Annotated in this window: 53 protein-coding genes; 20 read left to right on the top strand and 33 right to left on the bottom strand. The window is 67.3% G+C overall.

Going from position 1 to position 53099, the window contains the following annotated elements; translation table 11 throughout:
- Window positions 1-209: 209 nt before the first annotated feature.
- Together creD and tsaB are read left to right on the top strand one after the other, a co-directional pair.
- Entirely contained in the window at window positions 210-1547 is a 1338-nt protein-coding gene (creD, locus tag ACZ6YI_RS01715) for a cell envelope integrity protein CreD (RefSeq protein ID WP_465777149.1), read from the top strand.
- Window positions 1544-2233, top strand: a complete 690-nt coding sequence (gene tsaB / locus ACZ6YI_RS01710; RefSeq protein WP_465777148.1) for a tRNA (adenosine(37)-N6)-threonylcarbamoyltransferase complex dimerization subunit type 1 TsaB — start codon at window positions 1544-1546, stop codon at window positions 2231-2233. Before creD ends, tsaB begins: the two co-directional genes overlap by 4 nt.
- A 77-nt stretch (window positions 2234-2310) precedes the next feature.
- Here the strand turns inward: tsaB and ACZ6YI_RS01705 are convergent, their stop codons facing one another.
- From ACZ6YI_RS01705 to ACZ6YI_RS01680, 6 genes are all read right to left on the bottom strand, one after another.
- Window positions 2311-3531, bottom strand: coding sequence for a DegT/DnrJ/EryC1/StrS family aminotransferase (locus tag ACZ6YI_RS01705; RefSeq protein ID WP_465777147.1), 1221 nt, complete (start codon window positions 3529-3531; stop codon window positions 2311-2313).
- Complete coding sequence (locus ACZ6YI_RS01700) at window positions 3509-3910, bottom strand: EamA family transporter (protein WP_465777146.1); 402 nt, start codon at window positions 3908-3910, stop codon at window positions 3509-3511. The genes ACZ6YI_RS01705 and ACZ6YI_RS01700 overlap by 23 nt, the downstream gene beginning before the upstream one ends.
- Window positions 3907-4266 carry an EamA family transporter gene (locus ACZ6YI_RS01695; RefSeq protein WP_440327412.1) on the bottom strand — a complete coding sequence of 120 codons (360 nt, stop codon included), beginning with the start codon at window positions 4264-4266 and terminating at the stop codon, window positions 3907-3909. The genes ACZ6YI_RS01700 and ACZ6YI_RS01695 overlap by 4 nt, the downstream gene beginning before the upstream one ends.
- A gap of 2 nt (window positions 4267-4268) precedes the next feature.
- Complete coding sequence (locus ACZ6YI_RS01690; protein WP_465777145.1) at window positions 4269-5108, bottom strand: alpha/beta hydrolase; 840 nt, start codon at window positions 5106-5108, stop codon at window positions 4269-4271.
- 75 nt (window positions 5109-5183) lie between these two features.
- Window positions 5184-6599 carry a sensor histidine kinase gene (locus ACZ6YI_RS01685; RefSeq protein WP_465777144.1) on the bottom strand — a complete coding sequence of 472 codons (1416 nt, stop codon included), beginning with the start codon at window positions 6597-6599 and terminating at the stop codon, window positions 5184-5186.
- Window positions 6592-7266 carry a response regulator gene (locus ACZ6YI_RS01680; RefSeq protein WP_440327409.1) on the bottom strand — a complete coding sequence of 225 codons (675 nt, stop codon included), beginning with the start codon at window positions 7264-7266 and terminating at the stop codon, window positions 6592-6594. The genes ACZ6YI_RS01685 and ACZ6YI_RS01680 overlap by 8 nt, the downstream gene beginning before the upstream one ends.
- 141 nt (window positions 7267-7407) lie before the next feature.
- Between ACZ6YI_RS01680 and ACZ6YI_RS01675 the strand changes: the two genes are divergently transcribed.
- From ACZ6YI_RS01675 to ACZ6YI_RS01655, 5 genes are all read left to right on the top strand, one after another.
- Window positions 7408-8031 carry a PepSY-associated TM helix domain-containing protein gene (locus ACZ6YI_RS01675; protein ID WP_465777143.1) on the top strand — a complete coding sequence of 208 codons (624 nt, stop codon included), beginning with the start codon at window positions 7408-7410 and terminating at the stop codon, window positions 8029-8031.
- A gap of 14 nt (window positions 8032-8045) precedes the next feature.
- Window positions 8046-8555: a DUF2271 domain-containing protein gene (locus ACZ6YI_RS01670; RefSeq protein WP_465777142.1), complete on the top strand. Its 510-nt coding sequence runs from the start codon at window positions 8046-8048 to the stop codon at window positions 8553-8555.
- 13 nt (window positions 8556-8568) lie between these two features.
- Entirely contained in the window at window positions 8569-9378 is an 810-nt protein-coding gene (locus ACZ6YI_RS01665) for a DUF4198 domain-containing protein (protein WP_465777141.1), read from the top strand.
- A gap of 155 nt (window positions 9379-9533) precedes the next feature.
- Window positions 9534-10466 carry an FAD:protein FMN transferase gene (locus tag ACZ6YI_RS01660; protein WP_465777368.1) on the top strand — a complete coding sequence of 311 codons (933 nt, stop codon included), beginning with the start codon at window positions 9534-9536 and terminating at the stop codon, window positions 10464-10466.
- Window positions 10463-11905, top strand: coding sequence for a sulfite reductase subunit alpha (locus ACZ6YI_RS01655; RefSeq protein ID WP_465777140.1), 1443 nt, complete (start codon window positions 10463-10465; stop codon window positions 11903-11905). Before ACZ6YI_RS01660 ends, ACZ6YI_RS01655 begins: the two co-directional genes overlap by 4 nt.
- A 6-nt stretch (window positions 11906-11911) precedes the next feature.
- Here ACZ6YI_RS01655 and ACZ6YI_RS01650 read toward each other — a convergent pair whose 3' ends face one another.
- The 6 genes from ACZ6YI_RS01650 to ACZ6YI_RS01625 all read right to left on the bottom strand — a co-directional run bounded on the left by ACZ6YI_RS01650 (window position 11912) and on the right by ACZ6YI_RS01625 (window position 16661).
- Entirely contained in the window at window positions 11912-12655 is a 744-nt protein-coding gene (locus ACZ6YI_RS01650) for a CDP-alcohol phosphatidyltransferase family protein (protein WP_465777139.1), read from the bottom strand.
- Entirely contained in the window at window positions 12646-13314 is a 669-nt protein-coding gene (locus tag ACZ6YI_RS01645) for an HAD-IA family hydrolase (RefSeq protein ID WP_465777138.1), read from the bottom strand. Before ACZ6YI_RS01645 ends, ACZ6YI_RS01650 begins: the two co-directional genes overlap by 10 nt.
- 76 nt (window positions 13315-13390) lie before the next feature.
- Entirely contained in the window at window positions 13391-14305 is a 915-nt protein-coding gene (locus ACZ6YI_RS01640; protein WP_465777137.1) for a hypothetical protein, read from the bottom strand.
- A 14-nt stretch (window positions 14306-14319) separates the two neighbouring features.
- Window positions 14320-14919: a M56 family metallopeptidase gene (locus ACZ6YI_RS01635; RefSeq protein ID WP_465777136.1), complete on the bottom strand. Its 600-nt coding sequence runs from the start codon at window positions 14917-14919 to the stop codon at window positions 14320-14322.
- A gap of 2 nt (window positions 14920-14921) precedes the next feature.
- A complete protein-coding gene (locus ACZ6YI_RS01630) occupies window positions 14922-15308 on the bottom strand; it encodes a BlaI/MecI/CopY family transcriptional regulator (RefSeq protein ID WP_440329919.1) in 387 nt (128 codons plus the stop codon).
- Window positions 15309-16262: 954 nt separating this feature from the next.
- Window positions 16263-16661, bottom strand: a complete 399-nt coding sequence (locus tag ACZ6YI_RS01625; protein ID WP_440328256.1) for an HU family DNA-binding protein — start codon at window positions 16659-16661, stop codon at window positions 16263-16265.
- A gap of 335 nt (window positions 16662-16996) precedes the next feature.
- On the opposite strand from ACZ6YI_RS01625, the gene moaA reads away from it, so the two are divergent.
- The 5 genes from moaA to ACZ6YI_RS01600 are packed head-to-tail and all read left to right on the top strand — an operon-like array spanning window position 16997 to window position 20855.
- A complete protein-coding gene (moaA, locus tag ACZ6YI_RS01620; RefSeq protein ID WP_465777135.1) occupies window positions 16997-17971 on the top strand; it encodes a GTP 3',8-cyclase MoaA in 975 nt (324 codons plus the stop codon).
- A 17-nt stretch (window positions 17972-17988) separates the two neighbouring features.
- Window positions 17989-18240 (top strand): MoaD/ThiS family protein, encoded by a 252-nt coding sequence (locus ACZ6YI_RS01615; RefSeq protein ID WP_465777134.1) that lies wholly within the window; start codon window positions 17989-17991, stop codon window positions 18238-18240.
- Window positions 18241-18242: 2 nt separating this feature from the next.
- Entirely contained in the window at window positions 18243-18728 is a 486-nt protein-coding gene (locus ACZ6YI_RS01610) for a molybdenum cofactor biosynthesis protein MoaE (RefSeq protein WP_465777133.1), read from the top strand.
- Window positions 18725-19663, top strand: coding sequence for a bifunctional molybdenum cofactor biosynthesis protein MoaC/MoaB (gene moaCB / locus ACZ6YI_RS01605; RefSeq protein ID WP_465777132.1), 939 nt, complete (start codon window positions 18725-18727; stop codon window positions 19661-19663). Before ACZ6YI_RS01610 ends, moaCB begins: the two co-directional genes overlap by 4 nt.
- A 1-nt stretch (window position 19664) precedes the next feature.
- Window positions 19665-20855, top strand: coding sequence for a molybdopterin molybdotransferase MoeA (locus ACZ6YI_RS01600; protein WP_465777131.1), 1191 nt, complete (start codon window positions 19665-19667; stop codon window positions 20853-20855).
- A gap of 125 nt (window positions 20856-20980) precedes the next feature.
- Here the strand turns inward: ACZ6YI_RS01600 and ACZ6YI_RS01595 are convergent, their stop codons facing one another.
- The 15 genes from ACZ6YI_RS01595 to rpsB form a co-directional block, all read right to left on the bottom strand.
- Window positions 20981-21346 carry a hypothetical protein gene (locus ACZ6YI_RS01595; RefSeq protein WP_440328243.1) on the bottom strand — a complete coding sequence of 122 codons (366 nt, stop codon included), beginning with the start codon at window positions 21344-21346 and terminating at the stop codon, window positions 20981-20983.
- Window positions 21347-21462: 116 nt separating this feature from the next.
- On the bottom strand, window positions 21463-22116 hold the full coding sequence (rnhB, locus tag ACZ6YI_RS01590) for a ribonuclease HII (protein ID WP_465777130.1): 654 nt from the start codon (window positions 22114-22116) through the stop codon (window positions 21463-21465).
- A gap of 12 nt (window positions 22117-22128) precedes the next feature.
- Complete coding sequence (lpxB, locus tag ACZ6YI_RS01585) at window positions 22129-23337, bottom strand: lipid-A-disaccharide synthase (protein WP_465777129.1); 1209 nt, start codon at window positions 23335-23337, stop codon at window positions 22129-22131.
- A gap of 5 nt (window positions 23338-23342) precedes the next feature.
- Entirely contained in the window at window positions 23343-24116 is a 774-nt protein-coding gene (gene lpxA / locus ACZ6YI_RS01580) for an acyl-ACP--UDP-N-acetylglucosamine O-acyltransferase (protein WP_465777128.1), read from the bottom strand.
- Window positions 24113-24577 carry a 3-hydroxyacyl-ACP dehydratase FabZ gene (gene fabZ / locus ACZ6YI_RS01575; protein WP_440328254.1) on the bottom strand — a complete coding sequence of 155 codons (465 nt, stop codon included), beginning with the start codon at window positions 24575-24577 and terminating at the stop codon, window positions 24113-24115. Before fabZ ends, lpxA begins: the two co-directional genes overlap by 4 nt.
- Before the next feature lie 5 nt (window positions 24578-24582).
- Entirely contained in the window at window positions 24583-25611 is a 1029-nt protein-coding gene (lpxD, locus tag ACZ6YI_RS01570) for a UDP-3-O-(3-hydroxymyristoyl)glucosamine N-acyltransferase (protein WP_465777127.1), read from the bottom strand.
- Between the two features lie 79 nt (window positions 25612-25690).
- The gene (gene bamA / locus ACZ6YI_RS01565) at window positions 25691-28135 is read right to left on the bottom strand and encodes an outer membrane protein assembly factor BamA (protein ID WP_465777126.1); all 2445 of its coding nucleotides are present in this window, start codon (window positions 28133-28135) and stop codon (window positions 25691-25693) included.
- 141 nt (window positions 28136-28276) lie between these two features.
- Entirely contained in the window at window positions 28277-29620 is a 1344-nt protein-coding gene (gene rseP / locus ACZ6YI_RS01560; protein WP_465777125.1) for an RIP metalloprotease RseP, read from the bottom strand.
- Between the two features lie 44 nt (window positions 29621-29664).
- Window positions 29665-30843: a 1-deoxy-D-xylulose-5-phosphate reductoisomerase gene (locus ACZ6YI_RS01555; RefSeq protein ID WP_465777367.1), complete on the bottom strand. Its 1179-nt coding sequence runs from the start codon at window positions 30841-30843 to the stop codon at window positions 29665-29667.
- Between the two features lie 9 nt (window positions 30844-30852).
- Window positions 30853-31671 (bottom strand): phosphatidate cytidylyltransferase, encoded by an 819-nt coding sequence (locus ACZ6YI_RS01550; RefSeq protein ID WP_465777124.1) that lies wholly within the window; start codon window positions 31669-31671, stop codon window positions 30853-30855.
- Window positions 31672-31683: 12 nt separating this feature from the next.
- Window positions 31684-32421: a polyprenyl diphosphate synthase gene (gene uppS, locus ACZ6YI_RS01545; RefSeq protein WP_440326338.1), complete on the bottom strand. Its 738-nt coding sequence runs from the start codon at window positions 32419-32421 to the stop codon at window positions 31684-31686.
- A gap of 20 nt (window positions 32422-32441) precedes the next feature.
- Entirely contained in the window at window positions 32442-32999 is a 558-nt protein-coding gene (frr, locus tag ACZ6YI_RS01540) for a ribosome recycling factor (protein ID WP_440326336.1), read from the bottom strand.
- Window positions 33000-33059: 60 nt separating this feature from the next.
- A complete protein-coding gene (gene pyrH / locus ACZ6YI_RS01535; RefSeq protein WP_440326335.1) occupies window positions 33060-33782 on the bottom strand; it encodes a UMP kinase in 723 nt (240 codons plus the stop codon).
- Window positions 33783-33961: 179 nt separating this feature from the next.
- The gene (tsf, locus tag ACZ6YI_RS01530; RefSeq protein WP_440327137.1) at window positions 33962-34840 is read right to left on the bottom strand and encodes a translation elongation factor Ts; all 879 of its coding nucleotides are present in this window, start codon (window positions 34838-34840) and stop codon (window positions 33962-33964) included.
- Window positions 34841-34922: 82 nt separating this feature from the next.
- Complete coding sequence (gene rpsB / locus ACZ6YI_RS01525; protein WP_440327136.1) at window positions 34923-35780, bottom strand: 30S ribosomal protein S2; 858 nt, start codon at window positions 35778-35780, stop codon at window positions 34923-34925.
- A 352-nt stretch (window positions 35781-36132) separates the two neighbouring features.
- On the opposite strand from rpsB, the gene map reads away from it, so the two are divergent.
- From map to ACZ6YI_RS01495, 6 genes are all read left to right on the top strand, one after another.
- Window positions 36133-36900, top strand: coding sequence for a type I methionyl aminopeptidase (gene map, locus ACZ6YI_RS01520; RefSeq protein WP_465777123.1), 768 nt, complete (start codon window positions 36133-36135; stop codon window positions 36898-36900).
- 62 nt (window positions 36901-36962) lie between these two features.
- Window positions 36963-39620 (top strand): [protein-PII] uridylyltransferase, encoded by a 2658-nt coding sequence (glnD, locus tag ACZ6YI_RS01515; protein ID WP_465777122.1) that lies wholly within the window; start codon window positions 36963-36965, stop codon window positions 39618-39620.
- Entirely contained in the window at window positions 39607-40440 is an 834-nt protein-coding gene (dapD, locus tag ACZ6YI_RS01510; RefSeq protein ID WP_440327140.1) for a 2,3,4,5-tetrahydropyridine-2,6-dicarboxylate N-succinyltransferase, read from the top strand. The genes glnD and dapD overlap by 14 nt, the downstream gene beginning before the upstream one ends.
- 4 nt (window positions 40441-40444) lie before the next feature.
- Window positions 40445-40798, top strand: coding sequence for an arsenate reductase (locus tag ACZ6YI_RS01505; RefSeq protein WP_465777121.1), 354 nt, complete (start codon window positions 40445-40447; stop codon window positions 40796-40798).
- On the top strand, window positions 40798-41928 hold the full coding sequence (gene dapE / locus ACZ6YI_RS01500; protein WP_465777120.1) for a succinyl-diaminopimelate desuccinylase: 1131 nt from the start codon (window positions 40798-40800) through the stop codon (window positions 41926-41928). The genes ACZ6YI_RS01505 and dapE overlap by 1 nt, the downstream gene beginning before the upstream one ends.
- A gap of 98 nt (window positions 41929-42026) precedes the next feature.
- A complete protein-coding gene (locus ACZ6YI_RS01495) occupies window positions 42027-43535 on the top strand; it encodes a hypothetical protein (RefSeq protein ID WP_465777119.1) in 1509 nt (502 codons plus the stop codon).
- Between the two features lie 11 nt (window positions 43536-43546).
- Here the strand turns inward: ACZ6YI_RS01495 and ACZ6YI_RS01490 are convergent, their stop codons facing one another.
- A complete protein-coding gene (locus tag ACZ6YI_RS01490) occupies window positions 43547-45886 on the bottom strand; it encodes a penicillin acylase family protein (protein ID WP_465777118.1) in 2340 nt (779 codons plus the stop codon).
- A 3-nt stretch (window positions 45887-45889) separates the two neighbouring features.
- Window positions 45890-46681, bottom strand: coding sequence for a phosphodiester glycosidase family protein (locus tag ACZ6YI_RS01485; protein ID WP_465777117.1), 792 nt, complete (start codon window positions 46679-46681; stop codon window positions 45890-45892).
- Window positions 46682-46827: 146 nt separating this feature from the next.
- Between ACZ6YI_RS01485 and ACZ6YI_RS01480 the strand changes: the two genes are divergently transcribed.
- Complete coding sequence (locus tag ACZ6YI_RS01480; protein ID WP_440327123.1) at window positions 46828-47316, top strand: NUDIX hydrolase; 489 nt, start codon at window positions 46828-46830, stop codon at window positions 47314-47316.
- Between the two features lie 81 nt (window positions 47317-47397).
- On the opposite strand, the gene parC is transcribed toward ACZ6YI_RS01480, so the two are convergent.
- The 3 genes from parC to ACZ6YI_RS01465 all read right to left on the bottom strand — a co-directional run bounded on the left by parC (window position 47398) and on the right by ACZ6YI_RS01465 (window position 51744).
- Window positions 47398-49638 carry a DNA topoisomerase IV subunit A gene (parC, locus tag ACZ6YI_RS01475; RefSeq protein WP_465777116.1) on the bottom strand — a complete coding sequence of 747 codons (2241 nt, stop codon included), beginning with the start codon at window positions 49636-49638 and terminating at the stop codon, window positions 47398-47400.
- A gap of 175 nt (window positions 49639-49813) precedes the next feature.
- Window positions 49814-50830 carry a proline iminopeptidase-family hydrolase gene (locus tag ACZ6YI_RS01470; RefSeq protein WP_465777115.1) on the bottom strand — a complete coding sequence of 339 codons (1017 nt, stop codon included), beginning with the start codon at window positions 50828-50830 and terminating at the stop codon, window positions 49814-49816.
- Between the two features lie 80 nt (window positions 50831-50910).
- Window positions 50911-51744 (bottom strand): endonuclease/exonuclease/phosphatase family protein, encoded by an 834-nt coding sequence (locus ACZ6YI_RS01465; RefSeq protein WP_465777114.1) that lies wholly within the window; start codon window positions 51742-51744, stop codon window positions 50911-50913.
- Between the two features lie 172 nt (window positions 51745-51916).
- Between ACZ6YI_RS01465 and ACZ6YI_RS01460 the strand changes: the two genes are divergently transcribed.
- Entirely contained in the window at window positions 51917-52363 is a 447-nt protein-coding gene (locus tag ACZ6YI_RS01460) for a hypothetical protein (RefSeq protein ID WP_465777113.1), read from the top strand.
- A gap of 12 nt (window positions 52364-52375) precedes the next feature.
- Here the strand turns inward: ACZ6YI_RS01460 and ACZ6YI_RS01455 are convergent, their stop codons facing one another.
- The gene (locus tag ACZ6YI_RS01455; RefSeq protein ID WP_465777112.1) at window positions 52376-52984 is read right to left on the bottom strand and encodes a hypothetical protein; all 609 of its coding nucleotides are present in this window, start codon (window positions 52982-52984) and stop codon (window positions 52376-52378) included.
- Window positions 52985-53099: the final 115 nt, after the last annotated feature.

Here is a 53099-nt window from a genome sequence, read left to right as displayed (position 1 = left end):
GGCCGCCCGCCGGCCCGCCGCCGGGGGGGGGGGGGTGTGGGGCGGGTGGGGGGGGGGGGCGCCCCCCCCGGGCGCCCACCCCCGCTCCCACAACGGCGATGCGACACCGTTTTGACCGCTCGCGGCCGCGAATTGCCTCACACTGCGCCCGACACGCGCCGCCCCGGGCGCGAGCATCCTCCCCACCTACGCCTGGGGGAGGACCCACCATGTTTCGCTGGACGCAATCCATTACCGCCAAGGTGCTTGGCATCGGCGTACTCGCGCTGTTGATGCTGATCCCACTCAAGCAGGCCGACGGCATCGTCCGTGAGCGCGAGGCCATGCGCACATCCGCCGTGGCGCGTGTCGCCTCCGGGTGGGGCGGCCCGCAGACCGTCGGCGGGTTCATGCTTGCCATGCCGGCTCGCAGCGAGGTGCGCGACAGCACCGGCCGCGTGGTCAGCGTGCAGGACACGACGCACATCGTGCTTGCCGACGAGATGACCACCACGGCCGACCTGGCCGTCGAGCGGCGCAGCAGTGGCATGTACGAGGTGCCGGTCTACACGAGCGACGTGACGATTCGTGGCCGGTTCCTCGTGGAAGACGTGGCCAGCGCCGGTGCAGAGAGCGGCACGGCGCTGGATACGGGCAAGGCGGAATTGCGCCTGCTCATCGCCGATACGCGCGGTTTGCAGGGGATCACATCGGCCACGGTCGACGGGCATCCGATACGCCTGGCGTCCTCGGCCGCCACGATGGGCGGCTACAGCGTGCTGACGGCCGCCTTCCCGGTGGATCCGGCGCGTGCCACGCCCATCGACTTCGCGCTGACACTTCGTATCGCCGGCACCGAATCGTTCTCCGCGCTGCCGCTGGCCCGCGCGAGCACCCTGCAACTGCGCTCCGCGTGGCCCGACCCGAGCTTCGCGGGTGCCATGTTGCCCGGCCGCCGCTCGGTCAGCGCCAAAGGCTTCGATGCCACCTGGCAGGTCATGGACCTCAACCGCTCGTATGGCCAGCATTGGGACGCCGCCAGTGCCGACGTGAACGCCCGCCTCGCCGCATCGTCGTTCGGCGTGAAGCTGGTCAAGCCCGGTAGCGTCTACCAGCAGAATGATCGCGCGGGCAAATACGGCCTGCTGTTCATCGCGCTGACATTCGTCGCGTTCTTCCTGTTCGAGGTGCTGAAGGGCCTGCGTCTCCATCCCGTGCAATACCTGCTCGTGGGCGCTGCCATGGCGAGCTTCTACGTGCTGCTGCTGGCCTTGTCTGAGCAGATCGGTTTCGGGGTCGCCTACGTGGTGGCGGCCACGACGGTCGTGCTCATCGTCGGTGGCTACGCGGCGGCAGTGCTCCGGGCCCGGGGTGCCGGGCTGGTGCTGGGAGGCGTGCTGGCCCTGGTTTACGCCATACTGTATGGCCTGATCGGCGCCGAACAGTACGCGCTGCTGATCGGCTCTGTGGTACTGGTTGCCGTTATCGCGCTACTCATGTATCTCACGCGCCGGATCGACTGGTACGCCTACGGGGTGCCGTTCAACAGCCAGACGGAAACGCCATGAACTTCCTCGCCATCGAAACCTCTACCGAAGCCTGCTCCGTCGCACTGGTCCACGGCGACGAAGTGATCGAGCGCAGCGAGATCGCGCCGCGCCGGCACGCCGAACTGGTGCTGCCGATGGCCGACGCGCTGCTCGCCGAAGCAGGCCTCTCGCGCAACGCCCTGCAGGGCATCGCCGTAGGCCGTGGGCCCGGTGCGTTCACCGGCGTCCGCCTGGGCGTCTCACTGGCCCAGGGCATGGCCATGGCGCTCGATGTGCCCGTCGTTACGGTGTCCTCGCTCGAAGCGCTGGCGCTGGAAGCACCCGAGGACGACGCGGCGATCCTTTCCGTCATCGACGCACGCATGGGCGAAATCTACGTCGCGGCCTGGCGCCGCGACGATGACGGTGGCGTGAGCCTGATCGACCGCGAACGCGTGGATACGGCAGCGGCGCTGATCGTCCCGGAAGCCGCCGCGTGGCATGTCGTCGGCACGGGCTGGGCCACGTACGAAGCGGTGCTGCGTGAACGCATCCCGGCGCCGGTTCGCTCGGCGGATGGCGCGCGGTTCCCGCAGGCCAGGCACATCGCGGAAGTGGCCGCGAAGCGCTTCCGGCAGGGCGAAGCCGTCGCCCCCGAACTCGCGCTGCCGGTATACCTGCGCGACAAGGTCGCGCTTACGCTGGTGGAGCAGGGCAAGGCCTGATTGCCTGTGGGAGCTTGCGAGCGACGGGTCGCGGAAGAGCATCGTTCGCAAGCTCACTCCCACAAGCTGCCGCGCTCCTACAGGGGCTGTCGCGAGACGACGGTTGCCTCAATCACCGCGCAGACGTGTTCGAAGCATGCGTCGTCCAGCCACGGGCTGTTCGTCACGGTGAGCGTGCGCGCGGCGAAGTCGCGCGCGTTGGGAATATCGTCGCCGCCCGCCATCGTGCCGAGGTACGGGTAATCCGGCAGCGCATGCACGAACATCCGCGCTACGCCGTGGCGCGAGGCCCATAGCCGCTGCAACACCGCATCGCGGGTGGCTTCGTCGGGCAACCGCAGCATCAGGTACGGCCAGGTGCCGCCCTCATCGGTGAATACGTGTACACCGGGGATCGAGGCCAGCGCCGGCACGCGGGCACGGGCCTGCGTCGTGGTGGTCTCGATGAAATGCGGCAGGCGGTGGAACGCGCGCGCGCCGACGGCCCGCCGCCAGCGACCTACGCGGTGCAATGGAAAATCCACATCGAAGTGCTCGCCCGCCGCACCGAGCAGGTCGCCACGGCGCAGGGCCCGGCGCAGCGGCTGGCCATACGCCATGCCGAGGCCGCGCGGGCGGTAGAACGCGGCGTAGCCCGCCAGCTCCAGCGCGCGGCGCGCTTCCCACCCCGGATGCCAGCGTGCGATCCGCCGCGCCGCGCGGCGGAAGCTGTCGCGCAGTGCTTCGTCGCGCGCCACCAGCAGGCCACCCTCGAAGATCGAAAGCCCCTTGCCCGCGGCGAGGCTGTAGAAACCCACATCGCCATGCGTACCGGCGGCGCGGCCATCGATGCGCGCGCCCAAAGCCTGCGCCGCATCCTCGACCACCCAGGCACCCACCGCGTCGGCGACCGCACGCGCCGATGCGACGTCCGCCGTGCGGCCGCCGAGATGCGTCGGCACGATGGCGAGCGTCCGCTCGCCGCAGGCGGCGGCCAGCCGTTCCGGATCCATGTCGAAATGGCCGGGGCGAAGATCGACCAGCACCGGCTCCAGCCCGGCGCGGCGGATCGCAAGCGGGACCAGGGGGCAGGTGAACGCGGGGATGGCGACCTCGCGCCGCGTGCGCGCGTGCTCGGCCAGGCCAGTGAGGGCGACGGTAAGCGCCGCCGTGCCCGAGCACTCCAGCTGTGCCTCCTCCACGCCCAGCCATTGCGCGGCGAGTGCCGTCAGCGGTGCAGGGATGTCGCCGCCCATGTCCGCGAAGCCCAGGGGCAGGCCCGCCGTGGGCGGGGCTTCACGTTGAGGCCGGAACCACATCGCTGGCACCTTCGTCGCCCTCGGCGAACGCGAGACAGAGGATGCCCGCCACGATCGCCAGTGCACCCACGATCTGCGCCGGCGTGACCGGTTCGCTGAACACCCAGTACGAGAGCACCATCACGCTGACCACTTCGAGGTGCGACGCCGCGAACGCCGGCCCGATGGGCGCGTGCTTCAGCAGGCTCATCCAGGTCACGAACGCACCGATGTAGCCGGCGATCGCCCCGTAGATCCACGGATGCGAAAACACCCGCGCCAGCCATGCCGTGCTCATCTCGACAGGCAGCGCATGGTTCCCCGCCAGCTTGAAGCAGACGAGGTTCAGCGAATCGAACGCGAGCAGCAGCGCGAAGCCGACGATGTAGAAGCGCTTCATGCGCCGGCTCCCACGATGGCCACGCCCGCCGCCACGAGCAGGATGCCGGTGACGCGCAGCGGGCTAAGCCGCTCGCGGAACAGGAAGCGGCCCGCGATCATGATGGCGACGATGTTGATCGAGCCCAGCAGCACGCCCTCGGACAGCGGCACGAGCGAAAGGAAGGCGATCCACACGACGAACTCGAGCACGTAGCAGCCGATGCCGGCCCAGATCCACGGGCGCGCCAGCATGTACTTCCAGCGGGCGAGGCCATCGCCCGCGCGCGGGTCTCCGGCCGCCGCCTTGAACGCGAGCTGCCCGCCCGTATCGAGCAAGACGTTGGCCAGCCACAGGCTGAAGACCAGGCCGTGCATGCTCAGGCCGCCATGCGCGCGGGCCGCGCGTCGCGGGCGACCCGGGTGAAGAAATCGGCGCTGCGTTCGATCAGCGTGCGGCGTTCGCGATCGATCGTGATCATGTGGTAGCTGTCGGCAAGCAGCAGCATCTCGACCGGGCCGCGGACGCCGCGCGCCACCATGTCGGCATTGGCCGTGCTGGCCACGTCGTCGTCCGTGGCATGCGCGATGAAGCACGGCGCCACGACATCGGGGAGGCGCCGGCGGACATCGCGCGCGAGCCACCACATTTCCGCCAGGGCGTGCCATGGGTTCCCCGGCAGGCCAGCCGCTTCGCTGTCGCCCGACAACATGGCCGCGCTGATCTGCGCACGCAGCCGTTCGTCGCGTATGCCGTACGGCGGCTGCTCCATGAAGCTGCGGTGGCGGCCGATACCGAGGCGCTTGAACACCGGCAGGATGAAAGAGAGATGACGGCCGGTCCACGGGATGGACCAGCCGTCATGGCGGAACGTCGCGCCATACACGCCGACCCCATCCACCCAGTCCGGGCGCACCGCGGCGAGGCGCAGCGCCAGGACCGCACCCATGGAGAGGCCGGCGACGAACAGCCGGTCGACCCGGCCGCGCAGCTGCTCGGCCGCGGCCTCGACGCTGGCGTACCAGTCCTGCCACGTCGTCGCGAGGAGGTCGTCCTCGCTGCCGCAATGGCCGGCCAGGCGCACGCCGACCACGGTGAATCCCGCACGGTTCAGGCCTTTGCCCAGCATGCGCATTTCCGTGGGTGTGCCGGTCAGGCCGTGGATGAGCAGGACGCCCTCGCGGCCGCCTTCAAAATGGAATTCCGTGGATTCGCTCACGCCCGGGCCTCGCGCCTGTGCCGTTTCATGACAGGCATGCTCGCAAGCCGTGGTTTCAGCGAGCTTTCCGCAGGCTTAGCCCGGGCTTGGCAGGCCCGGGAAACGCAGCTCGACGCGCAGGCCGCCCAGGGCCGAGCGGGCGAAGCCGACGCGCGCCGCGTGGCGTTCGGCGATGCTTTCCACGATGGCCAGGCCAAGCCCCGTGCCGTCCTCGTCGACCCCGGGGACCCGGAAGAAGCGTTCTCCCAACTGGTCGAGGAACGCATCCTCGACGCCCGGGCCGTCGTCGTCCACGGCCAGCACGGTGTCGTTGCCATCACGTGCCAGCGAGACGGTGACCGTGCGTCCGCGCCCGGCATAGTGGAAGGCGTTGTCGACGAGGTTATCGATGACCTCCTGGATCTGCAGTGCATCGCCGCGCACCGGGCATGCGCCATCGGTGCCTTCGTAGCCCAGGTCCACGCCAAGCGCGAGCGCCTGGTGGACGCGCATGCCCACGGCCTCCGGGACGACCTGGGCGAGATCGATCACGGCCATGCCATCGTGGTCGGGCAGGTCCGGGGACTGGGTGCGGGTAAGTGCGAGCAGCTGGGCCGAGGTGCGTGCAGCGCGGGCGGCCAGGCGCTGGATGTGGGCCAGCGCGTCCTGCTGCTGGGCGGCATCGCCCGCCGCGGCGACACGCTCGACATGCAGTTGCAGGCCGGCCAGCGGCGTCCGCAACTGGTGGGCGGCGTCCGCGATGAACCGCTCCTGCAGCCCGAGCATGTTGCGCATGCGGGCGAACAGGTCGTCGATGGTGCGGGTCAGCGGCAGGATCTCCACCGGCACGTCTTCCTCGCCGATCGGGCCCAGGTCGTGGCCGCGCCGGCTCAGGCGCGTCGTCAGCGGCTCCAGCACGCGCAGGCCATGGCTCACCCCGAACCACACGAGGCAGAGCACGGCGATGATGAGCAGCGCCTCCACCGGTAAGGTCAGCAGCAGGATTTCGCGTGCGCGCTGGTGGCGGTCACGCAGGTTCTCAGCCACCTTGATCGTGATGGTGTCACCGGGGTCATGCCGGTTGGCGATGCGCATGACCGCGCCACGCAGGGCCTTGTGGCCCAGGTCGGTGTCGTACAGCAGGGGCGGTGCGTCGACATCGACCGCACGGCGCGTGGGCACGGCCAGTTCGGCGTTGCCGATGATGCGGCCGTGCCGGTCACTGATCACTTCGTAGTAGTTGCGCCCATCCGGGTCGTATTCGAGGAGGAAGCGCGCCTGCGCGGTCAGCTCACCACGCAGGGCGTCGCTGCCGATCATTTCCGCCAGGGTGAGCGCCGAATCGGAGAGGTCCGAATCGTGTACGCGGTTCGAGTAGGCGAGGGCGATGAAGTACCCGACCACGGCATCGACGACCAGCACGCCGAGCACGGGAACGAGCAGGAAGGTGAGCAGGCGCCGGCGCAGGCTGGGGCGCGCCGGGCGGCGCGCCGCGTGGCGGCGTTCAGGCATCGACCGATTCTTCGAGGAGGTAACCCAGGCCGCGGATGGTGCGGACGTTGGTCCCCGAGCCATGCAGCTTCTTGCGCAGGCGGTGCAGGGCGATATCCAGGCCGTTGTCGGTCAGGTCCTCGTCCCAGTTGCACAACGCCTCGACCAGCTGAGCACGGCTGGTGACCTTGTCGGCACGGGTGGCCAGTGCCTCGATCAGGCCGAACTCGCGCGCGGTGAGGTCGAGCGGCGTGTCGCCGATCCAGGCGCGGTGGCCCGGGATATCCAGGCGCAGGCGGCCAATGCGGAACTCCGGCGCACCGTGGCTGGTGCGGCGGCGGAGCAGGGCGCGCACGCGGGCTTCGAATTCCGCCAGTGCAAAGGGCTTCACCAGGTAGTCGTCGGCGCCCAGGTCGAGCACCCGGACGCGCTCCTTCAGGCCTTCGCGGGCGGTGACCACCAGCACGGGAAGGCTGGCGCCACGCTTGCGCGCGCGGCTGAGCACATCGCTACCATCGAGCTGGGGCAGGCCCAGGTCGAGGACGAGGAGGTCGTAATCATGGTCGCGCAGCGCATGGTCGGCACTGGCGCCATCCGCCACGTGGTCCACGGCGTGACCGCCTTGCTGCAGGGCCGCGCGCACGGCGGCGGCGATGGAGGCGTCGTCTTCGGCTAGGAGTATGCGCATGGTGGACAAGCATACGCTCCGTGATGGGGTGGCCGCATGCTGTCGCGGCAGGCTTTCCCGCCCCTTTCCGTCAATTGCGAACGATTCGCATTGCGGTTACGATTGACCGGTTTCCACGCTGGCACAGGGGCCTGACACCGCATGAGCGATACCGTCGACCGGACACGCCGTGCGTTCTGGCTGAAGCACCTGCACCGCTGGCACTGGATCAGCTCCGCCATTTCGCTGGTGGTGCTTTTCATGTTCTCCGTCACCGGCTTCACCCTGAACCACGCCGCGCAGATCGAGGCGACCCCTCGGGTCGTGCGGCATGCGGGCACGCTGGCGCCGGCGACGCTGCAACGCCTCAGCGATCCCGGGCGCAAGTCGGCCCCGGTCGCCACGGCCGTCGCCGATGCCGTGCACGCGCAGACAGGCGCGGACATCGCCGGCCGCGATGGCGACTGGAGCGATGACGAGGTGTACATCTCCCTGCCGCGTCCCGGTGGCGATGCGTGGGTGAGCATCGACCGGGAAACCGGCGAGGTGCAGTACGAATCGACCGATCGCGGCTGGCTTGCCTGGTTCAACGACCTGCACAAGGGCCGCAACACGGGCGCCGCATGGCGCTGGTTCATCGATGTGTTCGCCCTGGCCTGCGTGGTGTTTGCCGTCACCGGCCTGCTCCTGCTCAAGATGCACGCCGCCCAGCGCGGCATGACCTGGCCGCTCGTCGCGCTCGGCTTCGTGCTGCCGCTGGTTGTCGTCCTGCTCTTCATCCACTGACCCAAAGGATTGCCATGCGAAGGCTGCTTCCACTCGCGCTCTGCTTCCTCGCCGCCCCGGTCGCCGCGGCCGACATGAACCTCACCGTCGAGATCCCCACCCTGAAGGTCGCGGAATACCACCGGCCCTACGTCGCGGTGTGGATCGAGCGCGAGGATCACAGCGTGGCCGCCAACCTGGCCGTCTGGTACGACGTGAAGAAGGCCAGTGGCGAAGGCACCAAGTGGCTGAAGGACATGCGCCAGTGGTGGCGCCGCAGCGGGCGCGACCAGACCATGCCGATCGATGGCGTATCCGGCGCCACGCGCCCCGCGGGCCAGCACCAGTTGCGCTTCACCGACGGCAAGGCGCCGCTCGGCACGCTGGCACCCGGGCATTACGAGCTGATCGTCGAGGCGGCGCGCGAAGTCGGCGGCCACGAGACGCAGCGCATCGCCTTCGACTGGCCGGCGAAGTCGCCCATGCACCTCTCCGCGAAGGGCACGGACGAACTCGGCCAGATCACCCTCGATATCAATCCCTGACTGGAGCCATGCCATGAAGCACCTGTTCGTTCGCGCCGCCCTTTGTGCCGCGCTGGTCATGCCGTTCGCCGTGCAGGCGCACAAGATGTGGCTCGTCCCGTCGGCCACCGTGGTCTCCGGCGACGATGCGTGGGTGACCGTGGATGCCGCGGTATCCAACGACCTGTACTACCCAGACCATTTCCCCGCCCAGCTCGATAACCTGGTGATCACCGCGCCGGACGGCAGCCAAGTGAAGCCGGAGAACCCGTGGACCGGCAAGGTACGCAGCGCGTTCGACCTGCCGGTGAAGGAAGCGGGCACGTACCGGATCGCGCTGGTGAACCAGGGGCTGTTCGCGAACTACGAAGTGGATGGGCAGAAGAAGCGCTGGCGCGGCAAGGCCGACGAGCTGAAGGCGGGCATCCCCGCGACTGCGAAGAACGTGCAGGTCAGCGAAATGGCGTCGCGCGTCGAGACCTTCGTGACCCAGGGCAAGCCGGGCGGCGATGCACTGAAGCCGACCGGCAAGGGTCTCGAGCTCGTGCCGGTCACCCAGCCTGGCGATCTCGTCACGGGTGAAAAGGCGACGTTCCAGCTGTTGCTCGATGGCAAGCCGGCCGCGGGCCTCAAGGTCACCGCGATCAACGGCGCCACGCGCTACCGCAACGCGCAGGAAGAGCAGGACACGCAGACCGACAAGGATGGCCGCTTCACCTTCGCCTTCGCCAACCCCGGCATGTACTGGGTCAATGCGAACACGGAAGACAAGAAGACCACGGTGAAGGAAGCGACGCAGCGCCGCGTGGCCTACACCGCGACGCTCGAAGTGCTGCCGCAGTGACAGCTTATCGGTGTGGGCGCGCGCTCGCGCGCGATGGGTGCTCGCCGCAGCCCCGTCGCGCGCAAGCGCGCTCCTACATCGGTCTCGCCCTGTTGCTCTGGTTCGTCTGCCTCTCGGCCACCGCCACCGACGTCCGCCGCTTCGAAGGCGAGACGATGGGCACGACGTGGTCGGTGAATGCGGTGCTGCCCGCGCACGCCGACGAACGGCAGATCGAGCACGGCATCCAGGCCGAGGTCGACCGCGTCGTCGCGCAGATGAGCACGTATGAACCGGACTCCGACCTGAGCCGGTTCAACCGTGCACCGGCGGGTACATGGCAGGTGTTGCCGCCCGAGTTCTACGGCGTGTTGCGTTACGCGTTGTCGCTCGCGAAGGATTCCGGTGGTGCCTACGATCCGACCGTCGGCCCGCTGGTGAACCTGTGGGGCTTCGGTCCTGACAAGCGCCCGCGCGATCCTCCCGGCGCCGCGGAACTGGCCGCGGCGCAAGCGCGGGTCGGCTGGCAACGCATCAAGCTCGACGACGCTACCCACCGCGCCTTCCAGCCCGGTGGCGTGTACGTCGACCTGTCGTCCGTCGCCAAGGGCTTTGGCGTCGACCAGGTCGCACGGTTCCTCGATACGCAGGGTGTGAAGGCGTACCTCGTCGAGGTGGGTGGCGAGTTGCGCGCCCACGGGCGCAAGCCGGATGGCAGTGCATGGCACGTGGGGATCGAACGCCCCGGTGCGGCAAGCGCGGCCGTGGATAGCGTCGATGAGGTCGGCCGCATCGTATCGCTCGACGACAAGGCCATCGCCACCTCGGGTGATTACCGGCACTTCTTCGAATCCGGTGGCAAGTTCTATTCGCACCACATCGATCCGCGCACCGGCAACCCGGTGGCACACCGGATCGCATCGGTAAGCATCCTCGCCGGCGATTGCATGCACGCCGATTCCCTCGGTACGACGATGACCGTGCTCGGGCCGGAGGAAGGCATGGCGTACGCGAAGGAACACGGGCTTGCCGTGTTGTTCGTCCTGTACACGGCGGATGGCAGGTTCGAAGAGCGCACGTCCCCCGCATTCGCCGCGGCGGTGAAATGAAAAGCACCGCCGGCCAGCTGGCGATCGGCGCGGGTCTTGTGTTCGCCGCGCTGCTGGCGGCGTGCTGGCATGACTTTTCCGGCCAGCACCTTGGTTCGCCTGCGCACGTCGCCATGGCCGGCGCCGCGTTCGCGACCTGGTCGGCATGGGCGCTCGCCGCCGCCTGGCCACGCCGGCGCAACGCGTCGCAGGCAGCGCATGAGGGCGGTGGCCTGCTCGTGGTCCACGCATCGCAGACGGGGTTCGCCACCGAGCTTGCCGAGCGCACGGCGACGGCGCTCCGCGAGGGTGGCGTAAGCGTCGATTTGCGCGATATCGCATCGCTATCCCTGGGCGACCTTGCCTCGGCGCAGCGCGCCCTGTTTATCGCCAGCACGACCGGCGAGGGTGATGCCCCGGATATCGCAACGTTGTTCCAGCGCGACGTCATGCGCACCTCGCCCGACCTGCATCACCTGGTGTATGCCGTGCTGGCGCTCGGCGATCGTGATTACGATGATTTCTGCGGCTTCGGGCGCGAGCTGGATCACTGGCTGCGCACGCACGGCGCCACGCCCGCGTTTGACCGCGTGGATGTGGATAACGGGGACGAAGGCGCCCTGCGCCACTGGCAACGGCAGGTCGCCCAGCTGACCGGCGCAGGCGAGCAGCCCGAGTGGTCCCGGCCCGCCTACCAGCCCTGGCGCCTGCAGGCGCGGCAGCTGTTGAATCCGGGCAGCGTCGGCGCCCCGTGTTTCCACGTGGCGCTCTTGCCCGACGATCCGGCAAACATGCGCTGGGACGCCGGCGACGTCGTGGAGATCGGCCCGCGCAAGGCGCGCGGCGATGCGGTGGTCCTGCCGCATCGCGAATACTCCATCGCCTCCATCCCCGCCGATGGCTCGCTGCACCTCGTGGTACGCCAGCAACGCGGCGCGGACGGCATGCTGGGTAGCGGATCGGGCTGGCTCACGGCCCTGGCGGAAGAGGGCGACGCCATCGACCTGCGCGTGCGTCGCAACCCCGGGTTCCACGCCCCGGGTGACGACCGGCCGGTGATCTTCGTCGGCAACGGCACGGGTATCGCGGGCCTGCGCGCGCTGCTGAAAGCTCGGATCGCCGGCGGACACCGGCGGAACTGGCTGCTGTTCGGCGAACGCCACGAACAGGTGGATCGCCTGCATGTCGATCAGCTGGAGCAATGGCGCGACAGTGGCGAACTGGAACGCCTGGACCTGGTCTGGTCGCGCGACGCACGCGGGCCGCGCTATGTGCAGGAACGCCTGCGTGCCGCGGCGGATACCGTGCGGCGCTACGTGGCGGAAGGGGCCTCGATCTACGTGTGTGGCAGCCTCGCAGGCATGGCACCCGGCGTGGATGCCGCGCTGCGCGAGATCCTCGGCGAGCCCATGGTCGATACGCTCGCCACGACGGGTCGCTACCGTCGTGACGTCTACTGATTTACATCAGCGCGGCCGCCGCGGGCCGCGGGGACGGCGCAGGCGACGCAGCAGGAGCCATATGGCCGTAAGCGGCCCTGACAGCGCGTAGACCACCAGATAGGCGTAGACCGACCACGGCGAGGCCCAGATCGAGCCGATGACGAAGATCGCACCGATGACGACGGTGGTGGCGTTCAGGCGCAGCTTGAGCGACTTGCTGCTCAGGTAGCGGAACGGGCTGATCATCGAGGCGGCAAGCACGAACAGCATCGCGTTGATCACGTGCTGCATGGTCTCCGGTGGCCACGTAGCGCCGCTGTAGCGTCCGATGACGATCAGCAGCACGACCAGCGACGCGGCCGACGGCGTGTTCAGGCCAAGGAAGATCGACTTGTCCTTCTGGACGTTGAACATGGCCAGGCGGACGACCGCACAGGCGCAGAAGGCGATCTGCGCGGGCAGGAACACCTCCGCGCCGATGGAGCGCAGGTACACATCCGCCACGACGACGGGCGCCACGCCAAACGCGATGGCGTCGGAGAGGCTATCCAGCTGCGTGCCCAGGTCGCTCGATTTCCCGGTCTTGCGCGCGACGAAACCATCCGCGCCGTCGCAGACCAGGCAGGCGATGAACAGCGTGCCGAGGTAGGCCAGTTCGCCGGACAAGGCGCGGCTGATGATGAGGATGGCGCAGGTCAGCGACGAGAGCGTGATGAAGTTCGCCGCCGTGACCAGGTTCTCGTAAGGTGCGCGGAGTTTCAGCTGCATAGCAGGCGTACCTTGCCGTCGTGGATGCCGTCGAAGCGCAGCGCGGTCAGGTCGGTGACCCATTCCACCCCGGGCGTGAGTTCTTCTGGATGGTCGCCGGCGATCGCTACGACCCGCGCGCCTGCCGAGATGCCCGCTTCGATGCCTGCCTTCGCGTCTTCGAACACGAGACACGCCGGGGCGGCCGCGCCCATGCGTTCCGCGCCGAGCAGGTAGGCGTCTGGCGCCGGCTTGCCGCGCTCGACTTCTTCGCCCGTGACCATGCGCGGCGGCGGCACGATGCCCGCCGCGCCGAGGCGCGCCTTCGCCAGCACGAGGTCGGCGGAGGTCACGATGGTCCAGCGATCCGGGGGCAGGGCGGCGAGGAGCTCGAGGGCGCCGGGGATCGGCACGATGCCGTCCACGTCTTCCACTTCCTCGCGGTAGAGGCGCTCGTAGACGGCGTCGACATCCTGGCCAGCCATCGGCGCGAACTCGCTGATGGAGTCGTACATGCGCACGCCGTGCAGGCGCGGCAGGACGTAGTGCCAGTCCAGCCCGACTTCGTCGCACCAGCGCTTCCAGATTTTCTCGACGACGACGCGCGAATCGATCAGCGTGCCGTCCATGTCGAAGAGCAAGGCCTGGGCCTCGAGCACCTGGCCAGGTAGGAGCCGCATGTTGCCTCCGGGGAGCGAAAGGGGCACCGCAGGATGTGCGGTAAGCCCCTCACGATACCGGAGTGCGGCGCGTGCGTCAGTTGACCCTGGTCAGGGCGTGGTTGCGGCGCGCCTCGGCGAGGACGGCCTGGACCTGGTCGTTGGCCTTGCGGGCCTGCTCGGCGATCGCACGGTTCCACTCGGCTTCGCTGCGGCCGTGCATGGCTCGCTCGCGGGCTACTTCGCCCATCTGCCGGCCGATTTCGCCCTGCTCGCGGCCGATCTCGCTATGTGCACGGGCGTATTCAGGGTTACCGGCGTGGCCCGATTGCGATTCGGCGATCGCAAGCTGGGACTGCCGCTCGGAGAGTTTGGCCATCTGCTCGCTGAGCAGCGCCTGGCGCTGGTCCAGCTCCGCCGCGCGCTTCGGGTCGATCGGCTGCTGCAGCGGCGCGGGGCCGCCCTTCCAGGTGTTCTCGTAGATCGCGCGGATCCGGGCCAGGTAGCTCGGGTCGCGCAACTCCCAACGGCCGTCTTCGTTGCTGATCTCGACGTAACCATTCCGCTCGTCGATCGTCTGGTAATGGCGCTCGCCGTGATCGCCGGTCGAGCTGTACGACGAATGCAGGTGGTCCGCATCGGCGACGGGCGGCGCTGGCGGTGCGGGTGGAGCAGGCGGTGCGGCAGGCGCTTTCGGTGCGGCGGGTGCCTCCGGCGCGGGCGGCGCGGGCGGCGCAGGTGGGTACGTGATCAGCGCCGGCGTGCCGGGCGAGCCGTGCTTGTCCATGCTGATGCGCATGGCATTGGCCGGCACGGCTTGCTTGTCGACGACAACGGCGACGGCGGGCGCGACGGGCCTGGGTGCCGCCACCGGTTCTGCCGCTGCGGTCGGCGTATTCACCTGCGACGCCGCGGCGACGACACGCCAGGGCAGGGCGGCGGCAAGGGCGAGCGATGCAACGATGAGCGTTGTGATGACGCGTGGGCGAGCGTCCTGCGACTGACCGAGCATATCGAGTCTCCTTTTCAGGATGCGGCACGTTCGTCATCGCCAAACGTATCGTCCAGCGGCAACAGGATCGTCGGGCGCAACAGGCCCACGACCTGCGGTGAATCCACCTCGGCCGAGACGGCGAGGCGTGGCGAACGGCGCAGCCCGAGCGCACGTGCACGCTGGGCGCAAAGCGTCTCCAGGCGCACATCGTCGTGGGGCAGGGAGCGGGCGACCACGCCAGCGATGCGCCGCCACCGCACGAAGCCGACCGCCGCCTGGACGAGCACGAGCAACGCCCACGCAGCCAGCAGCACAGTGGCCCACGACCATTGCCCCGCAGTGAGCGGCTCGGGTGAAGGCATGTCGGTGATGCTCATCACCAGGGGTACGGCCGGGTCGTTCGAGACGATGACGGTGGGTGCGGCGACCGGTAACAGCGGCAGTTCGATCGTGCCGGGAACACATAGGCCCACGACCATCTGTGCACCGACGAGCCACCACATCCAGGACCGCGTCGCTGCGCTGAGCGTGGGCAGGAAGCGGCACAGCGTCCAGATGAACGCAGTGAACAGCAGGGTCTGTACGGAGGCCGCGGCGAGTCGTGCGAACAATGTATCCAGGAGGATATCCATGGTCAGCGTCCCTTGCGCTTCGATTGCAGTTGCCCGACGAGGGCCTCGAGTTCGGCGAGTTCGCTGTCGCTGACCTGGCCGCGTTCGGCCATCCATGCGACGAAGGGGGAGACGGAGCCCTGCAGGGTGCGCTCCACGAAACGGGCGACGGCGCCGGTCATGACTTCACCGGATTCGCCGGTGACGCTGTACCGGAACGACCCTTCGGCCTTGCGCCGCGCGAGGTAACCCTTCGCGCGGAGCCGTTCCATCATGGTGAGCACGGTGGAGCGCGCGAGCCCGCGCGGCTCGCCGTACCCGGCGCACACCTCGGCGACCGAGCTCTTCGGCGCTTCCTCGATGTACTGCAAAAGGGCGAGTTCCTGATCGCCGATCGACTTCTTCGCCACGGTGACGCTCCTGACTACAGATGTAGGCAGAATGCGCCTGACTACATTTGTCGTCAAGTGCTTTGTCGCTTGATGATCGTCTCGCTCCGGCGGCAATCGGTTCATTCGCTGGGGCGAATGCGTGTACTGAGCGGCTTGCGCCGCCTTAGGCTGGGTGCGTCGCCGGGGTCGGGATCGGTCAGGCCCTGGCGGCCGCCAGGCGCGGACCGTCGGACCGGGCCGTAGCTCCCTTGTCGCGAAACGCGTTGCCTCACGCGGCCCTCCGCTCATGTCGGCCGCCAGGGCCTGCCCGCTCCCGAGTCGACACGCTTCGTTTCGTGCGGCACAAGCCGGTACACCGAAGCCGCGCCCCTTGTGGGAGCGCGCTTGCGCGCGATAGGCCAACGAAGCGGTGATGTCGCATGCCGGCAAACACTACGCGCGCTCAGCATACGGTACGCACGGAAGCCCTCCCGGCGATGCGATAACGGCTTATGCCGTCGCCATCACGCCGCCGCAGATCAAACGACAGCCACGCACGCGAGAAGGCCCGCCGCCTCGTCGCTCCGTTGGCCCATCGCGCGCAAGCGCGCTCCCACAGGCGAGTTGCTACACGTTACGGGCTCTCCCGCCGAGAACCTCAGCGCTCGGGGCGCGGGTGGGCAGGCCCTTGGGGCCGACATGAGCGGAGGGCCGCCAATCGCAGCGATTTGCGCGTCGAGGGATCTACGGCCCGGTCCGAAGGTCCGCGCCTGGCGGCCCCAAGGGCCTGCCCACCCGCAGCATCCTCAGCCTACAGGGCGAGGCGGCGTCAGCCGCTGGTCACACGCATTCGCGCCAGCGAATGAACCGATTCGAAAGCGCGGTGTAGTACTCGGCCTCGTGCTTCCGCGAAGAACAAAAAAAGCCCCCGCCAGGGGCGGGGGCTTTCGGGTACCTCGTCGATCCGCGGCGGCTTCAAGCCACCGCGAAAGATCAGGCGGCCGCGTCCTTGAGCTTCTTCAGCGGACGGACCTTGACCTTCACCGAGGCGGGCTTGGCAGCGAACCAGCGCTCTTCACCCGTGAACGGATCCTTGCCCTTGCGCTTCGGCTTGGCAGCCACGGCAACGGAGGTGATCTTCAGCAGGCCCGGCAGCGTGAAGGTGCCAGCGCCCTTCTTGTGGACCGAAGCGCTGATCGCGCCTTCGAGCGAGGCCAGGACGGCCTTGACGCTCTTCGAGTCCACGCCGCTCTGCTCGACGATGTGCGAGACGAGCGACGACTTCGACAGCGGATCCTTGATCGGCTTCAGCGCGGCAGGTGCCTTGGCAGCCTTGGCGGGAGCCTTGGCGGCGGCCTTCTTTGCCGCCGTTTTTTTGGAAGTGGCCATGATATTCCTTGTCACTAAGATCGAATGAGGCGGCCCTTGAAGGCCGGTGCCCAGCGGGCGACTCACTCTAGCGTTGCTTTCGTCCGCTGAAAATAGGGTCGGAGAAGATTTTTCGTATCCGATGCACCTTTTTTTCAGGGTCCGCGTGACGCGCTGCGGAAAATCCGCCGCCACGGCGGTCCCGATGAACGCCGCGGCATGACTTCTGGCAAGGGTCCGTGCGTGTCCCAGCCAACCCGTGCAAGGCGCGGCCGGCCGTTCTCTGGCACGATGTGGCGTGAAGGAAAGGGTGGTTTATGACACGCCCGTATTAACAGGCCTGCGGTTACCTTACGTCCATGTCCCCACTGATCGACAGCCACGGCCGTACCAAGCGCAAGTTGCGGATCTCACTGACGGATCGCTGCAACTTTCGCTGCACGTACTGCATGCCAGAGCACCCGGACTGGCTACCGCGCGCGAGCCTCCTTGATCGCGGTGAAATCCTGCGCCTGGCGGGCCTGTTCGTCGACCAGGGCATCGAACAGATCCGGCTGACTGGCGGTGAGCCGCTGCTCCGGCGGGACCTCGTGGAATGCGTGAAGGCAATCGACGGGCTGCGCGGGCGCGGGTTGCGCCGCATTTCCATGACCACCAACGCATCGCGTATCGCGCCGGTCGCGGCCACCCTGGTCGCTGCGGGTGTCGACGACTTCAATGTGAGCCTGGATGCCGTGGATCCAGCGATTTTCCGCCAGATGACGAAGCGGGAGATCGCGCCCGTCCTCGATGGCATCCAGGCCCTGGCTGACGCGGGCGCCGCGGTAAAGATCAACGCGGTCGTGGTGCGCGGCGACAACGAACACCAGGTCGTGCCCTTGCTGGAATGGGCCATGGCCCGCCAGCTGCCGCTCCGTTTCATCGAGTACATGCCGCTGGATGCTCCCGGCCACTGGCGACGCGATGCCGTGGTCAGCGAGGCCGACATGCTGGCGGCGATTTCGGCGACGCACAGCGTCGAGACTTTGCCGCGCGCCAACGATCCGGCGTCGCCGTATCGGGTGGATGGCCATTACCCGCTGGGCATCATTTCGACCGTATCGCATCCGTTCTGCGCGAGCTGCGATCGCCTGCGGCTCACCGCCACCGGCGAGCTGTTCACCTGCCTGTTCTCGCCGGTCGGGACGCCGCTCGGCGCGCGGATGCGTGAAGGCCTCGACGACGAAACGCTGGCCGCGACGGTCCGCCGCGCGGTATGGCTGAAGGAGGCCGGCTACGCGGCGCGCCCCGGCCCGGTCGATCGTCCGATCACCATGCACGCCATGGGCGGCTGACCCCACCCGAGAGACCCATGAACCCCATAACCTTTGAACTCTACGCCAACCTCGAAAGGCTGGCCGGTACGCGCGAAGTCACGGTGGATGCACCGGCGGATGCGCGCACTATCGGCGATGCGGTGACGCTGCTCGCCGGCGCGCACCCGGAGTTGGCCGCGTCGCTCGACCGTTGCGCCTGCGTTTCCGGCGACACGATCGTGCGCCGCGCGGATGCCTTGCCTGCGGACCGGCGCATCGCGCTGCTGCCGCCGGTTGCCGGGGGCTGACGATGGCGCATCCCGTTCTCTCCCACGAGCCCGTCGCCATCGAGCCGCTGCTCGAGCTGGATACGCACCCGGAGTGCGGCGGCCTCGCCATGTTCGTTGGCACCGTCCGCGACCACCATGACGGCCGTTCCGTCCTGCGCCTGGTCTATACGGCGCACGAGCCGCTGGCGGAAAAGGTCATCCGCGACGTCGAGGCCGAGGCCCGCCGCCGCTTCAGCGTGCCGTATGTGCGCATCGTCCACCGCCTGGGAGACCTTGGGATCGGCGACATCGCCATCGCCTGCGTGGTGCGGGCGCCGCACCGTGCGGAAGCGTTCGAGGCCTGCCGCTATGTCGTGGACGCCGTGAAACATGGCGCGCCTATCTGGAAGGAAGAGTTCTACGCGGACGGCAGCAGCGCGTTCGTCGAAGGCTGCTGCATCCGCGATGACCTCGATGAACCGGCGCCCCACGCGCACCGCCACCACTCGCATACGAGCCACGGATGAAAGACGTCAGCCAGAAGCCGGATTCGAAGCGCGTTGCCCGCGCCACCGCCACCCTGCATGCCCCCGCCCATTGCATCGCGCTGCTGCGCAGCGGCGAGACGGAGAAGGGCGACGCACTCAAGACGGCGCGCGTTGCCGGCATCCTCGCGGCGAAACGCACGGATGAGCTGATCCCGCTATGCCACCCGCTGCCGATCCACCGCGCCGATGTCACGTACGAACTGGCGGAAACCTCGGTGCGCGTGATCGCCGAGGTGGAGACGATCGGGCCGACCGGCGTGGAGATGGAGGCGCTCACGGCGGCCAGCCTGGCCGCGCTCACGCTTTACGACATGCTCAAGCCGTACGCCGAGCCCGAGGAGCTGCACATCGAGGATTGCCGGCTCGAGCGCAAGCTGGGCGGGAAATCGCATTACCGGCGCACGCTGGCGCAGCCACGAAGCGCGGCGGTCATCGTGCTCTCCGATACCGTCGCCAGCGGTGCGAAGCCGGATACCGCGGGAACCTTCGTACGCGATGCGCTCGAAGCGGCGGGATTCAACCCGATCGAATACAGCGTGCTCCCCGATGACGCGCACGTGCTGGCAAGCCACCTGCGTACGCTTCGCGAGCGCCAGGTAGCCCTCGTGATCACCGTGGGTGGCACCGGCCTGGGGCCGCGCGACATCACCGTGGACACGGTGAAGCCCATGCTCGACGTGGAAATCCCGGGGATCATGGAGACGGCGCGCGCCTTCGGCCAGCAGCGCATGCCGTTCGCCATGCTCTCGCGCGGCGTGGCGGGCTACGCCGGCGAAACCCTGGTCCTCACCTTCCCGGGCAGCCGCGGCGGTGCCAGCGAGTCGCTCGCTGCCACGTTGCCGGGTCTCATCCACCTGATCGAAACGGGCCGCTCCGGTGGCCGTCACCCGGGCGGTTACGGGGAGGCGGGCTGAGATGGCGCTGCTGCCGTTGCAGGAAGCGTTCGCGCGGTACCGCGAACACGTCATGCCGCTAGGTACGCAGCGCGTGCCCGTGGAACTCGCGCTGGGCGCGGTCCTTGCCGAATCGCCGTGCGCGCGCATCGCGCTGCCGCGGTTTACCCAGAGTTCGCTGGATGGTTATGCCATCCGCAGTGAAGACGGCGACCGGCTGCGTACGCTGGTCGGCACCGCGGCTGCCGGTGAGCCCGCCGGCGTCACCGTCGGTCCTGGCCAGGCCGTGCGTATCTTCACCGGTGGCTTGCTGCCGCAGGGGGCGGATGCCGTGGCGCGCCAGGAGATCGTCGACCGTGATGGCGATGAAATCTCCCTGCGCGAAGTGGTTCCCGCAGGCGAGGGCGTGCGCTACGAAGGCGAGGAACTGGTCGAAGGCGCACCGATCGCCCAGGCCGGCCAGCGTGTCACGGCGGGCCTCCTCGCGGCGCTTGCCATGGCCGGGATCGACAGCGTGGACGTGCGCAGGCGCCCCCGCGTGGCGGTGCTGGTGACCGGTGACGAAGTGGTGCGCGTGGGTGAGGAACTCCCGCCGGCGAAGGTGTATGACGCGAACGGTCCGCTGCTGCGGGCGTGGTTCGTGGAGAACGGCTACGGCGAGCCGGTCGTCGCTTACGTGCCTGACGACGAGGCCGCGCTGGAGGAATCGATGAGCGCCGCGCTGGACAGCGCCGATATCGTGGTGACCAGCGGCGGCGTATCCGTCGGCGACCGCGACTACGTTCCGCTCGTGGCCGACCGGCTCGGCGTACGCAAAGTGTTCTGGAAAGTGGCACAGAAGCCCGGCAAGCCGCTGTGGTTCGGCGTGCGCGATGGCAAGGTGCTGCTCGGCATGCCGGGAAATCCGGCGGCGGTGCTGGTCTGCCTGGCGGTGCATGCACGTGCCGTGCTTGCCCGGCTGGAGGGAGAGACCGCGGTGCAACCAGCGTGGCGCCAGGGTGTGCTCGAGGGTGCCGTCGACGCCGACGGCGAGCGTGACCGGCTGGTGCGGATGGCCCTGGATATGGGCGATGGCACGGCGCGGCTGGCGCTGTTGCCCCGACAGGATTCACACATGCTCAGCAACCTGGCGTCGGCACACGCGCTGGTGTGGCTGCCATCACGCGCTAGCGCGTTCCAACCCGGCGACAAGGTCGCCTGGATCGCATTGTAGGAGCTCACCCTAAGGGTTGTGGGAGCGAGCTTGCGAGCGATGGCGCCGCGAAAGAGCATCGTTCGCAAGCTCACTCCCACAAGCCGTCGCCCACAGGGTGGGCTCCTACATAGCAAAAGCCGGTATTACCAGGCCTTCACGTCCGACACGACGACGGTGTAGTCCGACATGTCCGGCGAGTAACGGAACAGGCGGCCGAGGTCGAAATCGACGCTCTTGCCCGGTTCGATGTTCGAGGTGCCTGCCGGCCAGCCCTGCTTGCTGGCGATGACCTTGCCCGAGGCGTCCTTCGCGTCGATGCGAACCTGCGCGGCGGCGGCTTCGGTGCACTTGTTGACGAGGTTGCCCTTCATGCTGAAGCGCGGCTGGCCCGAGCCCTGCTGCAGCTTTACGGCGAAGCCGTCGATGGCGAAATCCTTGGCGGCGCACGCGGCCTGCGCGGACAGCGGGGCGGCGAGCATCAGCACGGCGGCGATGGCGATCTTCTTCATGGTAGTCCCTGTTTCGATGGCTAAAGCGGACGCCCGTGTGTGTGGGGGGCGTTAGCTGGGCTATCGGCCATGCCGACGGGGACTTTAGGCTTTGCCGCGTTCGCGGCCCGATCCGTTCAGGTAGCTACGGCAAACAGGTCGGCGATGGGCTCGCCCAGGCCTTCCGGTTCGAACCAGCGTTTCACGGGGGCAAAGCTGCGCCGGTGGGCGTCGCAGGGGCCCAGCCGGTCCAGTGCTTCCATGTGCTCGGGCACGGCATAGCCCTTGTGCTTCGCGAAGCCATAGCCCGGGTGCACGCTGTCCAGCGCCTTCATGTGCCGGTCGCGACTGACCTTGGCCAGGATGGAGGCCGCGCTGATCGCCGGCTCGGTGGCATCGCCGCCGATGACCGCCTGCGCCGTGCAGGGCAGGGTGCGCGGCAGCCGGTTGCCGTCGACCAGGGCCATGGTCGGGGCGAGGGACAGTCCCATGAGGGCGCGCGTCATGCCCACCATGGTGGCCTGGAAGATATTGATCGCGTCGATCTCCTCGCGCTCGACGAAGATGACGCTGTAGGCGAGGGCGCGCTCGATGATGCGGGCGTAGAGCTTTTCGCGGGTGGCCTCATCGAGCTGCTTCGAGTCGTTGAGGCCACGGATGACCCGCGCCGGGTCGAGGATGACGGCGGCGACGACGACCGGGCCTGCCAGCGGCCCGCGGCCGGCCTCGTCCACGCCCGCGACGACGAGGTCGGGGCTGAGCTGGCGGGTGATGTTCGTCTTGCGCGGCATGGGGGTGGAAGCCTAGTGCGCGCCGCCCGTGGCAGGCAAGGCGGGCGTCTTCACGAAATCGGCCACGGCATCCGCCGCATGGTCGGCGGCACGGCCCTCGAGGCCGCCGCGCAGCGCCTGGTGGAGGAATTCGAAGGCCGCGACGATCGCGCCACGCCGTTCGCTATCGCCAAGCATGTCCAGCGTCGCGGCGGCGAGGTTCTCCGCCGTGCAGTCGTCCTGCATGTATTCCGGCACCAGCAGCTTGCGGCCAAGGCCGCAGGCGCGCCCGAGGATGTTGGGCAGGGCGTAGACGTCGGTCTTCAGCATGCGCAGCGCTTTCGCGATGCGGTAGCTGGTGGGCGATACCCGGTAGCCCACGACCATGGGCCGCTTGGCCAGCATGGCCTCGAGCGTGGCCGTGCCGGAGGCGAGCAGCACCGTGTCGGCGGCCAGCATGGCTTCGTGGGAGTGCCCGTCGGTGAGCAGCGGCGGCGTGCCCGGGAAGCCCGCCAGGAGCCCGGCCAGGCGCGCATGCACGCGCTCATTGGCAGCGGGCACCACGATGCGCAGGTTCGGCATGGCTTCGGCCACGCGTCGGGCGGCATCGATGAAAATAGCCCCGATGCGCTCGATTTCGCTGGGGCGGCTGCCGGGCAGCACGGCCAGGACCGGTGCATCATGCGGCAGGCCCAGCGCATCGCGGGCGCCGGCGCGGTCGGAGACCATGGGGAAGGTATCGGCCAGCGGGTGGCCGACAAAGCGGGCGTCGACGCCGTGGTTCGCGTAGATCGGCGGCTCCATCGGGAACAGGCACAGCACGCGGTCGGCCGACTGGCCGATTTTTTCCGCCCGCTTTTCCCGCCAGGCCCACACCGATGGGCTTACGTAGTGCACCGTGCGCAGCCCTGCAGCCTTGAGCTTGCGCTCCACGCCGAGGTTGAAGTCGGGTGCGTCGATGCCGATCGTGACGTCGGGGCGTAGATCCAGCAGGCGTTGCACCAGCGCCTTGCGCAGTTTCAGCAGGCGCGGGAGGTGCTTCACGACCTCGGCGAAGCCCATGACCGAAAGTTCGCGGATATCGAACCAGGATTCAAAGCCACGGGCCATCATGCGCCGGCCACCGATGCCCACGAAGCGCGCGCCGGGGTAGCGGGCGCGCAGCGCGTCGAGCAGGTCGGCGCCGAGCTGGTCGCCGGAATCCTCACCGGCGACCAGGGCGATGACAGGAGCGTCGTTCACTTCGCTCACCGCGCGAGCGAGCGCTCGCTACGGTCGAGGAACTCGAGCATCTGGCGCACGTCCTCGCTGGTTTCAGCCAGGGTGACCAGTTGCTCGCGCGCTTCGGCCAGCGGCAGGCCCGCCATGTACAGGGTGCGGTAGGCGCGCTTGATCGACGCGATGCGCGCCGTATCGAAGCCACGGCGCTTGAGGCCCTCGCTGTTGATGCCGCGCGGGCGGCCGCGCGTCTCGTTGGCCATCATGACGAACGGCGGTACGTCGGAGCCCACCAGGCAGCCCATGCCGATGAACGCGTGCGCGCCCACCTTGCAGAACTGGTGCACGCCGGAATAGCCGGACATGATCGTCCAGTCGCCGATCTCGGCGTGGCCGGCCAGTGCCGAGTAATTCGAGAACACGACGTGGTTGCCCACCTGGCAGTCGTGCGCGATGTGCACGTAGGCGAGCAGCCAGTTGTCGTTGCCGATGCGGGTGATGCCGCCGCCGTCCCCGGTGCCACGATTGATCGTGACGAATTCGCGGACGAGGTTGCGGTCGCCGATGATGACCTCGGTGCGCTCGCCCTGCCACTTCTTGTCCTGTGGCGGACCGCCGATGGACGCGAACTGCATGATGCGATTATCGCGGCCGATCACCGTCGGGCCTTCGATCACCACGTGCGGACCTACGCTGGTGCCCTCGCCGATGACGACGTCGGCACCGATGATGCTGTACGCACCGATGCTGACGTTATCCGCGACCCGCGCGGACGGATCGATCTGCGCGGTCGGGTGGATCATTTGTCGTTCCTCGCCGCGCACATGAGCTCGCAGCAGGCGACGATGTCACCATCGACGTAGGCCTTGGCTTCGAACAGGCCCATGCCGCGGATGAGGCGCTTGAGCGAGACCTTCATCACCAGCTGGTCGCCCGGCGATACCACGGCCGAGAAGCGGGCGTTGTCGACCTTCACCAGGTAGAACAGCGGGCTGCCGCTCGCACCATCGAGCTGGCTGGTGATCTGGGTGAGCAGGCCGGCGGTCTGCGCCATGGCCTCGACGATGAGCACGCCCGGCATGACCGGGTGGCCCGGGAAATGACCCTGGAAGAACGGCTCGTTGATCGTGACGTTCTTGATCGCCGTGATGGTCTTGCCCGGGTCGATCTCCGTCACCCGGTCCACCAGCAGGAACGGGTAGCGGTGCGGCAGGAGCCGCTGGATCTGTTCGACATCCACCGGGAGCGTCACGGCAGCTTTCATTTCGGTCATTGCCCTTTGTCCTTTTCCAGCGCCGACAGGCGGCGCGCAAACTCATCTAGGTGTTTCATTCGCGCCGCATTGCGCCGCCACTGGCGGTTTTCCTGCAGCGGGGAACCCGACGAGTATTCGCCCGGTTCCCGAATGGATGCCGTCACCAGGCTCTTGGCCGTGATGGTAACGCGGTCGGCCACCTCGAGGTGCCCGAGGATGCCCGCGTTGCCGCCGATGAGGCAGTAACGGCCGATTTTCGCACTACCTGCCACCGCCGAGCACCCTGCCATGGCCGTATGGGCGCCGATATGCACGTTATGGGCGATCTGGATCTGGTTATCCAGGCGCACGTCTTCCTCGAGCACCGTGTCTTCCAGGGCGCCGCGGTCGATGGTCGTATTCGCGCCGATTTCACAGTCATCGCCGATGCGCACACCGCCAAGCTGGGGCAGCTTCACCCAGTGATCGCGGTCGAACGCGAGACCGAAGCCATCCGAGCCGATGACCGCGCCGGGGTGGACAAGGACGCGCTTGCCCAGGGTGACCCGGATCACCAGCGTGACGCGCGCCACGAGCCGGGAGCCCGCGCCCACGACGCAACCGGGGCCGATCGTGCAATGCGGGCCCAGGATCGCGCCCTCTTCGATGACGGCGCCGTCTTCCACGACGCAGCAGGGGCCGATGCTGGCCGTCGGGTGGACGCGGGCCGAGGGCGCCACGACCGCGCTGGCATGGATGCCGCGGGGCGCGTCGCCGGTGTGTTCGAACAGCGCGGCGATCTTCGCGTAAGCCACGTAAGGGTCTTTCGCGACCAGCGCGGCGCCGGCGCGCAGGGGCAGGGCATCGGCGTTCAGGACAACGATGCCGGCCTGGGTTTCCGCCAGCTGCGACGTGTATTTGGGGTTCGACAGGAACGTGAACTGCGAGGACGTGGCGGCGGCGAGCGTGCCGACACCATCCACGGTCGTGGACGGATCGCCGTGCGCCTCGAGGCCGAAGCGTTCGGCGAGTTCGGCGAGGGTGTAGTGGGGATTGCCGCTCACGGGGGACTCCCAAAAGAGAAGGGGTGGCAGGGGATAAGCCTGCCACCCCGGGATTGTACAAACGGCGACGCCGGGATTTTTAGAGCTGGCTGCCGAACGTGAACTGGATGCGCTCGACGAAGCGGTTGTCGCCATCCTGCTTACGGAACGGCACCGCGAAGTTGATGATCAGCGGGCCGATCGGCGCCTGCCACTGCAGCGACAGGCCGGTCGAGGCGCGCAGCTCGCTGGCCTTGAACGTCGAGTAGCTCTGGTAGACGTTACCGACGTCGACGAACCAGGACACGCGGGCGGTGTTCACATCCTTCAGGAACGGCAGCGGCAGGAAGACCTGCGCCGTACCGAGCGTCTTGAACGCGCCACCGACCGGCTGGCCGTAGCTGTAGTAGCCACCCGTACACTGGTTGCGCTTGTCCGGCGCGGAGCTGGCGCTGCCACCGTCGCAGAGGCGGGGACCCAGGGTGTTGTCCTGGAAGCCGCGGACGTCACGCACACCACCGGCGTAGTAGTTCTCCCAGAACGGGAACTCCACCTTCTGGCCCTTGGTGTAGAGCTTGACCGGGTTGCCGTTAGCGTCGAGACGGATCTGGCCGGTCGCCGGATCGATGTCGTAGCCGTCGTGGTCGTACTTCTGGCCGTAGGTGTTGCCGTAACCGACCTGGCCATCGAGGTAGAGCACGAAACCCTTGCCGATCGGCCAGTAGTGGTTCGCTTCGGCGAAGATCTTGTAGTACTGCACGGTGGAGCCGGGCAGGGCACCCGAGATCGACAGCGACAGCTGGCCACCGCGCGTCGGCGCCCAGTAGCTGTTGCGGGTGTCGTGGGTGTAGCCAAGGCTCGAGGTCCACGAGTGGATCGTCTTGTTGCCCAGCGCGTCCTGGTAGGCCACGAGCTGGCGCGGCGTGTAGAACGAGCTGTTGATCAGGTTCGAGCTGATGCCGAGGCTGGTCGAAAGCGAATCGAAGTCGGTGATGGGGATCGACAGCGTGCTTTCGAACGACTTGGTGCTGTACGTGTAGTTCGCGAGATCGGTATCGCCGTAATCGAGCTTGCTGTAACCGAGGTTATAGCCCAGCGCGATGCCCGAATCCGTGAGGTACGGGTTCACGTAGCTGGCGTTCACGCGCTTGTAGTACGTGCTGGTTTCCGCGCCGATCGAGAAGCGATCGCCGGTACCCATGAAGTTGTTCTGCGAGACCGACGCCGACAGGATGATGCCGGAGTACTGCGAGTAGCCCACGCCGAACATCAGCGAACCGGCGGACTGCTCCTCGACCTTCGCGGTGAGGTCGACCTGGTCGACGGTACCGGGGACGAGCTGCTTGTCGATGTCGACCGTCTTGAAGAAGCCGAGGCGCTGCAGGCGGGTCTTCGAACGATCGATGGCGCCCTGCGAATACCACGCGCCTTCGAGCTGGCGCATTTCGCGGCGGAGCACCTCGTCTTCCGTGCGGGTATTGCCCTGGAAGACCACGCGGCGCACGTACACGCGCTTCCCCGGTTCGATGAACAGGGTGAGGTCGGCGGTGCGCTTGTCCTTGTCGAGCTTCGGCACCGGCGTGACCTTGGCGAAGGCGTAACCGATGTTGGCGAGGATCGCCTTGATGGCGTCGCTCGATGCTTCGATGGCGGCGCGGTTGAACGTATCGCCCTTGTGGATGTAGACCAGCTTGCGCAGCGTGTCTTCCGGCAGGATCAGTTCACCGAGCAGCTTCACGTCGGAGACGGTGTAGACCTCGCCTTCCTTGACGCTGGCGTCGACGTACATGGCGCGCTTGTCCGGGCTGATCGCCACCTGCGTGGAATCGATGCCGAAATCGGCGTAGCCGCGGTTCATGTAGTAGTTGCTGAGCTTTTCCAGGTCGCCCGAAAGCTTCTCGCGCGAGTACTGGTCGTCCTTGGAGTACCAGGACAACCAGTTGGACGTGTTCGATTCGAAGCCGTCGCGGATCTGCTTGTCCGTGAACGCCTTGTTGCCGACGACGTTGATCTCCTTGATCTTGGCGGCCTTGCCTTCGCGGATCTCGATATCGATGGCGACGCGGTTGCGATCCAGCTGGGTGACGTGCGGATCGACCGACACGTTGTACTTGCCGCGGTTGTAGTACTGGCGGATGAGTTCCTGCTGCACGCGGTCGAGCGAGAGCCGGTCGAAGGTTTCACCCTCGGCGAGGCCGATCTCCTTCAGGCCCTTGCGCAGGTCTTCTTCCTTGATGTCCTTGTTGCCACGCAGGGTGAGCTTGGCGATGGCCGGGCGCTCGATGACCTTGACGACCAGGATGTCACCTTCGCGGTTGACTTCCACGTCGCTGAAGAACTTGGTCTGGTACAGGGCGCGGATGGCGGCCTGCACCTTGTCATCGCTGACGGTGTCGCCCTTCTCGATCGGCATGTAGCTCAGCACCGTGCCCTGCGCAATGCGGGTCAGGCCGTCGATACGGATATCCGAAACGACAAACGGCTCGAACGCAAGCGCATTGGCGGACAGGGAGGCAAGCAGGATCAGGGCGGCGATACGCTTCATCGTCGATTCCAATGGGTTAATTCCAGTCAACGGCGGACGAGGCCGGTGACCGAAGAGGAGCACGTGCCGGACTCATGCCCGGCATCGTCTGGCCATGGGAGCTGACGCCCCCGCAGCCTGGGTAAAGAAGGTGCGCGCCCGTCACGAAACGAGCATGCGCTGGATGTCGTTGAAAAACGCCAACCCCATCAGTGTGAACAGCAGGGCGAGCCCGACGTACTGGCCGGCGATCATGGTGCGTTCGCTGACCGGGCTGCCTTTGACCAACTCAATAAGGTAATACAGCAGGTGTCCCCCGTCCAAGACGGGGATCGGCAGCAGGTTCAAGATCGCAAGACTCAGCGACACCAGCCCCAGGAAGTTGAGGAACCAGCCGAGCCCCTGGTTGGCCGCGCTGTTGGCGACCTGGGCGATGCCGATGACGCCCGAGATGTTCTTCGCTGAAGCCTGGCCGGAGAGCATCTTGCCGATCATCCCCAACGTGGAGGTCGTGCCGGCCCATGTGGCGCGCAGGGACTCGGTCAGGGCGCGGCCCGGCCCGTAGCGCAGCATGGCGGACTCGAGCGGCTTGCCGGCGATGCCGACCAGCCAGCGCGTGGGCTGCCCCTGCTCGGACTTCATGCGCGCCGTTACGTCGACGCTGGAGGCGTGGCCATCGCGCTCGATGCCGAGCGCGAGCTTCGGCGATTTTGCGGCCTGGTCCTGCACGAGTTTCGTAAACGCGGCGAAATCGTCCACCGGCTGGCCGTTGACCTGGGTGATGCGGTCGCCCGGGCGCAGGCCGGCGACGGCCGCCGGATCGCCAGGCACCACTTCGCTGATGACCGCCGGCGGCGACTCGAGGTCGAGGCCCAGCTCGCGGAAGCGCTTGCCGGCATCGCCGAAGGCCAGGTTCTGCACGGGCAGGACCACGTTGCGCTCGCTGCCATCGGTGCCGCGGACATGCACCGGCACGGGCTCGTTGCCGAGCAGGCCGTTGAAGAGGATGTCGGTGGCGTCGCTCCAGGTGGAGACGCGCGTGCCATCGACCGCAAGCAGGCGATCGCCCGCGTGGATGCCGGCGACGGCGGCGGGGGTGCCCGGCGCGGCCGAGATGATCGGCGCGAGGTCAGGGCGGCCCACCATGTACATGGCCCAGAACGCGACGATGGTGAAGACGAGATTGAAGACCGGGCCGGCGGCCACGATGGCGATGCGCTTCCAGACCGATTTGCCGGTGAATTCCTGGCCGCGCTCGCTCTCGGGCACGTCGCCCTCGCGGGCATCCAGCATCTTCACGTAACCGCCGAGCGGGATGGCGGCGATCTGGTATTCGGTACCGTCCTTCGCGACACGGCGCCACAGCGGCCGGCCGAAGCCCACCGAGAAACGCAGGACGCGCACGCCACAGCGGCGGGCGACCCAGTAGTGGCCGAATTCGTGGAAGGTCACCAGGACGCCAAGCGTCACCAGCAGCCAGAACACGGAACCAAGGAATGGGCTCATCGGAGGGGGCGGGTCTCGAGAAAAAACGTTTGGGTGGAACGAGTTTAGCAGTAAGCGCGGTGAAGCACGCCCCGGGCGGCCCGCCGGGCTTCAGCGTCACGCCCGACAAGGGTCTGGACATCGACCACTGGATTGGCCGGCAGTTCCTCAAGAACCCGCTCAACGACCTCTGCGATGCCCAGGAAGGGCAGGGTCCCGGCCAGGAAGGCGTCCACGGCCACTTCGTTCGCCGCGTTCAGGATGGCCGTGGCGTCTCCGCCGGCGCGGAGAGCCGCGAATGCCAGGGCGAGGCAGCGGAAGGTGTCCAGGTCCGGCTGTTCGAAGTCGAGGCGCGCATGGGCGGCCAGGTCGAGCGGAGCGACCCCGGCCTCGATCCGCTCGGGGTAGGCGAGCGCGCAGGCGATCGCGGTGCGCATGTCCGGGTTGCCGAGCTGGGCCAGCACGGAGCCGTCCACGTAATCGACCATGGAGTGGACGAGGCTCTGCGGGTGGACGACCACGTCGATCGCATCCGCTGGCGCGCCGAACAGGTGGTGCGCCTCGATGACCTCGAGGCCCTTGTTCATCAACGTCGCCGAATCGACCGAGATCTTCCGGCCCATCGACCACTTCGGGTGTGCGCACGCCTCATCCGGCGTGATCGCGCCGAGTTCGGCGCGCGTGCGGCCGCGGAACGGACCACCCGACGCGGTCAGGATCAGGCGACGGACGCCGGCGCCTGCAAGGCCAGGGCGGCCGCCGGGCAGGCACTGGAAAATGGCGTTGTGCTCGGAATCGACCGGGATGAGGTCGCCGCCGCCCTCGCGCAGGGCCTGCAGCAGCAGTTCCCCGCCCATGACGATGGATTCCTTGTTCGCGAGCAGCAGGCGCTTGCCCGCGCGGGCTGCGGCCAGGGTCGAGTCGAGTCCCGCCGCGCCTACGATGGCAGCGACGACGGTGTCGCAGAGTGGTCCGGCCGCCGCGGCGGTCACCGCATCGGCACCGGAGGCAATCTCGCAGCGCACGCCGGCAGCCGCGAGCCGGCGGGCCAGGTCGGCTTCCATGGAGGGATCGGCGACGATCGCCAGGTCGGGACGGAACCGCTCGCAAAGCTTCGCCAGCGCCTCCGTGCCGCGGTTCGCGACGAGGATGCTGGCGCGAAAACGGTCCGGATGCCGCGCGATGACATCGAGCGTGCTGGTGCCGATCGATCCGGTGGCGCCCAGGACCCCAACCTGGCGGATGCCCATGGCTTACAGGCCCAGCAGGAGCTTGCCGGCCGCGAAGATCGGCAGGGCGGCGAAGACGCTGTCGAGGCGGTCGAGGAGACCGCCGTGGCCCGGGAACAGGCTGCCCGAATCCTTGACTGACGCATGGCGCTTCATGAGGCTTTCGAACAGGTCCCCCACGACGGCGACGGCGACGGTCAGGAAGCCCAGGATCACCAGCCCGACGAGCTGGCCGCCCGACTGGACGCCAAGCATCAGGCCACCAAGCAGCGCGACGAGGCCGCCGGCGACGACGGCGCCGTACACGCCCGCCCAGGTCTTGCCTGGGGATATACGGGGAGCGAGCTTGCGCCGGCCAAAGTAGCGGCCGCTGAAGTAGGCGCCGGTATCGGCGGCCCACACGATGACCAGGGCGAGCAACGTCCACCAGTGCCCGCGTTCGCTGGCATGGATATCGGTCGCGGAGGCCAGCGCCGGCACGATGACCAGCAGGCCGGCACCGAGCTTCAGCATGCGGTTTTCGCTGTTGGGCGCCGCGGCGAACGTGAAGTGACGGAGCCAGAAGCAGCAGGCGATCCACCAGGCCACGCCCGCGAAGGTCAGCGCGGCAAGCAGGCCTGGCGTGCGCACGAGCAGCAGCACCACGAACACGGCCGCCGCGGCGACGGCAACGGCGGCGCGGCTCGCCCGCGTACTGAACCCGGCCAGCTGCGCCCATTCCCAGGCCGCGCCGACGAAGACGATGGCGACCATCGCGGCAAAGAAGCCGGTGGGCGGCAGCAGGATGAGGGCGAGTACGACCGGAAGGAGGATCGCCGCGGTAATGATGCGTTGCTTCAGCATGGAGGTCCGGCGTTAGCCCGTGGCGACCTGTTCGCCGGTGCGGCCGTAACGGCGCTCACGGCGGGCGAAGTCATCCAGCGCCCCGGAAAGGCAGGCATCGTCGACATCGGGCCACAGGGTGTCGGTGAAATAGAGCTCGGCATAGGCGAGCTGCCAGAGCAGGAAGTTGCTTACCCGGCGCTCGCCACCCGTGCGGATGAAGAGATCGAGTGGCGGCTGGTCGGCGAGGCAGGTGTAGCCGTTGAGGCGCTGCTCGTCGAGTTCGGCCAACGGGAATTCACCGCGCGCCGCCGCTTCCGCCGCGAGGCGTGCCGCGTTGGCGATGTCCCAGCGGCCGCCGTAGTTCACGGCGACGTTCATGTTCAGCGCCGTGTTCGCCGCGGTGCGTTCCATGGCGCCCAGCATGCGCTTGCGCAGTTCGGGCGCGAACGCGTCCAGGTCACCCACGAAGCGCACGCGGACGCCGTTGCCATGCAGCTCGTCCACTTCGCGGTCGATCGCCTTGAGGAACAGTTCCATAAGCGCGGATACCTCGCCCTCGGGGCGGGACCAGTTCTCGCTGGAGAAGGCGAACAGGGTAAGCGAGCCGACGCCGCGCTTCAGGCAGAACTCGACCGCCGAGCGCACGGCCTTCTGGCCGGCGTGGTGGCCGAACGTGCGCGGGCGCAGCCGTTGCTTTGCCCAACGGCCGTTGCCATCCATGACGATGGCGATGTGGCGTGGAACCCGGGCGTCGGGTTTCGCGGGCATGGGCGGGGAACGATGGCGCGTCAGAGCGCCATCAGTTCCTTTTCCTTCTCGGAGACGACTTCGTCGACGTTCTTGACGAACTTGTCGGTCAGCTTCTGGATGTCGTCATCCGCGCGCTTCTTGTCGTCTTCCGTGATCGCCTTGTCCTTCAGCAGCTTGTCGACGTGCTGGATGGCGTCGCGGCGGACGTTGCGGATGGCGATCTTGGCCTGCTCACCTTCCTTGGCCACCGTCTTGGCGAGCTCCTTGCGGCGCTCCTCGGTCGGCGGCGGGAAGTTCAGGCGGATATCCATGCCCATGGTCGTCGGCGTGATGCCGAGGTCGGAAGCCATGATGGCCTTCTCGATCGGGCCGATCATGCTCTTGTCGAACGGCTTGACGGAGAGCGAGCGCGCATCCGGCGTGGTCACGTTGGCGACCTGGGACAGCGGGGTGTCCGTGCCGTAATAGGGCACCTTGATGTTCTCGAGGATCGACGGGTTGGCGCGACCGGTCCGGATGGACTTCAGGTCGTGCTTGAGCGAATCGATGCTCTTGCCCATGCGGGTCTCAGCATCTTTCTTGATGTCGTTGATCATGGGCGGTTTTCCGGTGGATCTGGTCAGCAGGCGAGTATAGCAGGGCGGCCAGAAGCCGGCTTAGCCGGCGTCCACGAGGGTGCCGACGGGCTCGCCGCGCATGATCTTCATGAGGTTGCCCGGCTGGGTCATGTCGTAGATGCGCAGCGGGAGCTTGTTCTCGCGGCACAGGGCGATGGCGGCCGTGTCCATGACCTCGAGGCGGCGCTCGATGACCTGGTTGTAGCTGAGGTGTTCGTAACGCGTGGCGTCGGGCACGCGCTTCGGGTCGGCGCTGTAGACGCCGTCGACCTTGGTGGCCTTGAGGAGCAGGTCGGCGCCGATTTCGACGGCGCGCAGGGCGGCGGCGGAGTCGGTGGTGAAGAAGGGGTTGCCGATGCCGGCGGCGAAGAGGGCGACGCGGCCCTTTTCGAGGTGGCGGATGGCGCGGCGGCGGATGAAGTCTTCGCAGACTTCGTTGATCTTGATGGCGCTCATGGTGCGGGCTTCACCGCCGAGCTTTTCGATGGCGTCCTGCATGGCGAGGGCGTTCATGACGGTGGCGAGCATGCCCATGTGGTCGCCGGTGACGCGGTCCATGCCGGAGGCGGCGAGGCCGGCGCCGCGGAAGATGTTGCCGCCGCCGATGACGACGCCTACCTGGACGCCGGCGTCGATGACTTCGAGGATCTCTTTGGCGAGGCGGCCGATGACCTTGGGGTCGATGCCGTAATCTTCGCTGCCCATCAGGGCTTCACCGGAGAGCTTGAGCAGGATGCGGCGGTGGTTCAGCGGGGTGCTCATGGGGTTCTCCAGTTTGTGTGGGGCAAAACGCGGGTAGTGTAGCGCGCCGCCTTTGTTACAGGTACGTGAAAAAGTGTCGCTGTTCACCTCGGCGGCAAGTTCATCGGCGAGCCGTCTCGAATCGCAGGCATAAAAAAGCCCGGCCGGAGCCGGGCTTTTTCGTCAGCGGGTGGGGTGGCTTACGCCAGGCCCGCCTGCTTCATCACTTCGGCAGCGAAGTCGTCAACGACCTTCTCGATGCCTTCGCCGACGGCGAGGCGCTCGACCGAGATGATTTCCGCGCCACCCTTCTTCAGGGCTTCCGCGACGGTCATGTCGGTGTCGATGACATAAGCCTGGCCCACGAGGGTCACGTCGGCAAGGATCTTGTTGACCTTGCCCGACACGATCTTCTCGAGGATCTCGGCCGGCTTCTGCTTTTCCTTGTCCGTCATCTTCGACAGCTCGATTTCCTTTTCCTTCTCGAGGAAATCGGCCGGGACGTCTTCCGCCTTGATGAACTTCGGGTTCATCGCGGCAACGTGCATGGCGATGTTCTTGGCCAGCTCTTCCGAGCCGCCCTTCAGGGCCACCAGCACGCCGATGCGGCCGCCGTGCGAGTAGGCGCCCAGCACGCCGTCGGTATCGACCGTGGCGATGCGGCGGACGTCGAACTTCTCACCGATGGTGAGGGTCAGGGCCTTGGCGGCATCTTCCACGGTGGAGTCGCCGAGCTTGGCGGCCTTCAGCGTGTCGATGTCCTTGGCGCCCGACGACAGGGCGACGTTGGCGACATCCTTGGTGAACTGGATGAAGTCCGGGTTGCGCTGCGAGAAGTCGGTTTCGCTGTTCACTTCGACCATGACGCCCTTGCCACCCTGGGTGGCGACGGCGACGAGGCCTTCGGCGGCCACGCGATCGGCCTTCTTGTCAGCCTTGGCCGCGCCGCTCTTGCGCAGCGCTTCCATTGCCGCTTCGATATCGCCGTTGTTTTCGACGAGTGCCTTCTTGCACTCCATCATGCCGACGCCGGAACGCTCACGCAGATCCTTGACGAGGCTTGCGGTGATCTCAGCCATGGTAATTCCTCAAAGTTTTGGATTGCGCCGCGGCAAGGGTGCCGCGGCGCGGGTAAAACGGAAGAGCTACGGGGTGGGGCGCTTACGCGCGGCCACGACCACCGTCACGGCCGCCTTCGCGACGCGGTGCACCCTTCTTGGCCGGGGCGCGATCGTTGCGACGCTCGCCACGCGGGGCTTCGTCCTTGGCGACCGGGTTGCCGGCTTCGTCCATTTCCACGAACTCGTTGGCATCGCCACGGGCGGCGTGCTGCGGAGCGGCGGCCTTGCCTTCGAGGATCGAGTCGGCGGCGGCGCGGGCGTAGAGCTGGATGGCGCGGATGGCGTCGTCGTTACCCGGGATGGCGTAGTCGACGAGGGCCGGGTCGTAGTTGGTATCGACGACGGCGACGACCGGGATGCCCAGCTTGCGGGCTTCCTGCACGGCGATGTCTTCGTGGCCGATGTCCACGATGAACAGCGCGTCCGGCAGGCGGTTCATGTCCTTGATGCCACCCAGCGAGTTCTGCAGCTTCTCGCGCTCGCGGCGACGGGCCAGCACTTCGTGCTTGACCAGGCGATCGAACGAACCGTCGGTTTCGGCGGCTTCGAGTTCCTTCAGGCGGGCAACCGACTGCTTCACGGTGCGGAAGTTGGTCAGCATGCCGCCGAGCCAGCGGGCGGTGACGAACGGCTGGTTGGCGCGGCCGGCTTCTTCAGCCAGGGCTTCGCGGGCCGAGCGCTTGGTGCCGACGAACAGGATGGTGCCGCCCTTCTGGGCCAGGCCCGAGAGGAAGTTCATCGCGTCGTTGAAGAGCGGAAGGGTCTTCTCGAGGTTGATGATGTGGATCTTGCCGCGGGCGCCGAAGATGTACGGAGCCATCTTGGGGTTCCAGTAACGGGTCTGGTGGCCGAAATGGACGCCGGCTTCCAGCATCTCGCGCATGGTGACTTGTGCCATGGAATTACTCCTGGTGAACCGCACGGGGCGGTTCTATGGGGGTTGGGACCTCCACGCATCCCCGGCTTCGACCCTGCCCATTGGGCAAGGCACCCCGAAGACGGTGCCGATGCGTGTGTGGCGTTAAAAGCGACTGCCTTACGCCGGGCCAATGGTTGCGCCGTGCGGTTACAATCGCGGTGTCGTTTCGCTCCCGTGGCCACGTAAAAGTGGCTTCGCCGGGCAGCAAAACTCGCTAATTGTAGCCTCCAGCCCCACCCGCCGCAAGCATGGGGCTGGAAATCCGCCGGGGGCACCGCCACGTACACGGCAGGCCCATCCCCCTGAGGGCAAAGGAAAAAGAGAGAGACCCATGGCAGTCGTACCGAAGACCCCCGAAGAGATCCAGGCCATGCGCGAGGCCGGCCGCCTGGCCGCCGAAGTGCTGGCCATGCTGGTGCCCCACGTCAAGCCGGGCGTCACCACCGAGGAACTGGACCGCCTGGCCCACGACCACATCGTGAATGTCCAGAAGGCCATCCCGGCCAATGTCGGCTACCGGGGCTTCCCGAAGACCGTGTGTACCTCGGTCAACCATGTGATCTGCCACGGTATTCCCACCGACACCAAGGTCCTGAAGGACGGCGACATCATCAATATCGATGTCACGGTCATCAAGGATGGCTGGCACGGCGATACCAGTCGCATGTATTTCGTGGGCACGCCCAGCGTGCTGGCGAAGCGCCTGGTCGAGACCACCTACGAAGCCATGATGAAGGGCATCCAGGCCGTGAAGCCGGGCGCCACCCTGGGCGACGTGGGCGCCGCGATCCAGAAGCACGCCGAGGCGGCGGGTTTCTCGGTGGTGCGCGAGTACTGCGGGCACGGCATCGGCAAGGTCTACCACGATGAACCCCAGGTGCTGCACTACGGGCGCCAGGGCACCGGCCTGGAGCTCAAGCCCGGCATGACCTTCACGGTCGAGCCCATGATCAACGCCGGCAAGCCGCACACCAAGTCGCTGCCCGATGGCTGGACGGTGGTCACCAAGGACCACTCGCTCTCGGCCCAGTGGGAGCACACCGTGGCCGTGACGGAAGACGGCTTCGAGATCCTCACGCCCTGGCCGGACGCCGCCTGATACACCTCGCGATCCCGGCCTGCGTGGCGCGGGATCGCCTTCCAACGCAAAGGGGCCCCGACGTGACGCTTCCCCCGCTTCCACGCCTGCCCGCCGTCGTTCCCCGCTCCGGCGTATCGCCCGAGGCGCGGCGCTCGCTGCGCCAGTTGCTGGGCGACGCCGACCGCGCCCTGAATACCGCGTTCGGCGAGGGGGAGGACGCTTCGGCCCTGGCCCGGCGTCGCGCCGAGGTCGTCGAGAAGGTCGTCGTGCATACCTGGGGTGCGTGCCTGGGCGACATGGCTGCCGCCTCGCTGTTCGCGGTGGGCGGCTTCGGCCGCGGCATGCTGTTTCCCTGTTCGGACGTCGACCTGCTGGCCATGGTCGGCGAGAGCTCGCCGGCCCTCTACCGCGCGCTCGAGAACTTCTTCGCCTGCCTGTGGGATATCGGCCTGAAGCCGGGCCACGCGGTGCGAACGGTGGAGCAATGCCGCGAGCTCGCCGCGCGCGATGCGAGCGTGTTCACCAGCCTGCTGGACGCGCGCCGCCTGGCCGGCTGGCCGATCCTTTCCAACGACCTGCGCGGCATCCTCGATGATCCGGCGCTCTGGCCGCCACGCGAATACCTCGCCGCGCGCCTTGCCGAGCGCGATGCCCGGCATGCCCGCTACGACGATACGGCGCAAAACCTCGAGCCCAACCTGAAGGACGGCCCCGGCGGGCTGCGCACGCTCGATGCGTTGCGCTGGCTCGGGCGCCGCCTGGCGCATGCGCCGGATTTCGATGCCATGGTCGCCGAGGGCCTGCTTGAGCCGGTGGAAGCGGCGAAACTGACGCGCGCGGAAGAGACCCTGCGGCGCTATCGCTACGCACTGCATCTCGAAGCGGGCCGGGCCGAAGAACGCCTGTTGTTCGATTACCAGCGCGCGCTGGCCTCGCGGCTCGGCTTCGAAGACGAACACGCGAAGAACCTGGGCGTCGAGCAGTTCATGCAGGGCTATTACCGCGCCGCGACCCAGATCGAGCGATCCGGAACGCAGCTGGTCGAGCGGTTCGAGGAGATGCTCGACCCTTCGGCGGAGCCCGAGCCGGTCGGCACCGATTACCTGCGCTACGGCTCGCGCATCGCGCTGCGCAATCCGCACCTGTTCGTGCGCCGGCCGGCGGCACTGGTCGAGATCTTCATCGCGCGCCTCGATGCGCCGGGCATCACCGGCTTCACCGCCGAAACGATGCGTCGTATCCAGCACGCGGTGTCCCAGCATGGCGAAGGCCTGGCCGACGACCAGGCCGTGCTCGACGCGTTCCTGGCGCTCCTGCGCCGCGGCGCGCCCGCCGTGGATGCCCTGTGGCGGATGAACCGCCATGGCCTGCTCGCCGCGATCCTGCCTGCGTTTGGCAAGGTCGTGGGCCGCATGCAGTACGACCTGTTCCACGTCTATACGGTTGACGAGCACACCCTGCGCGTCCTCCGCAACGTGGCGCGGTTCGCCGATCCGGGCGCGCGCCGCGAGTTTCCGCTCGGCTGCGAAATCTGGCCGCATATCGAGCGGCCCGAACTGATGCTGCTGGCCGCGCTGTTCCATGACATCGCCAAGGGACGCGGCGGTGATCATTCGGTGTTGGGCGAAGAGGACGCACGCGCGTTCTGCCGGCGCCTGCGGCTCCCCGAGGAGCAGGTCGAACTCGTGGCATGGCTGGTCCGCCAGCATCTGCTCATGAGCACCACCGCCCAACGCCAGGACATCACCGATCCGGACGTGGTGCATCGCTTCGCTTCCGTAGTGGGCGACTGGGAACACCTCGACCACCTCTACCTGCTGACCATCGCCGACATCATCGGCACCAGCCCGAAGCTGTGGAACGCATGGAAGGACCGCCTGCTGGCCGACCTGTACACCGCCACCCGCTTCGCCCTGCGCAGCGATATCAGCCACGCCACGCTGGCCGGCTCGCGCGTGCGCGAGTGCCGGGAGCGCGCGTTGGGCATGCTGGTCGCGGAGCGCTTTGCCCCGGATGACATCGCGAAGGTGTGGGCGGACTTCCCCGACCTGAGCTTCCTGCGCCATCGCGCCGAGCAGATCGCGTGGCAGACCGCGGCCATCCTCCGCGCGGGCGGCGTCACCCCGCTGGTCGAGGTGCATCCGTTCTCGGTGCGTGGCAGCACGGAGCTGTTCGTCTATACGCCGGACCGCGACGGCCTGTTCGCCACTGTCACGGCGGTTCTGGATCGCCTGCGCTTCTCCGTCGTTGAAGCGCGCATCCTTGTGTCGAACACAGGCATGGCGCTGGACACGTTCCTCCTCCTCGAGTCCGAGACCCAGGCACCGGCGTCGCTTCAGCGCGCAGAAGAGCTGCGCCTGCGCCTGATGCGCGCGCTCGACCATCCGGAAGGCCATAGCGCGCCCAAGCGCGGCATTTCGCGACACCTTCGGCATTTCCAGATGGCGCCACGGGTTACGTTCAACCCCGTGGGCGAGCGTACGCAGCTCGCCCTGGTGTGCACGGATCGCCCCGGCCTGCTGGCCGCCGTGTCGCAGGCGCTGGCCGAAGCGGAGGTGCGCGTGCATGATGCGCGTATCGCCACGTTCGGCGAACGCGTCGAAGATTTCTTCCAGCTCACCGACCGAAACAACGCCGCCCTCTCGCCCGCGCGCCAGGAGATCCTGCGCGAGTGCCTGACCCGGCATATCGGTCTCGAAACCCCCAGGACCCCTGTTGATGCAAATGCAAACGCTTGAATCCGTGATCGAGAGCGCCTTCGAACGGCGCGCCGACCTGACCCAGAACGAAATCGAAGGCGATAGCGGCCTGCGCGTCGCTGTCGACCAGGTGCTCGACCTGCTGGAATCCGGCGAGCGCCGCGTGGCCGAGCCCGATGGCAAGGGCGGCTGGGTGGTGCACGCATGGCTGAAGAAGGCGGTACTGCTGTACTTCCGCATGAACGGCAACCGCGTGATGGATGGTGGTCCGTCCAGCGCGTTCGACAAGGTGCCGCTGCGCTTCACCGAAGGCGATACCACGGAATACGCCAACCTTGGCGCGCGCGTCGTTCCCGGCGCGCTCGTGCGCCGCGGCGCGCACATCGCGAAGGACGCCGTGCTGATGCCGAGCTACACGAACATCGGTGCCTACGTCGGCGCCGGCACCATGGTCGATACGTGGGCCACCGTGGGCTCGTGCGCGCAGATCGGCGCGGGCGTGCACCTCTCCGGCGGCGTGGGCATCGGCGGCGTGCTCGAGCCGCTGCAGGCCAACCCGACCATCATCGAGGACAACTGCTTCATCGGCGCACGTTCGGAAGTGGTCGAGGGCGTGATCGTGGAGAAGGGCTCCGTGATCGGCATGGGTGTGTTCCTTGGCCAGTCCACCCGCATCTACAACCGCGCCACCGGCGAGATCAGCTACGGCCGCGTGCCGGCCGGCAGCGTGGTGGTGGCCGGCAGCCTCCCGGCGAAAGATGGTTCGCACAGCCTGTATGCCGCGATCATCGTGAAGCAGGTGGATGAGAAGACCCGCTCGAAGACCGGGATCAACGAACTGCTGCGCAGCGGTGAGTGAAGCGATGACCACCACGGTGTATGGCCTGCCGAACTGCGATACCTGCAAGAAGGCTCGTAACTGGCTCGATCGCTTCGGTGTCGCGTACACGTTCGTCGATTACCGTGCGAACCCGGTGCCCGCGGCCACGCTGAAAGCGTGGTCGGAGCAGCTGGGTGGCTGGGAAAAGCTGGTCAACAAGGCGTCGACCACCTGGCGCACCCTGCTGCCGCAGCGCAAGGATCCGCGCTCCGATCCCGAGTGGACGCTGTTGCTCAAGGAGTACCCGGCGCTGGTCAAGCGCCCGGTCGTGGTCACGGGCGATGAGGTCAGCGTCGGGTTTACCGATAACGCCTTCAAGAAGCGCTTTGCCACCTGATGTCCCCGGTCCTCGAACTCACGCGTGACCTGATCGCCCGCCGTTCCGTCACGCCGGAGGATGCCGGTTGCCTTCCGCTGATCGCCGACCGGCTCGCGCAGGTCGGCTTCCGCATCGAGCACCTGCGCTTCGGCGACGTGGACAACCTCTGGGCAACCCATGGCACGGGTGGGCCGGTGCTGGCGTTCCTTGGGCATACCGATGTCGTTCCGAGCGGTCCCGAGGAGCACTGGGCCGCGCCACCGTTCGAGCCAACCGAGCGTGGCGGCATGCTGTACGGCCGCGGCGCCGCCGACATGAAGGGCTCGGTGGCGGCGATGGTCGTCGCCCTCGAGCGCTTCGTTGCCACGCATCCGGATCACACGGGCACCGTGGGCCTGTTGCTCACCAGCGATGAAGAAGGCGTGGCGCTGCACGGTGTGCGCGAGGTTGTCGATCACTTCAACAAGACCGGCCAGCGCATCGACTACTGCGTGGTGGGCGAGCCGTCGGCGAAGGCGCAACTCGGTGACCTGATCCGCGTCGGCCGCCGTGGCTCGCTTTCGCTCACGCTGACCGTGAACGGCATCCAGGGCCACGTGGCCTACCCGGAGAAGGCGAAGAATCCCATCCACGCATTCGCCCCGGCACTGGCCGCGCTTGCCGCCGAGCGCTGGGACGAAGGCAACGCCGACTTCCCGCCGACGTCCTTCCAGGTGTCGAACATCAACGCTGGCACCGGTGCGAACAACGTGATCCCGGGCGAGCTCGTCGCCCTGGTGAACTGGCGGTTTTCCACGGCGAGCACGGCAGATGGGCTGCGTGCTCGCGCCGAGGCGATCCTGCAGGCGCACGGCGTCGATTACGCTGCGCAATGGCACCTCTCGGGGCACCCGTTCCTGGCGACGCCAGGTGGCCGCCTGCGCGGTGTCGTCGCCGATGTCTGCCGCGCGTTGTGCGGCATCGATCCGGAACAGAGCACGGGTGGCGGCACCAGCGACGGGCGTTTCATTGCGCCGATGGGGGCTGAGGTCATCGAGCTGGGGCCGGTGAACGCGACGATCCACAAGGTGGATGAGTGCGTGTCGATCGCGGACCTCGAAAAGCTTCCTGCGCTGTACGAGGACATCTGTAGGCGCATGCTGACCTGACGCCACGCCGCGTGCTGACGCGGCCCGGTGGATGACCTACATGGTGGTTGGGCTGCGAGAACGAGACCCTGACGGACTCGTTCTCGCAAGGATCTCCCATGCGCCGATCATTCCCCTGGCTGCTGTCCGCCTGCGTCGTCATGTCGCCATTCGCCGATGCGGCGGAGGCCGTTGCGCCCGTGCCCGTCGTGATCACCGTAGGTGACGACGACGATCCCGATGTCATACGCCGCGATGTGCTCGGCTGGCTCGATGAAGGCAAGCCAGTGGCGCTGGCCGGGCGTCCTGTCCAGCTCGCGCGGGTGCGCCTGGAGGGCGCGCAGGCCTGGCCAGCCACGAACACCATCGTGCTCGATCCCGGTGCCGGCCTTGGCATTTCGGGATTCGATGCCGACGACGATGCATCGAGGCGCCTGCTGCTCGCCGCGTGGCCCTGGGCCATGGACGTACTTCCTGCATCGCCGGCACGTGACCGTCGCGAGGCGCCCGTGCGTGCGCGCCAGAGGCACGTCGAGTTCAGCGTGCCCGCGGCGTCGCCGGGACAGGTGTGCCGCGCGTTCGCCCAGCAGGTCGCCGCCACCCTGTTTGGCGCGGACGAGCCGACGCCGATCGAGCGCCGGGCTTTCCGCCGCGAGGTGCGCCGCTGGTGCCAGTACGGCACCCTGTCGCTGCACCTCGCCGCGCGGCCCCAGTTCACCATCGAGCCGTTCGGCAAGCCGTACGACGTGAGGCTCACGGTGGCGACCGAGTGGGCCTTGATCCGCAGCGAGGACGTCGCATCCGCGAGCAGCGCGCGTTACCTCTTCTGGACGAAGACCCTGAACGAGGGTGCCGCGGGCGGCTTCTCGCGGATCCACGGTACCGATGCGTGGTACGACCCGGCCACGGGGGTGGTGCACAACCTGATGGATGTCGCGATCCATGCCGGATGGGGCCGCATCGAGGGGCGCGAGGTCGTGACGGCATGGCCGTTGAATTCGAGCTTCCCGCAGGTGGGCAACGTACTCGTGTTCCGTTGCGATGATCTCGAAGCCTGGCGCCCACCGGACTGCCCCGTCGCGCCGGTACTCAAGCGGCTGCTCCCTGAAGACAGCGCGGATGGCCTGGTGACGGTCGCCAGTGGCGAGACCGTCAGCGTCGGCGGTGACGCCAAGATGTCGAGATCCGTCAGCGAGGACAAGGTGTCGACCTCGTTCACTTTTGGTGTGAACCTGATGCGCGCAACATCAAAGACATCGCAGGTCGAACTGTCGCTCGTGCACACGCGCAGCAACGCCGACACGGTGTTCTACCGAAGCACCTGGTGGCTGCCCGATGTGCCCGCCATCTTCCGCTGGATCGATGCGCGCAAACACGCGGGTAGCCTCGCGAAAGCCTCACCGCTGGCGACCAGCCTCAATCCGCACCACGAAATGGTCTGGGAACTGCCGCTCGCCGGCAACGAAGGGCGGGACTTCGAATACCACATCGTGTACGAAGCAGGCTGGAACGCGTGCCGTGCCGATGGCTATTGCTCGGAATACAGGCGCGGCAAGGACCCGGCGGTTCCACCGAAGGAGCGCGGCGCCTGGGTGGACGGCGTCACCATCCACCTCCCGTGGCGGTAGGGCGTGCGCGCCTAACGTGGGCTGATGACCAGGCTGTGCTGGCTGGGGCCGGGCAACAGCGGCGTAAGGTGGCCCTGCACCCAATCCTCGTGGCCTGCGCCATGGAACGGTGACAACGGGTGGCCGCTCTGGCCGCCCGGCATCTCCAGGTAGCTCTCGTCTTCGTGCCCCGGTGAAATCGCGAATCGCTCTGAGGCGCCGAAGGCCGGCGCTTGCACCCGCGGCATATCGGTGTCGCCCGCCATCGGCTCGACGGGCATGTCCACGAAGCGCGACAGCGCATGGGGCAGGGCGCCGGAGAGCGCATGCTCGATGTGCGAGGTGTTCTGTTCGCCCCACGTCCGCGCGGCGATGCCACCGGGGCCGCTGGCCAGTTCACGGGCGGTCTGGCGCGCGGCGGCCTCGAGGAGTGCATCCCAGCTTGCCCACGTGGTGTCGAGGAGGTTGGGTGGACGCTGGACCAGCATTTGCCAGACTGCGCCTTCCGCTGTCGTGGCGCGCGGCCATGTGAAGTCCGGGAAGCGCTTTGTAGCCCGGGCGGCGAAAGGCGCGAGGACCAGGGTGTGCACATGCTCGCGGAACGTGCGCACGACGCGGTAGTCGACGCTATCGACGGCAGCGTGCCCCGTCCAGCGTGCCGTGGCCTGTCGCAGGGGGTCGAGCGCGGCATCATGCGTGCGGGAAAGGGTTGCCTGCAGCAGGTCGTTCCAGCGCGAGAGGAACAATGCGCGGTCATCCAGCTGGATCGAGAGCATGTCACCCGGTACGAAGTGCTCGCGCGCCTGCAGGTCGTCGCGGATCTGCTGCGCACGAGCGCCCAGGTCGTGGCCGCCGTTGCCAAGGAGCGCCAGCGCGGCGCCGCCCACCGTTCGGTTGTTGGCAGTCCACAAACGGCCATCCGCGGGGTCGATCACGCGCGGGTAGCTGGCCGCGTCGGCGAAGCCGGGCCAGCCAGGCACACCGGGCTCGCGCAACGGGATGGCGTCGCCGATGATCGTCCACGCGATGTGGCCGGCACGATCGCCGACCAGCAGGTTTTGCGGGGGCATGCCGGCGCGCGAGGCCACGGCCAGCGCGGCGTGGGTGTCCGTCGCGCGTTCGAGCGCCATGATGCCCAGGTTGAACGCGTCGGGCCGGTGCGCAATCCAGGCCAGGGCCAGCGGCGTGCCATCGGTGTCGGTTGCGGCCAGCGGTCCCCATGGCGTGTCCTCAACCTTCAGGTGGCGCGATTCCCCGCCAGCCACCTCGATCACTTCGTCGTGCACCGCAAACGCCGCGCTTCCCGTCGGCGTGGTGTATCGCGAGGGGTCGGCCTTGTCGCGGGTGACGCGTACAAAGTCCATCCAGTCGCCGTAGCTGTTCGTGAAGCCCCACGCCACCTGGCCGTTGGAACCCGCCACGAGCGCCGGGGTGCCGGGGAGCGTCACGCCGTTGAGGTCACGCATGCCACCGGGCGCCGAGGCATCGGGAAAGCGGATGCGTGCGCGGAACCAGATGTTGGGAACCCGCAGGCCAAGGTGCATATCGTTCGCCACGATGGCGGCGCCGTTCTCCGTCAGCGTGCCGCCGACGGCAAAGCTGTTGCTTCCTGGCATGGCTTCGCTGGCCGCGATGGTGGCGTGCCCCGCGAGCTTTTCCTGCCCCCGCAGGTCAAATACATCGGGGCCCGGGAGCACGATGTCGGGCGAGCGCGAACCGTCCAGCGGTGCTTCCCATGTCGGGTCGGGCGCGACGAGCGCATCCACCAGTGACGCAGGCAGCACGGCGCGCAGTCGCGCGATGCCGAGTTCGCGCCCGTTGGTGCCGTTCTCATTCAGGTCGAAGTACATCGCGCCCAGCGCGAGCAAGGTGTCTTCGCTTTTCCAGGGCTTCGGTGCCTGGCGCAGCAGGAGGTATTCCCATGGCCGCACGCGTAGTTGCCCGAGCCCGGCGTTGACGCCGTCCCGGTACGCATCGATGACCTCGCGCTGGTCGTTCGGGAGGAACTCATAGGCGGCCTCGACCACCGCACGCATGCGGTGCACGCGGTGGTTCAGGTCGAGACCCAGGGCCCGTTCGCCGGCCAGCGCGGCCAGTTCACCCGCCGCCACGCGGCGGAGCAGGTCCATCTGGAAGAAGCGATCCTGGCCGTGGGCGAAGCCCAATGCCCAGGCGGCATCACGCCGGTTGGCCGCCTGCACGGTAAGCGTGCCGCGCGCATCGCGCTCCAGGGTGACCGGGGCTGACGGTCCTTGCAGGGCAAGTTTTCCATCCAGCCGCGCAAGACTGCCGGAGAGGGCGAAATACGCCGCCGCCAACGCCAGCACGACCAGAACAATTAAACCGATCAGCAGGCGGCGGGCGATGCGCATGGGCTATCCGCGTCGTTTGGGAAAGACGGCGACCATGCCGGCATACGGCTTGGTCATGAAGGCAGGCGCGCCGGCATAACCACTCGCCGGGGTCCATGCCTGGGAGATCGTGCCATCGAGGAATAGCGCGTTGCGGCAACCGAGCTCATCGCGGAACAAGCGCGCGAACGAGTGGAAGTTCACCGGCGCGCGGCTCACGACGAACACGACTTCGCTGGGGCTCTTCGCGCAGACGCCGCTTCGCCACTTCATGCTGTCCGAGCCATTGTCGAACTGGGTGTTCACCTCACCGTCGATGACCAGCATCGGCCCGGATTGCGTGGCCCAGCGCGGTTTGCGCGCAGCCTTAGCGAACGCTTCCGTGGTGCTGACTGCCGCCGTGCCGTCGTCGTAAATCGCGAAGACACCGTTGGGCAGCAGCGAGAAGTTGCCGGAGCGCGGGTTACCGTGGGCCCGGTTTAGCGGAACCAGCGCCTTGCCGTTCTCGACATACAGGCCGAGCGGGCGGAAATCGCGATCGTAGATGCCGGCATTGGTGGCGAACGCTAATGGGCGGCCCTTGCCCGCGGTCCACGTTTTCAGGGCCTCGATGCTCGCGAACGGCTGGTCGTTGTCGGGATTGCGCCAGTACAGCTCGATATCGTCGCGCCGTGTATCGACCGTAGTCACGAAATACGACTGGCTATCGAACACGACATCGCGGCCATCGACCGCGTCGGCGGGCGCGGCGCAGCCGATGAACAGGCCGGCGAGGCCAGCGAGGGCGAGGCTACGAAGGAAGAGGCGGCTGGCCATGCGGGGGATACGGCGGTGGGGCATCCGTGGATGTTCGCCGGGCGGGCGGGGCGGGTGCAAGGGCTGGCGCAAGGTGCTGGCGCGCCAACGGGCCCCGCGGCCGCCAAGAGCGTAAACTCCGGGGTTTACGCCACGCCGCAAACGCCATGCCCTACACACCCATCGTCGCTACCCTCGGCTATGTGTTGTCACCCGACGGCCAGCGCGTGCTGATGATCCACCGCAACGCCCGCAAGGACGACCAGCACCTGGGCAAGTACAACGGGCTGGGTGGAAAAATGGAGCCGGGTGAGGACATTGCCGCGTGCATGCGTCGCGAAATCCGTGAAGAAGCCGGCATCGAGTGCACCGAGATGAGCCTGCGCGGCACGCTGAACTGGCCGGGGTTCGGCAAGAACGGCGAGGATTGGCTCGGTTTCATCTTCGTGATCACCCGGTTCGAGGGTGAGCCGCTTTCGGAAAACCCGGAAGGCACGCTGGAATGGGTGCGCGCGGATGAACTGGAAACGCTGCCGATGTGGGAGGGCGACAGGAACTTCCTGCCACTGGTCTTCGATGGTGACCCGCGACCGTTCCACGGCGTGATGCCCTACAAGGACGGCCGGATGGTGTCCTGGAACTACACGCGCCTCTGACCCCGCTGTCGTGGGAGCGCCCTTGGGCGCGATGGGCCTTGCCGCGAGCACCCATCGCGCGCAAGCGCGCTCCCACATGACTTAGCCGGTGGTTTCGATACGCTCCACGCGGCGCAGGCCGCGCGGCAGCACGCCGCCGCGGGTGGCGCGGTTGCCGCCGTACTCGACGAGGTCCGCCCACTTGAGCGTTAGCTTGCGGGCGCCGGCGTACATCGTGACTTCACCCTTGCCTTCGGTGACGACCGCGACGCCAACGACGCGTTCTTCGCCGGAGGTGAGCTTGGCCTTGGGGATCTCGATGAGCTTGTTGCCCTTGCCCTTGTTGAGCTCCGGCAGTTCGGCCACCGAGAACATCAGCAGGTGGCCTTCGCTGGTGACCACCACGATGCGGTCGCGGGACGGATCCGGCGTGATGGCCGGATTCAGCACGCGGGCACCATCGCTCAGCGAAATGATCTGCTTGCCGGCCTTCTGGCGTCCGGTGAGCGCTTCGAAGCGGGTGACGAAGCCATAGCCGAAGTCGGTGGCAAGGATGATGCGGGTGTCGTTGTCGGCCGCCACCACCGCGTCGAAGCGTGCGCCCGACGGCGGGCTGAACCGCCCGGTGAGCGGTTCGCCATTACCACGCGCCGACGGCAGCGTATGCGCCGGGGTGGCGTAGGCGCGGCCGGTCGAATCGATGAAGGCCACCTGCTGGGTCGTGCGGGCACGCGCGATCGCCGCCAGGCTGTCGCCTTCACGGTACGAGAGTGCCTCGCCGTCGACATCGTGGCCCTTGCCGGCGCGCACCCAGCCCTTCTGCGACAGCACGACCGTCACCGGCTCGGAGGCCACCAGCGCGCTCTCGTCCAGCGCCTGGGCGACGCTTCGTTCGATCAGCGGCGAGCGGCGCTCGTCACCGAACTTCTCGGCATCGGCGCGCAGTTCTTCCTTGATCAGGCCCTTCAGCTTGGCCGGCGACTTCAGCAGCACGTTGATGCGCGCGCGCTCTTCTTCCAGCTTGTCGCGCTCCTCGGTGATCTTCATCTCTTCCAGGCGGGCCAGCTGGCGCAGCTTGGTTTCGAGGATGTAATCGGCCTGCTCATCGTCGAGGCGGAAGCGGCTCATCAGCACCGGCTTCGGCTCATCCTCGGTGCGCACGATGCGGATGACTTCATCGAGGTTGAGGTAGGCGATGCGCAGCGCTTCGAGCATGTGCAGGCGCCGCTCGACGCGGCCCAGGCGATGGTTCAGGCGGCGCGTGACCGTATCGGTGCGGAAGCGCAGCCATTCGGTGAGGATCATCTTCAGATCCTTCACCTGCGGCCGCCCATCCAGGCCGATCATGTTCATGTTGATGCGGAAGCTCTTCTCCAGGTCGGTGGTGGCGAAGAGGTGCTGCATCATCTCGTCGACGTCGACGCGGTTGGAGCGCGGGACGATGACCAGGCGGATCGGGTTCTCGTGGTCGGATTCGTCGCGCAGGTCCTCGATCATCGGCAGCTTCTTCGCGCGCATCTGCGCGGCGATCTGCTCGAGGATCTTGGAGGGCGAGACCTGGTGGGGCAGGGCCGTGATGACGATATTGCCGTCGTCACGCTCGTAGATGGCGCGGGCGCGCACCGATCCGGTACCGGTCTGGTACATCGCGGCCAGCTCGCGCCGCGGCGTGATGATCTCGGCCTTCGTCGGGTAATCCGGACCCTGCACGTGTTCGCAGAGGTCGGCGATGGTGGCATCCGGGTCGTCCAGCAGGCGGATGCAGGCGCTGGCCACCTCGCGCAGGTTGTGCGGCGGGATGTCCGTGGCCATGCCCACGGCGATGCCCATGGAGCCATTCAGCAGCACGTGCGGCACGCGGGCGGGGAGCCATGTGGGCTCTTCCAGCGTGCCGTCGAAGTTCGGCGACCAGTCGGTGGTGCCGTGGCCGAGCTCCGAGAGGAGCACCTCGGCGATCGGCGTCAGGCGCGACTCGGTGTAGCGCATGGCCGCGAAGCTCTTCGGGTCGTCCGACGAGCCGAAGTTGCCGTGGCCGTCCACCAGCGGGTAGCGGTACGAGAACGGCTGGGCCATCAGCACCATGGCCTCGTAGCAGGCCGAATCGCCGTGGGGGTGGAACTTGCCGATCACGTCGCCGATGGTGCGCGCGGACTTCTTCGGCTTGGCCTGGGCGCCCAGGCTGAGTTCGCTCATCGCGTAGATGATGCGGCGCTGGACCGGCTTCAGCCCGTCGCCAACGAACGGCAGGGCGCGGTCCAGCACCACATACATGGAGTAGTCGAGATACGCGCGCTCGGCGTAATCCTTGAGCGGGATCTGTTCGTAATTGGCTTGCAAATTCATGGTTTTAGCGATCCGGCAGCGCGCCGCGGCGCGTCGTTAACCGGAGGATGGTGCCAGAAACAGGTCTCAGGAGCGAAGACTGGTGGCGGCAGGCCGGGAGCCATCGCGCGCAAGCGCGCTCCCACAAGGGCGGACCCAGCCCTGTGGGAGCGCGCTTGCGCGCGATGGGCCTGCCTCAGTCCTTCCCGCCATCCGTATCCTTGAGGAACTTCACCAGCCCGGTGAAGTACGTCTGCTGGTCGTCGTACATGGCCATGTGCGCCCCCTTGGGGCACAACAGGAAGTGGCCGTTCGGCAGCTTTTTCGACATGGCCTCCATGTACTTCGGGTCCATGGTGTCGTACGTCGCGCCGATGACCAGGGTGGGCACCTTGATCTTCGCCAGGTCCTTGCTGCGGTCCCAGTGCAGGAGCTTGCCGCTGGCGCCCAGTTCGCTCGGGCCCTGCATGGACACGTAGATCTGCTCGTTGAGGTGGCTGAACGAGCGGTTGACCGGCTCGGGCCACTGGTCGGCCGGCATGCGCAGCACGTGCTGTTCGTAGTGCATGGGGACAAGGATCGCCATGTAGGCCGGGTCGTCGGTCTTGTGTTCGCGCTCCATGCGCTGCACTTCGGCCAGCTTCTTCTGGTCCATGGCCGGCATTAGCACCGTCTTCGCGTACGTGTTGTACGCCGGGATGCTGTCGACCATGTTGGAGATGATCAGGCCCTTGAGGTGCTGCTGGTACTTGAGCGCGTACTCGATGGCCAGCACGCCACCCCAGGAATGGCCGAGCAGGTAGAAATTGTCCTTGTCCAGGTGCAGGGCCTGGCGTACCTGTTCCACTTCCTCCACGAAACGCGGTGTATCCCACAGCGATTCATCGGTGGGCTTATCGCTGAACGCGGAGCCGAGCTGGTCGTAGTAGTAATACTCGATGCCCTGGCCCGGGAAGTAGCTGTCGAATGCTTCGAAATACTCATGCGTGGCGCCGGGGCCACCATGCAGCAGCAGGACCTTGATCGTCGGGTTGTTGCCCACCCGCTTGGTCCAGACCTTGAACTTGCCCTTCGGTGTGTCGATCGTGATCATCTTCACGCCACCGGCGAGGACGTCGTCCCGGCCGGTGTTATCGAAGTACGAAGGCGGTGGCGCGGCATGCGCCGCAACCACCGTAAAAGCCAACAACACTAACGCGATGAAACGGCGCATGGGCTCTCTCTCCCGGGACGATGGCGCGACTATCGCCTCTCGCCGAGACGGCCCGCAACCCACCCAGGGGTGAGATTGCGTCAGAGGGCGAAATCGGCCTGGATGGGGAAATGATCCGACGGATAGCGACCGTCTTTCGAGATCGTGATGGTCTCGAAGGTCTTTACTTCGACGCCACGGTAAAGGATCCAGTCGATTCGCTTGTCCGCCTTGCCGGTGAAGTTATGGAACGTTTCCGCCGGTCCCTTCTTGTCCGACGCGGTCATCCAGGCGTCCTTGAACGTCGCCGTCAGCATCCGGTGCGATTCGCTGTCCGGCCCGGTATTGAAGTCACCCGTGATGATCACCGGTGTGCCCTTCGGCAAGGACTTCACCCATTCGGCCATCTCGTGCGCGGATTTCGAGCGGGCTTCTTCGTCGCTGTCGCGATAGGGGAAATGCGTATCCAGCAGGTAGAAGTGCTTATGATCCGAAAGCCGCTCGAACAGGGCCCAGTTCACCATGCGCGGGAAGATATTGCCCCAGGTGATGCTGGCGACTTTATCGGGTGTATCGGAGAGCCAGAAATCGCCTGACTTGATGAGCTTCAACCGGTCCTTCCGATAGAAGATGCCCATGTGCTCATCCTTGTGCGCGCCAAAGCGATCGCGGCCGAACCACGTGAACTGCGGAAGCCGGGCCACCGTATCGTCGCCCTGCTGCTGTCCCAGCTCTTGCGTGCCGATGACATCCGGGTCCATCTGGCGGATGGTGTCGGCGAAAAGATCCTTGCGCATCTCCCAGCGGTTGGGGCCATCCGGACCGGTGATGGTGCGGACGTTGAAGGACATCACCTTCAGGTCTTCGGCGGCGAGAGGGCCGGCGAAGGCGGCGGCCACGGCGGCAAGCAGGGCGAGGTTGCGCAAACGGAGCATGCGGTCGGCTTCCTGGTGAGAAGCTCCCGACTATAGCGGCGTCGTTCCCGGCCCGCGCGTTACCCAGGTCACGGTCCGCGGCTGGGACATATCGTCGCGACCGTCGTTGCGCCGGGCGGGCCGGTGCGGTCGTAAGGCACAATGGCCGTCTGAAACCTCGCAGGAGCCCGCCATGGCGGAGCAGAAATCGAATGGCCGCCGGGCCGTGATCGTCGTGGTGGGCATCGCCTTCCTCGCCTCCGTCACGACCCTGCTCCTTGCCCTCACGGCGTCCCACGGCGCCCGGCAGCGTGATGCGGCGGCGATCACGGCGGATGGTGCCGACCTGCATGGCGTCGTGAGTGAGTGGCGCACGCTGGTGGTCCGCACTGGGGCGGCACAGCCGCAGGCGCGTGAGGCGATGCTCGACTCACTCAGGAAGCAGGCGGAGACGGTGGCCGCGTGGAAGCCGCGCACGCCGTGCGGGCTCGAGGCCCGTGATCGCCTGCGCGCCGCCATGGATACCCGCATCACCAGCCTGCTGCGAAACACGCCCGGTACCGTCACGGACGAGCTATCCATCGTGGATGACGCCCTGCGTACATGCAGCGCGCAAGCGGGCAGGGACGTCGAAGGCTGACCGAGCGATCTCCTACTCGAACCAGCGCGAGATCAGCCTAGCTCCGCCCTGCGAAAGGAATGTGACCACTCCGCCGGTGATGGCGGCGGTACCCGCCGCCAACGTGCCGAGCCGTGTCCAACTTGGCATGACCTGGATACGGTAGGCCAGGACGCTCACCTGCGTGACCAGTTCTGCAGTGCGATCGTTGGCGAGCTTCAGCTCCGGGCGCCAGTCGTTGAAGCCTTTGACGCCTTCTTCGACGCGGGTGACTCGCTCACCAAGTGCGCCAACTCGCTCGCCGAGTGCGCCGACCTCCGACCGTACGGCGTCCAGACCGGACTCGACCCGGCACATGCGGGCGTCCAGTGCGCCGACGGACGTGGTCAGCGCCGATACTTCGACGGCAAGGCCGCCGACGCGATCTTCCAGCTTGTCAAAGCGCATGTCCATCTTGTCGAAACGATGGTCGATGCCGCGCAGGCGGTCATCGATGCTGCGCAGGATTACTTCCAGCATGGGAGTGTCAGCCTCCGGGGTGGTGTCGGTGCAATCATAGGTAAGGGCCTGCGACGCATGGATGAGAATGGCGGACAAGCTGAAGGCGTCGGGTTCGCTCGCGCAGGCAAGTTCGGCATTCATGCGTCACCTCGATCCATCGGTTCAACGGAGGAACACGATGCCACGGCGATATGCGCGGGTATGTAGGCGCCCGTCGCTCGCCTTGTCAGCGACACGGCACGCCCATGTAGTCGCC

It is taken from the genome of Luteibacter sp. NPDC104163 (genome assembly GCF_055584245.1).
Note: the sequence above shows the minus strand (reverse complement) of the source record. Positions and strands in the feature narration are given on the sequence as shown.

Bases quoted from the DNA above. Each gene is read 5' to 3' on its own strand.
- ACZ6YI_RS01470 (WP_465777115.1), bottom strand. From the start codon at position 50,830: ATGCGCCGTTTCATCGCGTTAGTGTTGTTGGCTTTTACGGTGGTTGCG.
- ACZ6YI_RS01490 (WP_465777118.1), bottom strand. From the start codon at position 45,886: ATGCGCATCGCCCGCCGCCTGCTGATCGGTTTAATTGTTCTGGTCGTG.
- ACZ6YI_RS01465 (WP_465777114.1), bottom strand. From the start codon at position 51,744: ATGCTCCGTTTGCGCAACCTCGCCCTGCTTGCCGCCGTGGCCGCCGCC.
- ACZ6YI_RS01705 (WP_465777147.1), bottom strand. From the start codon at position 3,531: ATGTGGTTCCGGCCTCAACGTGAAGCCCCGCCCACGGCGGGCCTGCCC.
- fabZ (WP_440328254.1), bottom strand. From the start codon at position 24,577: ATGAAAGCTGCCGTGACGCTCCCGGTGGATGTCGAACAGATCCAGCGG.
- pyrH (WP_440326335.1), bottom strand. From the start codon at position 33,782: ATGAGCACCCCGCTGAACCACCGCCGCATCCTGCTCAAGCTCTCCGGT.
- lpxA (WP_465777128.1), bottom strand. From the start codon at position 24,116: ATGATCCACCCGACCGCGCAGATCGATCCGTCCGCGCGGGTCGCGGAT.
- parC (WP_465777116.1), bottom strand. From the start codon at position 49,638: ATGAATTTGCAAGCCAATTACGAACAGATCCCGCTCAAGGATTACGCC.
- ACZ6YI_RS01640 (WP_465777137.1), bottom strand. From the start codon at position 14,305: ATGCTCGGTCAGTCGCAGGACGCTCGCCCACGCGTCATCACAACGCTC.
- ACZ6YI_RS01600 (WP_465777131.1), top strand. From the start codon at position 19,665: ATGGCGCTGCTGCCGTTGCAGGAAGCGTTCGCGCGGTACCGCGAACAC.
- ACZ6YI_RS01655 (WP_465777140.1), top strand. From the start codon at position 10,463: ATGAAAAGCACCGCCGGCCAGCTGGCGATCGGCGCGGGTCTTGTGTTC.
- ACZ6YI_RS01670 (WP_465777142.1), top strand. From the start codon at position 8,046: ATGCGAAGGCTGCTTCCACTCGCGCTCTGCTTCCTCGCCGCCCCGGTC.
- ACZ6YI_RS01660 (WP_465777368.1), top strand. From the start codon at position 9,534: ATGGGCACGACGTGGTCGGTGAATGCGGTGCTGCCCGCGCACGCCGAC.
- ACZ6YI_RS01685 (WP_465777144.1), bottom strand. From the start codon at position 6,599: ATGCCTGAACGCCGCCACGCGGCGCGCCGCCCGGCGCGCCCCAGCCTG.
- creD (WP_465777149.1), top strand. From the start codon at position 210: ATGTTTCGCTGGACGCAATCCATTACCGCCAAGGTGCTTGGCATCGGC.
- rnhB (WP_465777130.1), bottom strand. From the start codon at position 22,116: ATGCCGCGCAAGACGAACATCACCCGCCAGCTCAGCCCCGACCTCGTC.
- ACZ6YI_RS01665 (WP_465777141.1), top strand. From the start codon at position 8,569: ATGAAGCACCTGTTCGTTCGCGCCGCCCTTTGTGCCGCGCTGGTCATG.
- ACZ6YI_RS01700 (WP_465777146.1), bottom strand. From the start codon at position 3,910: ATGAAGCGCTTCTACATCGTCGGCTTCGCGCTGCTGCTCGCGTTCGAT.
- moaCB (WP_465777132.1), top strand. From the start codon at position 18,725: ATGAAAGACGTCAGCCAGAAGCCGGATTCGAAGCGCGTTGCCCGCGCC.
- ACZ6YI_RS01645 (WP_465777138.1), bottom strand. From the start codon at position 13,314: ATGCGGCTCCTACCTGGCCAGGTGCTCGAGGCCCAGGCCTTGCTCTTC.
- ACZ6YI_RS01635 (WP_465777136.1), bottom strand. From the start codon at position 14,919: ATGGATATCCTCCTGGATACATTGTTCGCACGACTCGCCGCGGCCTCC.
- rpsB (WP_440327136.1), bottom strand. From the start codon at position 35,780: ATGGCACAAGTCACCATGCGCGAGATGCTGGAAGCCGGCGTCCATTTC.
- moaA (WP_465777135.1), top strand. From the start codon at position 16,997: ATGTCCCCACTGATCGACAGCCACGGCCGTACCAAGCGCAAGTTGCGG.
- tsf (WP_440327137.1), bottom strand. From the start codon at position 34,840: ATGGCTGAGATCACCGCAAGCCTCGTCAAGGATCTGCGTGAGCGTTCC.
- map (WP_465777123.1), top strand. From the start codon at position 36,133: ATGGCAGTCGTACCGAAGACCCCCGAAGAGATCCAGGCCATGCGCGAG.
- ACZ6YI_RS01610 (WP_465777133.1), top strand. From the start codon at position 18,243: ATGGCGCATCCCGTTCTCTCCCACGAGCCCGTCGCCATCGAGCCGCTG.
- dapE (WP_465777120.1), top strand. From the start codon at position 40,798: ATGTCCCCGGTCCTCGAACTCACGCGTGACCTGATCGCCCGCCGTTCC.
- uppS (WP_440326338.1), bottom strand. From the start codon at position 32,421: ATGCCCGCGAAACCCGACGCCCGGGTTCCACGCCACATCGCCATCGTC.
- ACZ6YI_RS01550 (WP_465777124.1), bottom strand. From the start codon at position 31,671: ATGCTGAAGCAACGCATCATTACCGCGGCGATCCTCCTTCCGGTCGTA.
- ACZ6YI_RS01675 (WP_465777143.1), top strand. From the start codon at position 7,408: ATGAGCGATACCGTCGACCGGACACGCCGTGCGTTCTGGCTGAAGCAC.
- dapD (WP_440327140.1), top strand. From the start codon at position 39,607: ATGCAAACGCTTGAATCCGTGATCGAGAGCGCCTTCGAACGGCGCGCC.
- tsaB (WP_465777148.1), top strand. From the start codon at position 1,544: ATGAACTTCCTCGCCATCGAAACCTCTACCGAAGCCTGCTCCGTCGCA.
- frr (WP_440326336.1), bottom strand. From the start codon at position 32,999: ATGATCAACGACATCAAGAAAGATGCTGAGACCCGCATGGGCAAGAGC.
- bamA (WP_465777126.1), bottom strand. From the start codon at position 28,135: ATGAAGCGTATCGCCGCCCTGATCCTGCTTGCCTCCCTGTCCGCCAAT.
- ACZ6YI_RS01650 (WP_465777139.1), bottom strand. From the start codon at position 12,655: ATGCAGCTGAAACTCCGCGCACCTTACGAGAACCTGGTCACGGCGGCG.
- ACZ6YI_RS01495 (WP_465777119.1), top strand. From the start codon at position 42,027: ATGCGCCGATCATTCCCCTGGCTGCTGTCCGCCTGCGTCGTCATGTCG.
- ACZ6YI_RS01480 (WP_440327123.1), top strand. From the start codon at position 46,828: ATGCCCTACACACCCATCGTCGCTACCCTCGGCTATGTGTTGTCACCC.
- rseP (WP_465777125.1), bottom strand. From the start codon at position 29,620: ATGAGCCCATTCCTTGGTTCCGTGTTCTGGCTGCTGGTGACGCTTGGC.
- ACZ6YI_RS01595 (WP_440328243.1), bottom strand. From the start codon at position 21,346: ATGAAGAAGATCGCCATCGCCGCCGTGCTGATGCTCGCCGCCCCGCTG.
- ACZ6YI_RS01460 (WP_465777113.1), top strand. From the start codon at position 51,917: ATGGCGGAGCAGAAATCGAATGGCCGCCGGGCCGTGATCGTCGTGGTG.
- ACZ6YI_RS01485 (WP_465777117.1), bottom strand. From the start codon at position 46,681: ATGGCCAGCCGCCTCTTCCTTCGTAGCCTCGCCCTCGCTGGCCTCGCC.
- ACZ6YI_RS01615 (WP_465777134.1), top strand. From the start codon at position 17,989: ATGAACCCCATAACCTTTGAACTCTACGCCAACCTCGAAAGGCTGGCC.
- ACZ6YI_RS01680 (WP_440327409.1), bottom strand. From the start codon at position 7,266: ATGCGCATACTCCTAGCCGAAGACGACGCCTCCATCGCCGCCGCCGTG.
- ACZ6YI_RS01695 (WP_440327412.1), bottom strand. From the start codon at position 4,266: ATGCACGGCCTGGTCTTCAGCCTGTGGCTGGCCAACGTCTTGCTCGAT.
- ACZ6YI_RS01455 (WP_465777112.1), bottom strand. From the start codon at position 52,984: ATGAATGCCGAACTTGCCTGCGCGAGCGAACCCGACGCCTTCAGCTTG.
- ACZ6YI_RS01505 (WP_465777121.1), top strand. From the start codon at position 40,445: ATGACCACCACGGTGTATGGCCTGCCGAACTGCGATACCTGCAAGAAG.